Genomic DNA, 52,090 nt, shown 5'->3' on the forward strand with positions numbered 1-52,090 from the left:
TATATCTGCATTACGGGACCTCATATCTCTTAGTTCATCCCAATTAAAACTTGAAATCACAAAATTCTCCGGACTCCATCCTTTGGATTTGATGTAGTAATCTACAATGTAATTTACCCTATCCGCGGTCCCGGGACCTTTTAGCTCTATGTTCAAAACAACTTTGTTGTCTATCTGTTTTAGAATATCTTGAAGCATGGGGATTTTATGCCCGCCATCCAAGATAAGTTGTCGAAGTTGAACAATATTATATTCTTCAATATTGCCGCCACCATTTGTCAGCCTATCCACTTTTTCATCATGAAAAACGACAATTTCACCACTTTGAATTTTAAACACATCTATTTCTATCATATCCACACCTAAATCAAGTGCTTTTTGAACGGATGCCAAGGTATTCTCGGTTTCGTGCCCCATAGCACCTCTATGGCCAATTACCAATGGTTTCGATGTTTTCATTTCACAACTGGTTAAAAATAGAAAAGCTCCTAGAGCTACTAGCAACGTCTTATTCATGTTGGTTTGGTTTTTAGAAATTAAAAATACAATTTGAAAATGAAAAAAATGAATCATTCATCAACCTTAAAAATATAAGATTGAAGCGGTGCCAACTCCAGTTGTATTTTTCCTTGTCCATCAGCAACGGTCATATCCGTATTGAGCGTTCCGTAGAGCTCCTCTTTTAGCGGATATTTTCCATCTTTTAATTGCCATTCGGCCACTACATCTTCCGGTATTTTGAGTTCGAGGGAATAGCTTTTGTATTCATCAAAATTGGTAAGCACAATGATTTTCTCGTTGTTTGTCCATCTCACATAAGACAAAACCCTATGGTCGTATCCCTCTGTATTGTCTTTATTATAAAAATGAATTTCTTGGTATTGGCCCATCAACGCTTCACTGTTGATAGTGAAATTTAGGAGGCGCTTGTAAAAATCCCTGAGAAGTTTCTCTTCATCTGATAATTGGCCTCCATCATATTTTTTGTTGTTGAGCCACCTTTGGTGGTGCGGCACCCCGATGTAATCAAAAATGGATGTTCTTGTAGGCTTTCCGAACCCAGCATCTTCTGCGGCCGGCTCACCAACTTCCTGACCAAAGTATATCATCGTTGGGGACGTGCTGATGGTTGCGGAAACCACCATTGCGGGTTTTCCCAATTCTGCATTGCCAACAAAATCGGGACTGGCAATACGCTGTTCGTCATGGTTTTCCAGAAAGTGGAGCATATGGTGCTCTATATCGGCCATTCCTCTTTGCACTACGGGGATATGGTCGGTCCAACCATACCCCTTCATAATATGTTTTATACTATCATAGAGTTCTACCTTATCATATAGGTAGTCCATTTTCCCCTTCTGAATGTAATCGCGGTACAATCCTGGATTATATACTTCGGCCAACAGGAATGCATCTGGTTTTGTCATTTTGATATTGGAGTTAAGATAGCTCCAAAACTCTACGGGTACCATTTCGGCCATATCAAAACGGAAGCCGTCCACACCAAAATTTAACCAATATTGGGTAATATCCTTGAATTTGTGCCACGAATCGGGCAATTTTTTATCCTTCCAAAATTTGTAGTGCTCACTATAATCCTTTTGACGATATTCTTCGGGTAATTCCTCAAAATCCTTGGTCCCATCGGGGCGTACACCATAATTGATCTTTACGGTTTCGTACCAATCATTAAAATGAGGCTGCGCCAATCGGGAGCCGTTTCCTGTCCATTTTGCCGGGTTTTCTTCAAACTTGGAATCTGCCAACGTATTCTCGTTACCTCCCAATGGCAAATATCCATCTTGCCACTCGGGTACTTTAAAGGCTTGGCCTGGGATATAGTAAAAATTGTTGTTGATGTCGTATTCCTTGGAAGTATCGTCGGCGGCCCCAAAATCTTCTATGCCCTCTGGATTTGTAAGCCCCTCATAACCTCGGGCCACGTGATTGGGAACAATATCGATTATGACTTTTAAACCTGCGGTGTGGCTTCTTTGAATCAACTCCTTGAACTCCTCCAAACGGTTGGCAGGATCCACGGCCAAATCGGGGTTTACATTATAGTAATCCTTTACCGCGTAGGGAGAGCCTGCTCTTCCTTTTATTACATCAGGATCGTCGTTTGAGATTCCATAATCCGAATAGTCTTGGATAACGGCATGATGAGGCACCCCTGTATACCAAATGTGGGTCACTCCCAACTCCTTGATCTCTAACAAGGCTTTTGGGGTAAAGTCGGCAAACTTGCCCACTCCATTTTCTTCGATAGTGCCCCAGGGCTTGTTGGTCGTTTGGGTATTTCCAAAAAGTCGGGTAAATACCTGATAGACTACTGCTTTCTTTTTCATGGGCAACGGGGCGGTCTTTTGGTCTGGTTTATCCATGCACGAAGATAACGTCAGAAATGCTAGTAATAAAATATGGACGAATATGGTTCTCATGCTTAAGACATTTGACCATTCGGTTGAAGTCAGTGGGCGATGGAATCCCTTATTACCAAAGTAGGCTCTAGAATTTTGGTTTGATAGGTCTCTTCTTCTGCCTCACTCTCAACCTTATCTATCAACATCCTTGCCGACTCCTCACCCATTTTTTCACCATGCTGTGCCACAACGGTTAGGCTTGGATTGGCATATTTGGATAAAACTCCATCAGTAAATCCGATAAATGCAATATCCTCTGGTATTCTTAGACCTTTTTTCTGGACAAATCGCATGCCGCAGACGGCAAAGATTTCATTTACACATAAAACGGCATCGGGCTCCTTCTTATCCAGAAAGGTTTTGATGGCTGCCTCGTCCATTTCCATAGAGGGCATTTTTAAGATCATGGATTCATCGGCTCCCATTTCACTTTCCTGCAATGCTTTCCAATATCCCTTGGTCCGGGCCTTGCTTACACTTAGGTAGTCATCCGTGGTAATCAGTGCTATTTTTCTCTTACCTTGGTCTATAAATTTTTTTGTTGCCTGGTAAGCACCAAGCTCATCATCAATAATCACTTTATCGCAATCTATCTCGTGTGTGATCCTATCGAAAAGTACAACGGGAATACCTTGGTCGGTAACTTCCTTTAAATGGTTGTAGTCCCCTTTCTCCTGTGTTTGGGAAGAAAGCGACATGATGAAACCGTCGATACTACCATTGGCCAACATTTCCATATTGATGACCTCCTTGTCAAAAGACTCCTCAGAAAGACAAACGATAACATTATAACCGCGCGCATTTGCATACTTCTCAATACCACGGATAACGGTGGTAAAAAAATGATGGACGATATCCGGAATTACAACCCCGATATTCTTGGTTCTCTTGTTTTTTAAGCTGATTGCTATATTATTTGGCTTGTAATTATAAAGCTTAGCAAAGGCCTGCACTTTCTCTTTGGTATCCCTGCTGATTTCCTCGCTGTTCTTTAGTGCTTTGGAGACGGTAGAAATGGACACCTCAAGTTCTCTTGCTATATCCTTTAATGTAATCTTGGCTTTCAATTATATTTATTTTGTAGTAGTCTAATTCGGTCTTGAAAATTACTCAATAATCAAACAATGTAGTCTACGTGTTTTACTTTTTTAACAAAACATGAACATCCATTGTCTCAGTTGTCTCCAATAAAAAAATATTGTTCAAAAAATAAAATTGCTATATTAGAGGGATTATTGCTGATTTCGCAATTCCCCTATACTTAATTGGGAATTAAACAAACTTGCAGATTTAAAATTGTGAAATCCACACCTCATAAAGTTGTCAACACGAAAACGGTTTCGTTGAATATTGCAATATACTTAAATTTCGATTAACCTTTTTTTTATATATGTTTAACACTTGAATTAAAATTAACTAAACTTAAAATTAATTATTTATGAAGATTACGCTACTAAGGAGCTTTTTAATGCTCGGAGCATTCCTGTGCTTTGGGTTGGTAAAAGCCCAAACAGTATCAGGTACCGTTTCGGATGCGAACGGACCTTTGCCAGGGGCAAGCGTATTGGTAAAAGGCACTACCAACGGTACGCAGACCGATTTTGACGGTAATTATACCCTAAACAATGTAGAGGATGCCGCAACTTTGGTATTTAGCTACATTGGTTACAAAACCCAAGAAATTGCAGTCAATGGGCAATCAACCATTGATGTTACCTTGGCGGAAGACGCTCAAGCATTGGACGAAGTTGTTATTATTGGTTACGGTCAAACAACTGTAAAAGATGCAACGGGTGCCGTTTCGGCAGTTACTTCGGAAGATTTCAACAAAGGTGTTATTTCTTCCCCAGAACAATTAATCCAAGGTAAAACAGCTGGTGTGCAGATTGCACAAGGTAGTGGTGAACCTGGTTCTGGTGTTGCTATTAGAATTAGGGGTACTTCTTCTGTAAGATCCAACAACAATCCTTTATTTGTAGTTGACGGAGTTCCGTTGCCTTCTGGGGATACTTCCTCCGAAGGAACAAACATTGGTGTTGGTTCAAGCTCTGCAAGAAACCCACTTAGCTTCCTTAACCCTAACGATATTGAAAGCATGAGCATCCTTAAAGATGCTTCTGCAACAGCGATTTATGGTTCTAGAGGTGCAAATGGAGTGGTAATAATTACGACTAAAAGTGGAAAAACCGGAGCCAGAGGCGGAACTTGGGAGTATTCTTCCGATTTGAGCTACTCTACACCAGCAGAAAGTTACGACCTTCTTAACGCTTCCGAATTCCTTGATGCCGTTGATACTTTTGGAGGCTCAGCAATCAATGCCGGAGCAGATACAGATTGGCAGAATTTGGTAACAAGGTCTACTGCTTCAACAAATAACAACTTAGCTTATTCAAGGAACTACGGTTCTGGGAATGTTAGAGCTACTTTCAATTACGGAAAACAATTTGGTGTCATTGAAAAATCATCGCAAGAAAGAATTACTGGAAGGTTGAACGCTTCCCAAAGATTTTTGGATGACAAGTTACGCATCAATTTACAAGGCACACTGTCAAGGGTAAACGATGAGGCCCCACCATTGAGTGGTAGTGCTGGTTCTACCGGTGACTTGTTGGGTGCCGCATATGCAGCAAACCCAACTTGGCCCGCCAGTCCACGATTCAACCCTGGGGATAGGATCAACCCATTGAACCTATTGAACAACTGGCAGAGTATGACATACACTGACCGTGTATTGGTAAACCTTTCTGCTGAATATGACATAACCGATGAATTGACAGGAAAGGTTACTGTAGGTTACGATAAATCAGATTCAAAAAGAGAAGCTTCATTAACATCAGAATCGTTCAACGTTGCACGTGGTGCCGGTAACAACGGTAGAGGTGCTTTGAACGACTTGATCAATGAAAACCGATTATTGGAAGCCACTTTGAACTACACCAAGGAATTTGACAATTCAAACTTGGACGCTTTGGTCGGTTTCTCTTATCAAGATTTCAATAGAAGAGGAAGAAATATAGAAGGGTGGGGGTACAGCACTCCTGACCTTAATCAAATGCCAAGAGACCTTTCCAGTTCTGCTTCTACACTTGAATCAATGATTTCAGGAAATTATCAGCAGTATGGTTACTCTTTCGATGTACCCAACAATCCCAATGGTCTTTTTGTTAACCGTTTGTTTCCCAATCCAGAAACAGAGTTTTTAGGAGAAACCAGTGGTGTGGCAGTTAGAGCACTGTTTGCTGACACATTCGACAATACGGACGAACTTCAATCTTTCTTCGGAAGGGTAAACTACACCTTGGCCAACAAATATTTGTTTACCGCCACCGTGAGAGCTGATGGTTCTTCGCGTTTTGGTGAAAACAATAAATATGGTATTTTTCCATCTGCAGCCTTTGCTTGGAAAATCAATGAAGAAGATTTCATAGGAGATGCAGTATCTACCCTTAAATTAAGATTGAGCTATGGTATCACAGGTAACCAAGATGGTATTGGCTACGGTAGATTCGTAAGAAGAGAAAGATATTCAGGAGGAAGTGTAGGTGACGGTGGCGCTGTAAACGTACCTGGTACCAGTACAGTGGATTTTGCCAATCCCGACCTTAAGTGGGAGGAAACAACCCAATACGGTGTTGGTATTGACTTTGGTTTCGGCAATGACCGCTTAAACGGTAGCGTGGATGTGTATCGTAAAGAAACTAGGGATCTATTGCTTAGCGTTGAAGCTGCACAACCATCCCCTCAACCCTTCTTTTTCCAGAACTTGGACGCAATGGTCTTGAACCAGGGTATAGAATTCTCCCTTAACTATGATATTTTACAAGGTGAGGACTTCTTCTGGACAGCTGGTTTCAACATGGCGTATAACAAAAACGAAATTCAAGATTTTGAAGGAGCCATTCCAGCGGGAACAATTAGAGGTGCCGGTCTCACCAATGCTTTCGCACAACGTTTACAATCTGGACAGCCACTTTACTCGTTCTATTTGAGAGAGTTTACTGGATTTGATGAAAACGGAAACCCAGTTCACGAAGGCGGTACGGATAACCAAAAATTTGTTGGTAAAAGTGCGCTGCCCGATTTCACAGGAGGTTTCTCAACCTCAGCAAACTATAAAAACTGGGATGCTTCCCTATATTTCACTGGACAATTTGGGAATTACATTTATAACAACACAGCTAACGCCTTCTTCACAGCAGGTGCAATTGGAAGTGGTAACAACGTTATAAAAGATGTAGTGGCCTTGGCAGGAGAGGAGAGCCGTTTTGCAGAAGCATCAGTATCAACTAGATTCTTGGAGAAGGGTGACTTTGTTAGATTGCAAACAGCTTCCATAGGATACAACGTTCCTCTTTCAGGTGATGGACTATTCAAAACAATGAGGTTGAGCATCACAGGCCAGAACCTATTTGTAATCACCGATTACAGTGGTTTGGATCCTGAAGTAAGTGTTACCCCAGCGTCCGGAGACCTTTTGAACGGACTTCCAATTGCCGGTATCGATTACTCATCATTCCCAAGGCCAAGAACATACACCTTTGGCTTTAGTGTAACTTTTTAAAAAAAATAAGCATGAAACTAGAAACATATAAAAAATTTGTTTTTGCTTCACTCTTAATACTAGGTCTTACCTACTCTTGTACCGATTTGGAAATAGAGGAAACAGACTCTTTGATAAGTGAAGGAACAGGCGACACTGGGTTTACAGGGGTAACCAACCCTTCCAGTGCGTTAAATGATCTGTACAACAAGGTTGGTGGCGATTTTGCTACTCAAGAGAACATGTACTCGTTGTCTGAAGTAACCTCTGATGAGCTGTTGGTTCCAACAAGAGGAACAGACTGGGGAGACAATGGTGTTTGGAGGCAGTTGCACACCCATACCTGGACTCCTGACCATGCCTTTGTTAAAGGAGCATGGAACAACCTGAACCAGAATATCTTTAGAGCTTCTGAAATCATCGAGACAACAAGTGCTGAAACCAGTACTGTGGCCCAAGCAAAGTTCTTAAGGGCATTTAACATGTTCTTTGTAATGGACCTTTTCGGATCTGTTCCTTTCAGAGGAGTAGATGAAGGTCCAGAAATAAACCCTACGGTACTAACTAGACCTGAGGCCTATAGCTTTATCGAAACAGATTTGACCGAGGCTATAGCTGCTTTGCCATCTGTTGGTCCAGGAGTAGCCAATGTTGGAACAGCCTCTCAAGAAGCGGCTAAGTTCCTATTGGCTAAACTCTACTTGAATGGGCATGTCTACAAAGGAACAGGAACACCAGACAATGCCGATATGCAAAACGTAATTGACTTAGTTGACGAGATCAATGCTAGCGGCTTCGATATTCAGGAAGGTTATTTCCAGATTTTTGAGCCGACCGACGATACTGAAACTATCCTATTTTTGAGAAGTGACCTTGGTGCCAGAATTTGGAACAGTCTGCACTATAATCAAAACTCACCAGACAATACTGGTGGAGGTTGGAACGGTTTCTCAACTTTAGCCGAATTCTACGACTTGTTCGAGGGTGATCCAAACACCAACTACGTGGGCGATGGCCAAGAAGAAAGAAGAGGATTTGTTCCTGATGCCGCTACAGCCAATGAGCAAAATTTGGGAATTGGTTATGGTTTTTTAATTGACCTTCAATACAATGAAGATGGGACCCCGTTGACCAACAGACAGAACCAACCATTGGTTTTCCAAAAAGAATTCCCTTCCCTAGTTGGTAATGGTGAAGCAGAAGGAGTTCGTGTTATCAAGTACCACCCTTACGACCCTACAGATGAAGAGGACGGAGTAAACTCATACAGACAGCACCAAATTATATTCAGATATGCAGACGCACATTTGATGAAAGCAGAAGCAATGATGCGTATGGGCGGAAATCCAACCACAATGGTAAATGAGCTTAGAAGTTTAAGAGAAGATACACCTGATCTAGCTAGTGTCGATGAACAAACCCTTCTTGACGAAAGAGCTCGTGAATTGTTCATCGAATTCTGGAGAAGAAACGACTTGGTAAGATTTGGCCAGTTTTCTGCACCATGGGGCCTTAAGGAAGTTAGTGGGGATGATAATGTAAATCTATTCCCAATACCGGCAACGGCACTCTTATCCAACCCTAATCTAGTTCAGAACCCAGGTTACTAACATAAAGTTTAAGCTGTTTTAATATAAATGCCGTCCTTATCTCAAAGGGCGGCATTGCTTTTTGACTCAAACAATAAAAAATAGCAAATAAAGGATTAATGAAATATTAATGGCCATCAATAATTTTGAGATAAACACCCAACTTGGTAGATTGGTTGCTTCGCACAGATTATTTAGTTATTTAGCACATATTAATGAACATGAAGAAACAAGCTAACATCAAAAACTGAAAAAAATCTGTGTGGTCGCCAGAAAAATTGAAAAATAAACATCACAGGGGAAGAAGAACTTGTAAGATAATGAATGGTGATATCCCCCATTTTTTGGTAAAAAAAGAACAATAAATGAAACTGAGATATAGCACAGTTAGCCTTCTTTTATTAGGCCTTATTATTTCCTGTAACAATAAAGAAACACCCGATTCTGAGGAGGAAAAAAAAGAAACCCTGTTCACTCTGTTGCAACCAGAGGAAACAGGTGTCAACTTTATAAACAAGGTAGAAAACCAGAAGAATTTCAACATCTTTAAGTACCGTAACTTTTATAATGGCGGGGGTGTTGCCATTGGTGATATTAACAACGATGGACTACAGGATATTTACCTAACCGGTAACATGGAGCCCAATAAGCTTTACCTAAATAAAGGGAACATGCAGTTTGAGGACATATCTGAAATGGCTGGAGTATTAGGAAACAAACCTTGGTCCACTGGTGTAGTAATGGTGGACATTAACAACGATGGTCTTTTGGATATTTATGTATGCAATGCAGGAAACATGGAAGGCAATAATCATGACAATGACCTATATATTAACAACGGTGACCTAACCTTTACAGAAAAAGCTGAGGAATACAATCTCGCCAAAACAGGATTTACCACCCATGCCTCATTCTTCGATTATGATAAAGATGGAGATTTGGATGCGTACATTCTTAACAATAGCAATATTCCTGTAAGTAGTCTTGGATATGCAGAACAGCGTGAAGTTCGTGCGCAGGACTGGGAAGGCGTTCCTGACATTTTTAAAGGGGTTGGAGACATGTTGTTAAGGAATGATGACGGCAAATTTGTGGATGTAAGCGAAGAAGCTGGAATTTATGGGAGTTTAATAGGGTTTGGCTTAGGAGTTTTGGTCACTGATTTCAATGGGGACCTGTACCCAGACATCTACGTGTCCAACGATTTTTATGAACGAGATTACCTGTACATCAATCAAAAGGACGGCACTTTTAAAGAAGAAATCAAGGAATGGACATCGCACATGAGCCTTTCCGCGATGGGAATCGATATTGCCGACATCAATAACGATGGTCACAACGATATTTTCATAACGGACATGCTTCCAGAAGAAGAATCCCGGGTAAAATCCGTAATGGAATTTGAAGGCTACAACGTTTTTAACCTAAAACAGAGCAAAGACTTTAGCCAGCAATACATTCAAAACACCTTGCAGCTCAACAATGGAAATGGCACTTTTTCCGAAGTGGCCTATTATAGCGGCATTGATGCCACGGATTGGAGCTGGGCAGGACTTATGTTCGACATGGACAACGACGGCCTAAAGGACATATTTATAACAAACGGCATCAACCACGATTTGACCGATTTGGATTTTGTCGACTTCTTTGCCAACGAGATTGTCCAAAAAATGGCCTTAACGGGTAAAAAGGAGTCAATAGACTCCATTATCAGCAAAATGCCCATCAAACCCCAGCCCAACTACGCTTACAAAAATAATGGCGACATCTCCTTCAAAAATGCCAACAAGGAATGGGGCTTCGAATTGCCATCTCGCTCCAATGGTGCCGCCTATGCAGATTTGGATAATGACGGGGACCTTGACTTGGTCATCAACAATGTTAACACCCCTGCTTTTATATATAGAAACAATACCGAATCGATGTTGGACAATAACTACATCCAACTCAAGTTCAAAGGCCCAAAAAACAACCCTTTTGCTGTAGGAGCACTCGCTAAACTATATTTTGATGGAAACATCGTGAACCAAGAGTTGATTCCTTCAAGGGGCTTTCAATCTTCAATGCAATACGAAATGACGATTGGTTTAGGGAAAACTACACAATTGGACTCTATTAGAATCGTTTGGCCTGATATGCTCACTCAAAAATTGGAAAAAGTAGAAGCAAACCAAATGTTGGCCTTAGACTATGCCAATGCAATCGAAACCTATAAATTACCGAAGAAACAAACCAAAAAATCCCTTTTAACAGAGTTGGATAATAGTTCGACCGGAACCCACAAAGAAGACAATTACAACGATTTTGACTACGAAGGTCTTATCTCCCATAAACTTTCGCAAGAAGGACCATCTTTAGCCGTGGCAGATGTTAACGGTGACGGTAATGAGGATTTCTACCTTGGCGGTGCGAAAGGTCAATCAGGATTCATCTATATACATCAAGGAAACGGAAAAGTTGCTCTCAAAAAAAGTATGATTTTTGAAGAGGACAAAGAATATGAAGACGTCGCTGCAGCCTTTTTTGATGCTGATGGGGATGGCGACATGGATTTGGTAGTGGGCTCTGGCGGAAATGACGTCGCCATGCAGCGAAACTATCGGGCCAGATTATATCTGAACGATGGCAAAGGAAACTTCTCCAAATCAGAAAACGAACTTCCATCAACATTTAAAAATATTTCCACCATTTCGGCTTTTGATTTTGATGAGGATGGAGATGTTGACCTCTTCATAGGCTCTCGAAGTGTGGTAGGCGTTTACGGAGTTTCCCCCGACCACCTGCTTTTGGAAAACAATGGAGATGGCACCTTCAACAATGTCACCGAGCGTTTGGGGTATGACCTCAAAGACGCAGGAATGGTTACCGACTCCAAATGGGTAGATATTGATGGGGATGGCAAAAAAGACCTGGTAGTAACCGCAGACTGGGATACCCCTAAAGTTTATAAGAATACAGGAAGAAGACTGACCAAAATGACAAGTTCACTCGACAGTCTTTATGGTTGGTGGAACACGGTGGAAACAGCAGATCTGGACGGAGATGGCGACCAAGACCTTATTTTGGGCAACCAAGGTCTCAACCTACATTACAAACCCACGGAATATGCCCCAATGCGAATGTACATCAACGATTATGACAACAACGGGACCATTGAGCAGATTGTAACCGTGCAAGAAAATGGGGGCGACTACCCAATCCATCAAAAAAGAGAACTTACCGAACAACTTCCCTTGCTCAAAAAACAGAACCTAAAAGCTTCGGACTATGCGCACCGCACCATACATCAACTTTTTCCTAAGGAAGTTATGGACAAATCCATTGTAAAAAAAGCGGAAACTTCGGCATCCGTGATTGCCATAAACGAAGGAAACGGGAAATTCTCTATCAAGAATTTGCCGCCGCGCGTCCAATTGTCATGTGTTTGTGATATTACCTGTACCGATGTTAACCAAGATGGAAATCTGGATTTGATCATGGCCGGGAACAATTACGAGTTTAAACCACAGTTTTCCCGATTGGATGCAAGCCAAGGAAACCTATTGCTGGGAGACGGAAAAATGGGATTCACTTGGCAAGATTACGAAACCAGCGGATTTAAAATCAGGGACGAAGTAAAATATTTGAAACAATTCAAGGATAAAAACGGTAAAATTTACGTCATTGCTGCCGTAAACAACAACAAACCAAAGATTTTTGCCCTAAATGAATAGGTTCCCTATCATATGGTTCATGGCGATGCTGGCCATTTCCTGCAATAAAGGAGGTAGCCTTTTTGAAAATCCCGACACAAAAAAAACGGGGCTGGATTTCACCAATACCCTTACGTCCACCAAAGACCTGAGTATTTTGGACTACCTGTATTTTTATAATGGAGGTGGTGTATCCATTGGCGATATCAACAACGACGGGCTACCGGACATATTCTTTACCGGGAACCAGGTAAAAAACAAACTCTACCTCAACAAAGGAAACCTCAAGTTTGAAGACATATCAAGTTCTGCGGGAATCGAAGGGAGCAGTGATTGGAATACCGGGGTTACCATGGCCGATGTAAATGGTGATGGATTCTTGGACATTTATGTGTGTGCCGTGGTCGGTATCAACGGGTTCAATGGTTTTAATGAACTGTACATCAATAATGGTGACAACACTTTTGCGGAAAGAGCCGCCGAATATGGACTGGATTTTGACTCCTATAGCTCCAACGCTGCCTTTTTTGATTATGATTTGGACGGCGACCTTGACATGTACCTGCTCAACCATGCCGTACACACACAAAATTCCTTCGGGCGTTTTGACCTTCGGTACGACAGATTATATGAAACCGGTGACAAATTGCTCCGAAACGATAATGGAAAATTTACCGATGTCAGCGAAGAGGCCGGTATTTACGGAGGTGTGAACGGTTATGGTCTAGGCCTGGCTATCTCGGATTTTAATCAAGATGGATACCCGGATATTTATGTAGGCAACGATTTTCATGAAGATGACTATTACTACCTGAATAACGGGGATGGCACTTTTACAGAAAGTCTAAAAAAATATTTTGGACACACTTCCCGCTTTTCCATGGGTAACGATGTTGCTGATATCAACAATGATGGCAGACCCGATTTACTTTCGTTGGATATGCTACCGGAAGACGAAGTGGCCCTAAAATCTTCGGAAGGCGATGACAATATCCAGACCCAAAAGATGCGGATAGACCGTTTTGGGTACCATTATCAGTTTACACGTAACATGCTTTTTGTAAACCAGCCCGATGGCAACTTTATGGAAACCGCATTGATGAGCGGTATTGCTGCAACCGATTGGAGTTGGAGTGCCCTTTTTGGCGACCTTGACCTAGACGGTCGCCAGGACGTGTTTATTTCCAACGGAATACCCAAAAGACCCAACGACCTTGATTTTATCAAATTCGTCTCCAACGACCAGATCAAGAGCAAAATAGACAACACCAAACTTGTAGACCAACAAGCTTTGAATCTAATGCCATCGGGAAGTGTGCACAATTATGTCTTTAAAGGTGGTGAAGACCTTCATTTCCAAGACATGTCCAATAAATGGATTACAAAAGACACCTTGGTTTCCGGAGCGACCGCCATGGGCGACCTCGATGGCGATGGTGATTTGGATTTGGTTACGAACAACATTGACCAGCCCGTGACTTTGTACGTCAATAAAACAAACAAGAAAGGAAAGCATCTCAAGATTAGGTTTAACTATTCCCAAAACAATAAGTTCGGAATTGGAACCAAAGTATATTCCTATGCCAATGGAGGGCTTCAATTCAAGGAATTATTTACTACAAGAGGGTTTCAAGCATCCTCGGAACCCATGGTTCATTTTGGATATAAAAATGTCGAAAAGGTAGATTCCATCAAAATAGTTTGGCCGGACAAGACCTATCAGGTTTTACAAAATATACCAGTAAATCAAACGCTGACCGTTGAGCCCAAAAACACTAAGCCTTTTGACTACAATTCGCTTCGCGAAAGCAAAAAACCCCTGTTCAGTCCAGTAGATAATAATCTAGGTTTGGATTTTACACATGTTGAGGACAACTACACGGACTTTAACCGTGAAAAATTGATTCCGTATCAAATCTCGGACAGAGGGCCTGCATTAGCTATGGGAGACTTAAACAATGATGGCAGGGAAGATATTTTCATCGGAGGTTCGAAATATATATCATCCCAAATATTTGTACAACAGGATTCCATTTTTGTAAACCAAAACATTGAAAGCCTTCAAAAAGATTCTATTCGAGAAAATATCTCGGCAGGCATAGCTGACTTTAACAATGACGGAAAAAACGACCTGATCATAAGCTCTGGGGGAGGTGACTTTTTTGGAAAAGCAGAACCCTTACTGGACGCCTATTACGTTCTAAAAGACTCGATTTTCCAAAGTCTCGAACTACCTGAATCCTATCAAAATTCGTCAGTTGTTGCCCCTTTTGATTTTGATGATGATGGCGACATGGATGTTTTTATCGGCGGGCATACCATTACAGCAGAGTTCGGTGCTCTTGCCAATTCTTATCTATTGGAAAATGAAAATGGCTCGTTTAAAATAAATAAGGCTTTTCAGAAGTTTTCCAAAGGCATGGTAACCGATGCCATTTGGAGCGATTTTGATGGCGATGGCACTACCGACCTTATTTTGGTCGGCGAATGGATGTCGCCCAGATTCATAAAATATGAAAATGGCAATTTTACCGAAGTGAAGCATGTAAACATTCCCGGACTATGGCAGGCCATTGAAACTTTTGATATAGACGGAGACGGAGATATGGACTATCTTCTTGGAAATTGGGGAACCAATTCGAGGTTCAAGGCTTCGGAAGAGCATCCCATGAGGTTATATTTCAATGATTTTGATGATAATGGTCAAACGGAAACGGTAACGGCCATGGAAAAAAATGGAAAATACTATCCCGTGGAAACTTTGGACGGATTGGCATCACAGTTGGTGTATCTAAAAAAGAAATACACCACCTACAAATCCTTTGCCGGTGATACGATGGAAGAAATTTTTGGAGAGGATATCTTGAAATCGTCCACCCAACTACAGGTAAACACATTGAAATCCGGTTATTTACGGAATGACGGTGGTAGCTTTGTTTTTGTACCATTTAAAAATGAGCTGCAGGTGTCCCCTATTCTTTCTTTTGCTCTAGCTGATTTTACCGGAGATGGAAATACCGAAGTGCTGCTAGCAGGTAATTATTTTGGCATGAAACCTTATCATGGGAGACTGGATTCGTTTCCGGGAGCCCTCATCAAAAGCGATGGCAGCATTATATTGGGCAACCAATTGGGATTGGATTTCACCAAAAAATCCATCAGGCACTTAAAAACAATTACCCTCAATAATAAAAAATATTTGTTAGCTATATTCAATAACGATAAAGCACAAGTTTATAAAATCAATGATTAATCTCTCAAGGCCATGAAGAAAAGAATAAGTTTAATCGTAGCAGTACTATTGGTTTTGGCATCATGCCAAAAAAAAGAGGAACCCGTTGAAGTTTCTCCGGAAGAATTCCATGCCTCTGTGGACAAAGTAATCGAAATAATGATCCATGATATATTCTCGCCTCCTGTGGCCAGTAGGATTTTTGCCTACTCCAACATTGCGGCATATGAGATTATTGCCAAGAAAGACGATAATTATAAATCCTTGGCGGGGCAAGTAACGGATTTGGAAAATATTCCAGACCCCACCAATAGTGAGAATATCAACTACGAGATGGCCGCCCTCATCGCCCATATGAATATTAGCAAGAGGCTTATCTTTTCCGAAGAAAGAATGGAAAGCTTTAGGGACAGCCTATATTCTACTTGGAAGGAAAAGAACGAAACCGTTTTTAATGCCAGTAAAGAGTATGGACTGGAAGTAGCCAATTTTGTGGGAGACTGGATGAACAAGGACAACTATAAGGAAACACGCACCATGCCCAAGTTCTCCGTAGATTCGAACGACCCTTCTCGCTGGCAACCTACTCCTCCGGCCTATATGAACGGGATTGAACCACATTGGATGAAAATACGTCCCTTCGCTATTGATTCCGCCCAGCAGTTCAAGCCCATTCCACCACCAGAGTTTTCCATGGAAAAAGACTCAAAGTTTTATCAGGAAGTAATGGAAGTGTACGAGGTTAGAAAAAGTATGGTGGGCAAAGGTGATAAATCCGACGAGATTGCAATTGCACAGTTTTGGGATTGTAATCCTTATGTTTCCGTGACCCGAGGACACTTAATGTTCGCCACTAAAAAGATTACTCCCGGGGCCCATTGGATCGGCATCACTAAAATTGCTGCAAGAAAAACCAATGCGGATTTTGCAAAAACCGTATATGCCTATACTAAAACCTCTATTGCTATCGCAGATGGATTCATTAGCTGTTGGGACGAAAAATATAGAAGTAACCTAATTCGCCCAGAGACCGTGATCAACGAATACATTGATGACAGCTGGGAACCTGTATTGCAAACACCGCCGTTTCCAGAGTATACCAGCGGACATAGTGTGGTATCAGGGGCAGCAGCCATAGCATTGACCGATATATTTGGTGATGACTTTGCCTTTGATGATGACACTGAAGTAGCATATGGCCTACCAGTACGTTCCTTTACGTCCTTTAACCAAGCCTCGGACGAGGCCGCATTGAGCCGCATGTACGGAGGTATTCATTATCGTGCTGCAATTGAAGTGGGAATTAAGCAAGGGCGGGACCTAGGAAAATTTATCGTGGACAAACTGGATATGACAAAAGGCTAATCCGTATTTTTGCTCCTTAGTTATGAGGAAGATTATTTCTATAATCCTTGCCCTAGTGGTTGGAGTAATTTTGTGGTATCTGTTCTTAAAGCCCCAAGATTATCAGGTCAATTTTAAGGCGAAGGCAATTCCTGGGACCATATACGAAACCGTAAAAGCATGGAACAAGGGCTTTGATTCCGTAATCCCTATAGATTACAAAACTCCAAGCCATTTTGAGCAGACCATTCTTGTTAATGACTCGGTACACATATATGATTGGAAGATAACCCGGGTGCACGATTCCCTTAGTGAAGTCGAGGTGAACATCAAAGATTTATCCCATTCCCTTGGCAATCGTTTATCAGTCCCCTTTTCGGATACAGATTTTGAAAAAGGCTCCAGAAAGCTATTGTTGGATTTCAATTCTTTATTGAATGAGCACATAAAGGGCTTTAAAGTATCCATTGAAAATGAAGAAGAAACATTTTCATCATTTTGTGCCTGTGTCAAACTTAATACTTCTCCCGAAGACAAAGCAAAGGGCATGATGGCAAACTATAATTTCTTGGACGGCATCCTTGCAGAGAACGAAGTACAGCTGAACGGTCCTCCATTTGTGGAAGTCTTGGATTGGGATTTAGATAATAATCTGCTTTCCTATAACTTCTGTAATCCCATTGTAAGATCGGAAAAACTTCCGGACCACCCAGATATCGAGTATAAGCGAATGTTCAGTAAAAATGCGCTTAAAGCGGTTTACCATGGTAACTATATCACCTCGGACCGTGCTTGGTATGCTTTGCTTGATTACGCCAAAGAGAACAACATCTCCATAGAGAAAAAACCAATTGAGGTTTTTCATAACAACCCCCACATTGGCGGGAATGAACTTGAATGGACAACCGAGGTGTTTATGCCTATAAAGGAATCCAATGAATAAACTTGTCCTTATTTTTTTAGTAATGGCAGTAAGTGCCTGTGCTCAACAAACCTATTTAGGTGAATTGGACAAACTTGGAAAATTTCCTTCCAAGCTCAAAGAAGTTTCTGGTTTGGAGGTGACCCAAGATGGCAAGATATGGGTTATTGAGGATAGTGGAAACAAGGATAAAATTTATAGGGTCGATAAAGAGGGTGACATTAAGGAATCACTGAAAATTGATCACGCCAAGAACATAGATTGGGAAGATTTGACCATGGATACCAAAGGCAACCTGTATATTGGGGATTTTGGCAACAACAAAAATGCTCGGGAAGATTTGGTCATTTATAAGGTTACCAAAGATGAAATGGAGAAAAAAGAACCCAATGCGCATAAGATTGAGTTCTCTTACCCTCAGCAGAACGATTTTCCACCAGAGAAAGACAGCCTCTATTTTGATACAGAAGGTTTTTTCCACTTAAACAATTACCTCTATATATTTACAAAAAACCGCACGCGGCCCTATTCAGGGAAGACTTTGATTTACCGAGTACCGGACAAAGGAGGGGAGTATAAAGCTGAATTTTTAGGTGACTTGTTCCTATGCGGCGACCAGAGTCATTGCTCAGTTACCAGTGCGGATATTTCTCCCGATGGTAAAATAGTTGCCCTCTTAAGCTATGGATTTGTTTTTCTATTGACGGATTTCACCGCTCCGGATTTTACAAAATCCTCCATTAAGGTCGTTGATCTACAGACCGACACACAGATTGAATCGGTTTGTTTTTTCGATAACAAAACCCTTCTGATCGCTGATGAAGAAAACAAACATGGGGGCAGAAAGCTTTATCAATATCGATTTCGATAAGTCAATTATATCGATATAGCATTCGCACATATTATTTTATGACTTTTCTTTTGGTCATAAAACATAAAACAATTTCCCTGTAAACTTTCTAATTTGCTTTTAATCATTTAATTAATGACATTTGGGAGTTATGATTCCCAAACAACAACTTAGCCTACAGCTCTTAAAAGAGCACTTTGGTTTTGATTCCTTTTTGCCCAATCAGCAAGCCATTGTCAATAATATTTTACAAGGGTTGGATCTTTTGTGCATAATGCCTACAGGTGGCGGAAAGTCTATTTGTTTTCAGTTACCTGCACTTCTTCTTAATGGAACGGCCATTGTAGTTTCGCCCCTTATAGCCTTAATGAAGGATCAAGTGGATGCACTCCAGGCCAACGGTATTGCAGCATCATTTTACAACAGCAGCCAGCCGCATGAAATACAAAACGAAATTTTAAATAAACTTCGGTCGCAGCAAATCAAGCTTCTATACATAGCTCCCGAAAGCCTACCACATTTGTTACCCTATTTAACCGATGACAATGTGAGTTTGTTCGCAGTGGATGAAGCGCACTGTATTTCGGCTTGGGGACACGATTTTCGTCCAGCATACACACAGTTAAATCAACTGAAGGAACTTTTCCCAAACGTTCCAATAGCTGCATTTACTGCCACTGCCGATAGTGCAACGCAAAACGATATTCTTGAACAACTCAATATAAAAAATGCAGAAAGACACATTGCTTCTTTCGACCGAAAGAATCTATTTCTCGAAGTACGTCCCGGGACGAATCGGTTTCAACAAATAATCCAATTCTTGGAACAACGGACAGACCAAAATGGAATTATTTATTGTCTGAGCCGAAAAGGCACTGAAAAACTAGCTGAAAAATTAAATAATAATGGATTGAACGCCAAGGCATACCACGCCGGAATGGAAGCAGAGGCACGCAACAGAGTGCAAGAAGACTTTGTCAATGATCGCACATCAATAATCGTGGCGACCATTGCTTTTGGGATGGGTATTGACAAAAGCAATGTACGGTGGGTAATCCATTATAACATGCCTAAAAATATTGAGAGTTACTATCAGGAAATTGGTCGTAGTGGGCGTGATGGTCTGCCCGCAGACACTTTGTTGTTTTACAGCTTTTCCGATGTGATCCAACTGCGAAAATTTATAGAAGATTCACCTACAAGGGATGTACAATTAGCCAAATTAGAACGTATGCAACAGTTTGCCGAAGCCTTAAGCTGTCGTCGTATTGCCTTGTTGAACTATTTTGGCGAACATGTTTCGGAAAATTGTGGTCATTGTGACAATTGTAAATCCCCTCCCCAATATTTCGATGGTACCATATTGGCACAGAAAGTCTGCTCGGCAGTATATCGGTTAAAGCAACAAGAAGCTATAACCATAGTTATAGATGTACTTCGTGGTTCTCAAAATGCCCGAGTATATGACAAAGGCTATCAAAATATAAAAACGTTTGGTGCTGTTAAGGACATTTCTTGGCAGGATTTGCAACAGTATATCATCCAAATGGTCAATCAAGGTATTTTGGAGATTCGTTTTCATGAGAATGGGCGCTTGGTGCTTACCCCTTTGGCCAATCAAATTTTATTTGAAGGTCGAAAAGTCCAGCTTGCGATGTTCCAAAAAGCAGAAAAAACCTCCCGTGGCAAAAAAGCCGAAAGAACACAAGCCACCGGTCTGTTCGATAAATTAAAAGCTCTCCGTACAGAAATAGCTATTGAAGAAAAAGTACCTGCCTACATCGTATTCAGCGATTCCACGTTGCGGGATATGGAAGCCAAACTGCCCGAAACAATTACAGATTTTATGGAGGTAAGTGGCGTGGGCGAAGCAAAAAAGAACAAATATGGCGCACGCTTCCTTACAGCCATCAATGCCTGGTCGGCATCCAAAAAAAGCACTCATGAGCTCTCATTTTCACTATTTGAAAAGGGTATGAAGGTCTCCGACATTTCCGGACAACGGGAATTGAAAGAAGATACCATTTATAGTCATTTTATTAAAGTCCACGAAGAGGGCAGACCCATTGACTTACATCAATTCATATCCAAAGAAGACATCAATAAAATCCAAACGGCCAAAGCCGAGCTTGGTGATCAAGTGGAAGGCCTGAAACCTTATTTTGTTCATTTTGAGGAAGAGATACCTTATTGGAAAATTAAAATGGCACTCTACCTTTTGGAAAACCTGGATTGATAAGACACTTAAAAATCATTAAAACCCGAACCCAAGTCCAAAAGCAAAACGTAGCCCATCCACACTGTTGAAAAGCCCAAAGTTGGCCGTAAGCACATCCACTCCATTTAAGAAGAATCCTCCTCCGTACGAATTGTGCCATTTATTCGATTCTTCACCGGGATACCAAACGCGGCCATAGTCAAACCCTCCATAAATCCCTGGTGTTATGGGCATCAGGCCGGTCTTCATACTTCTAAAGCTATACCTAAGGTCGGTATTTTGAAAATAGGCTGTTTTGCCGGAAAATCTTTGGAAACGGAACCCTCGCAACCCATTGTTTCCACCAATACTGGCGGCTTGATAAAATTCGTAGCCGTTCCCGATAATAAAATGTCCCTTGAACTTGGTGGCGAGTACTAACATGCCATCGGCAGTAAGCTTATGATCTAAAGAAAATGATGGAATCACATATCCGAACGACTTGGAGGAATCATCCAAATTGGTCTTAAACCCACCTTCGATGGCAAATGCCATTCCCAAAGTCGGAAAGGCTTCATTATCAGTATTCGAATAGCTGTATTCCCCATCGACCCCAAAAAAGCTCAAATGGTTTTCCTCTCCATTTTCCAAATAAAACTCATTAATGAACCTATCCTCGGTTTCCTCAATTTCAATATTCTCATAGGATACTCCCAATCGTGCCTTGGAACCGAAAAATCCCCGCCACACCAATGATGGTGCAAATCTCAAGTTTCGGATACGGACCCGGTTATAATCCAACTCCAAGGGTTCTTCATCATCATTATTGACCGTCTCATTCCCAAAACCAAAAAAGTTTTGGGTAAAATTAGGACTGGTGAACCTTGCATGGAGTTCCAAATTCACCTTATTGAAAATATGGGCAAATTCCCCACGATAACCCAAGTCAAAACCATCCGTCGCAAAATAGTAGGCTGCACTTACCGTATGCTGCTGCGTAAATGGATTTTTTCTGAATCCATTAAAGGTATAGGTGTTGGCCAAGCCTATCATAACACCATCGTCTGGATTGAATCCTACAGTGGGCAACGTTTGATTGTTGCTGCCTTTTATGTTCAGAAAGTCATACGTATTGGTATCGTAATCATTAACCAATTTTACTTTACCTCCGTAAGCTTCCTCCAAAGTGTTCTTCTTTGATTTAAAATCATAGATCAAAAACCGTTTGGAATCTTCCGAGACCTTATAAACGTCATTGTTTTGACCTCCAGCGATACGCACCTTTATTTTTGATGTTTCCGTATTGGCCTCAAAAATATCATCATCATCCAATCCATAGATCCAGATTTCTTTGGTATAATCGGGACTGTAAACTTTATCGAAGAACAAATCCGTGTACTCCCCTCCTTTGATCCGATAGGCCCTCACCTCAACATTTCCATTGGGACGCGAGACAATATTGAAATAATCATCCTTATCCGTGCCCGTAATTACACTGTATTTGTTCAAAACGGCATAGTACTCACGTGCTGTTTGCACCAAGTTTTCTTTTCGGGCCAAAAGAATTCTTTTGATTTCTGTCAAGGTTTCGTCCCTCACCTCTTCTGGAAAAGCCAAAAATGCCTCATCGATTATTTCACCTGTCAGATTTTGTTGGATAAATTTGGCCTGTTCTATCCACATCTCCATATCGGTTTCTGTAAGCAAGGCCATATCCAAGGCAAAGGTTCGGGGTGAAGAGGTCAACCCTTTCACGCTTCTAACCTCTTCATGAAATCCTTCAAAAATACGAAGCGCCGGAACTGCCCTGGATCCAAAGTTCATGATGAGGCCATCTCCCCAACGGGAAAACACCTGATCTCTATCACGGGCAATAGGTTTGTATACCTTGTTTCCGTCTTCGGTTTTAAATTCTGCCCAACGCCATTGGTCCACATGCCTGTCCCAATCCCCGATCAAGATATCGAACAAGCGGGCCTTTACGTATTCCCTTTGGTCTATGCTATATTCCTCATCTTCGCGGAGCTTGTCCATAAGATCGTAGGTACTTTCTATTTTTTTTGTGAATCCAAAGCTTTCCAGATTATCATGGTCGTCCGAGACATGCTCCTCGATCATATATAGGCCATCACCGAACTCCTTGTTGTAATCGCCCAAAACGGATTGCTTTGGCACATAGTACAATTTAGGGTTGGTGTGGTACATTCCAAGTGCGTCCGATAGTCTATCAATGGTAAATGGTGCATACGGATGTGCACCTGTATATAGATCCAACAGCAATTTTTCGGGGTACGTGTCCTCGAACTTTCCAATGACGTATTGGTCCTGAAAAGCTATGGCCTGAAGGTATCGCTCTGCACTTTTTCGCAAGCCCCTCATCACATACTCCCTACCATCTTTATCGGCTAATCGTAACGAGTTCGATTGGTTTCCTCCACCTTTTCGAACAACGGTCAATCCACCAAAGAGGGTATCTAACCGAACGGTGGGCGCCTTTACTTTGGTTCCATAATACTTCCTGTAGCGTTCGCCCCAAAGCAATTTGTGAAACCCACTCTTCTCGATCTCTTCCGGTTCGTATACGGACGCCATTTTATATGGAGGAAAATCTTCGGCCAGTCCCAGCCGTTCCGTAGATCTATCGGGTGGAAGGACTTCAGTTTGATATAGCAGTGCTGTTGCATTGGCATCGGCACCATAAAACTCAACTTGTGATGAACCATCCGTATACACCCTTAAAATTGCATAGCCAGTTTTACCTGTTGAAAATTTACTGCCGTTCAAAAGTCGGGTGGTACCTGTTTTGGCCCCCGAACCACTTACAATTTGAGGTTTCCCATATTCCTCGATGTACTGAAGCGTATGCTCATGACCGGATGCAAATATGATCTTATCGGAATATTGGGAAAGGGTCACAATTCTTTGCTTAAGCTCATTATACTTCCTGTTGGATATATCTTCGGAAGTGGCTCCTGAAGTTTTTCGCAGCAGATTAATGGCAGACCCCAAAATAGGCAACGGAACCTTTCCTCCGTTGGGATATATGCCTTGCTTAAATGAAAATTGACCACCGTGCGATCCATAGGTAAACATAGGATGGTGCATGGCCAAAATGATGGTTTTGTCCCTATTTTTCTTGATTATGCTCTCCAATTCCTCAAAAAAACGGTTTCTGCTCTTTATTTCGCAATCATCATTTATAGTAGGATGCTTGTCCCAATTTACAATGTACCACTCTGTATCAATGGCGACGAGCAAGACCTTGTCATTGACCTCTATCTCTTCAATGGGGCATCCGTTCTCTGGCTGAAAAGCATCATTATCATCCAGTGCTTCCTCCACATATTCTTCTTCTCGTTTTAGGCCTTTGAGCCCCTCCGTGTACCAATCATGATTTCCAGGGATAAAGAGCTTCTTCCCCTTGTAGTTCTCCAAAGTGCTCAATTGAGCATCCAAATGGTTTTTGGCTTCCAGATATGCAATGGTGGAATCCTTTTTATCGGGTAGGCCAGCAGGATAAATATTATCTCCCAAAAAGATGGCGGTACTATTGGCGTCGGCCTGATCTAAAACCTTTTTAAACGCTTTTAGAGTAGGGTTTACATCACCCATCGGGGATTTGCCTGCATCACCAATCAAATAAAATGTGTGTTCGACCTCCTTTTCGATTAGAACATTGTGTGCGGAAAAAGGCTCTGCATATTTGGCTTCATATGTTGCACAAGCAGAGACCAAGACCATTAAAAACAGTAAAAAGTAATGTTTCTTCATATACACGAGGTTGATTCCAAAATTTTGTAATTTGGATGCTCTAATCTGGAACTATGTCGGAAATCGTTGAAAAAACTGAACACTTTGTTTCTGAACTACTAACAAAAGAACTAGATGCAAGGTTCTTGTACCACAACTTGCGACATACCCAAAGAGTAGTCAAAAGTACTAAAGAATTGCTCAACTATTATAACCTGAGCGAAGTTGAAAACGAAAGGTTAATGTTAGCTGCATGGCTACATGATACGGGGCATACCAAAGGTTGGGAAAACCATGAGGAAAACAGTTGTGAGATTGCCAAAGATTTTTTGGAAAAGAATGGGTATGACGCTGAAGGGATTGAACAGGTTTGTTCGTTGATCATGGTCACCAAAATGTGCAACGAGCCATCCAACCTTTTGGAAGGGATTATCCGAGATGCCGACATATCCCATTTTGCTAAAAAAAGCTATTGGGAGACCACCGATTTCTTAAAAGAAGAACTGAAAGCTTTGGGAATTGCCGATTATTCCAACAAGGAATGGCGGGACAAAAACATTAAAATGTTCCGCACCAAACATAATTTCTTCACCGACTATGCCAAGGAAAATTGGGAAGAAGGCAAACAACAAAACCTTAAAAAATTGTTGAAAGAAAAGAAAGAAGAAAAAAAGATTGCCAAAAAAGAAGCCTTGAAGGCCAAGTACAAAAATGAGAGCCCCGATAGAAGCGTTCAAACCTTGTACCGGGTCACACTAAAAAATCATTTAAAATTGAGCGATATTGCCGATACCAAAGCGAACATATTGCTTTCGGTCAACGCTATAGTCATTTCTTTGGTGTTGGCCAATCTATTGACCAAGTTGGACAATCCGTCCAATACCTACATGATTTATCCTACCTTGATTTTGATCATGTTCAGTGTTGTCTCCATGGTACTTTCGGTATTGGCCACCAGACCCAATGTCACGAGTGGTAAATTCACCAAGGAAGATGTGGAAAAAAGAAAGGTAAACCTCCTGTTTTTCGGAAACTTTCACCAAATGGAGCTTTCCGAATACGAATGGGCACTGAAAGAGCTGGTAAAGGATAAGGATTATGTATACTCTTCCTTGACCAAAGACCTCTATTACTTGGGCGTTGTCCTTAACAAAAAATATAAAATACTACGGATTACCTACAATATTTTTATGTTGGGCATGATTATCTCCGTAATCTCTTTTATAATCGCCTTTAGGTATTTTGGCCCGGAAAGGCTGATTTTCTAATCTAGGAGTTTAGTTCTTCCATTAAATCGTCGTAAGTATAGGTGCGCTCCGATTTTTTGTCCTTTTGATAAAGAATCTCTGCCCGTATCGCTTTTAATCCAGATACACCTTGGACACCTTCGAGCTCCACGATTTCAATATTATTGGTAAAATAGCCTTTCGCCTTTAGGAAGCTGATATATCGCATATACTCCTTTTCATCTTTACGTTGGGAGTACACAATGGCCAATTTGCCCTTTTGTGTCAAACGCTCATTGGTTCCCTTAATGAATGATTTATCGATACGCTTTTTGATCACTTCGTAACGTGCATTGTAGGTGCCGTCCACATCAAAACGCTTCTCGTCCATTCTAAATCGTATTGCCAATGATGTGCTGTACACCAAAACCAAGGAAGCTACGTCCAGTTTTACAGGTAATTTTGGTTTTAGGCTATAGTATTTATTTTCCATTTCGCACATTACCTGAAGCTGCCACAACCTAAGATTGCTCAAGAACAGTTCACTGAACTCCCTATCCTTGGTAATGGAACTTCCGATATACATGTTATGCTCAACGCCATCGGTTTTATAGCGCTCAAAATAGTGTGGGAACATTTCCTGTGCTTCTTCCTGCCTTTTATCAAGAAGAGCGGCAAGCTTCATATTGGCCTCCATTACACTATTATCGTAATTTCTACGGTGATCATAATAGCTCTCGGTGGCCTTATCTATTTTTTGATTGTATTGCTCCAACAAACCTGCAATTTCTTCATCTTCTTTTTGGAGATGATTAAATACGGGGTCTACTTCTTCCTTCACAAAATCAAAAACGGCTTGCTCTGTATGTGTGTACAAGGCTTCTTTTACCTCGCTCAAATAATTATTTACCCTAAATCGCAATTCTTCGTAAATAGGGAGTTTATATTTTTGAAAAGCGATATCCAGAACATCGTTGATTTCCGAAAGTTGAATCATTAAATCCCTTTGGATGGCGAGATTTCGCTCTTGGGCCGAATCTTTGATATCAATTTGGCCATACAACGGGTAAACATCCTTGAAAACCACCTCCTTGAATACAGGTTCGTTGCCCGCCAGTTCGTCTGCCATAAAACGCTTGGCTTCTTCTTGGAATTTCCAATACACGGATGGATGGACCGAGGTACACTCATGCTGGATTACGGCATCGATCAAGTTTTCCTCTTCTTCTATGGTCCGCATCACGGCTGCGACTATGTAAGGCATCACATCATCCAATTTGTTTGCGTTGACGCTATTGAGTTCGTTGACCTTGCCCGATACCAATTCCAAAACGCCCAAAAGGTTCCCGTTAACGGCAATGGGAGCCAATATGGCACTTTTGATGCCTTGCTCCATCAAACTTTTATAAGGTTGAATCTCACCGTGCGACCCTTCAAAATATTTTTCTACATTGGAGATGGCGAAATACTTGTTCTCCTTGAACAATTTTCCATGGGTATGGTTACAGAACATGGAATCACATTCTTCCATATCCTTCCCGTTAAGGATATAACTTTCCATCCCCTTGCCATATATCTTAAAAAAACGATTGGCACTGGAATCGTATCCCGAGAAACCAACTTTGATGTCGTTAAGATTGAAGAATGACCTAAAGGTGTCCTCAAAACTTTCCATAAAGGTATCCTTGCCCCTTTGGGCACGGCCTATCAAGGTCGATTTTATTTCTGATACGGAATGCTCCGATGTTACATCGAACATATTGGAAATAACGAAGCCTTTGGCAATAAAACTATTTGGCGGGATTTTATCCCTCCATATGTCCAAATTGTAAAAATTGTCAAGCAACTCGTCCACATCTTCCTGGGTAAGTTCCTTGGCTTTTTCGGTAGGTATGATTTCCATAAAATCCGCATTGTACAAAATACGGTACCTGCGCATCACACCATTGGTATCTGGAATATCGTAAAAGAAGGGACGTTTAAAATCAAGGTTATATCCGTAATGGAATTTTAAAATCACGGTACACCTCATAATGTAATCAAACTCCCTAGGGATATTGGTGATGGTTAAATCAAAATCTTCGCCTGCATCCTTCAAGATCTGACGAAAACGCTCGGAAGAGTTGAACACCAAATTCTCAAATGGCGTGGAAGCGGTTTTGATTTCGTTCTTCGTTAAAATGGGCGAAAAAGAATCCTCCAAGATTACTCGAATCACATCCTTGTGCTTTTCCAACAAGGACAAATCGGTGAAACCTTCCCTCAATACCGGGTACGGAGCCTGTTGGTCCAAGACGTACTTTGCTCGTTCCACTTCATGAGCGTTGTCGCTATTGAGCAGTTCATCGTAATGCTCCAACAATTTATTGAAGCTTACCAATTGAACCAGGGGGCTCTCTGAATTGAGGTTATGATTCATACCCAACTTAGTCGTGGTTTAGGTCACAAAGTTACAAAAAGTACAAATGGAGTTCCATTATTGTGGTTCTTTATGGACAAATCACCATTTTTAAGGATATTTAGCAAAAACTTTTAGATGTCCTCATCAAAACGATTAGACAGAGCCTACAAAAATGCTGTGACAATTCCATTCGACGAAGATTCCAAGTTTATCTTTTTCAGCGACTGCCATCGTGGGGACAATAGTTTTGCGGACGATTTTGCCAATAACAGGAATATTTATTTCCATGCACTCAATCATTACTACCGAGAGGGGTTTACCTATATTGAGTTGGGGGATGGTGATGAACTTTGGGAAAACATCAGTTTTGAAGCAATTTTTGAGGCGCATAAGAATGTTTATCAATTATTAAAACGGTTTCATTTGGAAAAACGCCTCCATATGCTTTGGGGCAATCATGATATGGTTTATCGTGATTCTGAGTATGTTGATAAACACCTCTCACATTATTTTGAGCCCATCGACGGCTCCGACAAAGAACTTTTTGAGGGAATCACCTACCATGAGGCCCTTATTTTAAAACATACCAAAACGGGTCAGGAACTTTTCTGTGTTCACGGTCACCAAGCGGATTGGTGGAACTATGTTTGTTGGCGCATTGGTCGATTTTTGGTAAGGATTTTATGGAAACCACTTCAGGTCGTCGGCATTGCCGACCCTACCAGCCCTGCCAAAAACTATAAGGAACTTATCCGTATCGAAAAACGAATCAAGCGTTGGATACTGAAAAAAGATTTGCTAATCACGTTAGCAGGTCATACACACCGGCCTCGATTTCCTGAACCTGGTCAAATTCCTTTTTTTAATGATGGAAGTTGCGTTCACCCACGTAGCATCACCGGCATCGAGATTGTAAATGGTGAGATATCACTGATCAAATGGTATATTGGCACCAAACCAGATGGCACCCTTCAGATTGTAAGGGTATTATTGGAAGGTCCTGAAAAATTGGCTGATTACCAGACTGAATAAAAATGCAGGCAGTACAACACATCCTAGATCAAATCCCTATCCGGCACGACGTATCCTCGCATATTATGCTATTGGGCATTATCCAAGGATTGTTTTTGGCCCTGGTTATTTTTTTAAGGGCCAAACGGAAATCGGCCATCACTCTCTTTGGATGGTCACTTTTGGTACAATGCCTTGTTTTTTTGGATGTATACCTCTGTTACACCGGACTCATCAAATATGCTTTCCACTTAAATGATTCCACGGAATTCTTGGTATTGATGATCATGCCCACCATGTACTTTTTTTTGTATACCCTTTTAAACAGAAAACCATTTACCCTTAAAAAACATTGGCCGCATTTTGTGCTCCCACTGCTCTATTTAATCTCTCAATTCAACTATTACACAAGTCCAATCGAAGTAAAAATAAACGCGTATTTAGGTGCTTATTATAGAAATTTGGGCTTTTTGGATGTGCCAAAGACCATGGATTACTCCTACCATCATATCAAAGATGAATTTAGATGGCTGGTACTCCTGAGCTTTACATTTTATCTCATCCTGTCCATAATATTGGTTATAAAGTCATGGAAAAAGGGATGGACCCCATCCAAAAACATAAAGATGGACAAGTATATTTTCTCAAGAAATACGGTTATCATCTTTTTGGTACTCATGTTTACCTTGCTTTTAATTTATCTGAACTATGATGATGATGGCGGTGATCACATCATAGGAATCATGCAGACCATTACTATTTTCATTACATCATTTTTCATCCTTTCGGAATCGCGCTTTTTTGAAAAATCATGGATTGCCGATAAATATGAGACTATTGCAGGGAATCCCATTCAATTTGAAGCTGTTGAAAGTTTTATTTCCGAGGCCCAGTATTATACCAAGCAAGACATCACGCTAAAAAAAGTGGCAGAGCAGTTGGACACCAATGCTAACGCCATTTCCAGACTCATCAACTCGGAAACCGGCACAAATTTCAACGAATACATGAACCAAAAAAGAATTGCGTTGGCACAGGAAAGATTGTTGGATAAAGAATTTAAACATCTTACAGTTGAAGCTATTGGGGCATCTGTCGGTTTCAAATCCAAGTCTGCCTTTTACAACGCTTTCAAAAAACATACAGGTCAATCGCCCTCATTATTTATGAAGCAATACCGGGGTTAATTTCTCCAGAATTACAATTCAGGACGTTTCCCGACACAAAAAGCAGTTCATTCTAAACGTCACTTTCCATCTTTGAGAAAATTTAAAACATGGAAACATCAATCAGGCGTTACGATTTGGACTGGCTTCGAGTAATCGTATTTGCAATGCTCATATTTTATCACGTAGGAATGTTTTTTGTTCCTTGGGGCTGGCACGTTAAGAACAACATTATTTACGATTGGCTACGTTGGCCCATGCTATTTCTGAACCAATGGCGCCTCCCTATTCTTTTTGTAATCTCCGGTATGGGCACCTATTACGCATTGGGAAAAAGAACCATGGGAAAATTCATGTGGGAGCGTTTCCTTCGTTTAGGTATTCCTTTGGTAGCAGGTATGGTTTTGATCGTGCCGCCACAAGTATATTTTGAACGTTTATCAGAGGGGCAGTTTACGGGTTCATATTGGCACTATTTTACTACCGTTGCTTTTGATGGCGTTTATCCGGAAGGCAATCTCAGCTGGCACCACCTTTGGTTTTTGCCCTACCTTCTAGCGTTTTCGTGGATTTTGGCCCCATTGTTTGTCTATTTGAGAAGGCGCCAGACCACTTTTATTGAATGGGTCAAACGTTTGATTCAAAAAACCTGGGGAATCTATGCCTTTGTGATTCCGCTCTACTTTGTAGAATCACTGGTGGAACCCTTTTTCCCGGTCACTCATGCTTTAGTGGATGACTGGTTCAATTTTATATTCAGTATCATCCTATTCTTTTATGGGTTCATTTTGATAGCAACAGGAGATGTTTTTTGGCAAGCACTGACAAAAGTAAAATCCAAGGCTATAATTCTGGGAATAATAGGATTTGCTTCCCAAGCTTTTATATGGCTGTTTTTGGAAGATGGCTACGTTGTCCATTTTACCGAAGCATTTTTAAAAGTAGTAAATATCTGGTCATGGATATTGGTATTGTTTGCCTACGCCTCAGAATACCTCAACAAGCCAAGCAAGGGATTGGCCTACTCCAATAGAGCAGTTTACCCATTTTATATTTTGCACCAGACCGTCACCGTTGCCATCGCCTATTATTTGATGGATTTGAGTTGGGGCCTTTTCCCAAAAGCACTCGTTCTGGTCGTGGGCACATTTGGAATCAGTTGGTTGATCTATGATTTGATTATTTTACGGATTCCGATACTGCATCCGCTCTTTGGACTTAAAAAGAAAAGGCCCGCCAAAATTTAGCGGGCCATTCACTTTTAGTTTAAAAATAGTAGGATAGACCAATCAAAATATTGGATGAATCCAGATTTAGATCAAAACCATTACTAGTTGTTTCTGAACCAGAATTTTCAGATTTAATGGAGGAGTATCTCAGAATTCCAAAGGAAGATTCCAACGCCAATTTTTGAGAAACAAAGAAAGATATCCCTGGTCTGAAAGCCACATAAAACTGATCGCTTTCCATGCTCATCCTGCTGGTCACGTCAGAAATGGTTTCAGACCAAGCACCCACATATCCTGCTTCGCCTTGGGTGTAGAACAATAGACTTTTTCCTAAATTAAAATACTTTCTAACATAGGGAGCAAAGAGAATAGCTTCGGTTTTACTTTCGGATTGGTTAAAATTTGGTTGTTGATTCAAGTCATTATCAACTTTCGTGCGGCTATACCCGGTTCTTAGACCAACCATCCAATTTTCAGAAAAGGCATATCCTGCTCTTGGGAACAGTCCTAACGAAAACCTATCGGTATCCACTGATGAGGCTTGGGTCTGAGATTCTGAATTGGATACATTGAAATTCGCTTCCAATCCCAAATTCCATGTTCCTTTTGAAATTGTTCGTCGGTCGTCATCCGAATTTTGTGCTTGAAGGGTTGCAAAGCCAAACAACAGGGCAAAAAATAATACTTGTTTCATTTTGGGTTGAATTTTTAAGGTTAAAGCAGAAAAATAATCAAGCATTGTTCCATTTTTTCACAAAAAAAATGATTTGGCAAGACTTTAACGAGAGATTGCTTTTTAACGATTTAACGTCAATTTATAACGCTGATGGCAAGGTATTTGCTAAATTTATAAATGAATTTAGACCCGTCTTGCCATGAAAGAGAAAATTTATATCGTTTTGGGAGCAGTTCTGTTTAGCCTACCCATGTTTGCCCAGGGCGATTTGCCCACCACGCGACCATTGAAGATCGGGGATAACAATAAGCTCGATGTAAAGGCAAGCAACCAAGGTACTTTGCTTCGAATGCCTTCTGTACTCGATGAAAGCCTTTCCTCCAAAAACGAAAAGGCCGGTGTTAAAATGTTGCCCGACAGAGAACTTCTTCAAGCAGGTCACGATATGGTCATAGACCCCAAGGTTATTGAAAAAAGGGAAAAGGGAGCCAATGAACATTTTGGTGACCAATATCTGGGTGATTTCAAAACCACGGCAAAATTTGTCGGTATCGTTGCTAGGGACCATGAATATGTGGACGGGGACCGTATCAAAATTTATGTGAATGGTGAAGTAGTAGAATATAATTTACTGCTTTCAGGTTCTTACAGAGGAATCAACCTAGATCTTGTAGAAGGTTTCAACCGAATTGAATTCGAAGCCCTCAACCAAGGTTCTTCAGGACCAAATACCGCCCAAGTCGTAGTTACGGACGATAAAGGTATAGTTATACACAATAACCGCTGGAATCTTTCCACAGGCTCCAAGGCCAGCCTAATTATTGTAAAGGAAGAGGATAGCGGAATTACAAAGAACAATTAAATTTTTGCTCAATATTTCTCGCCCGGGGAGTACGTTGCTTCAGCCCGTTTTAGCACATCCTCCTTGTAATATGCCGCATCCTTGAATTCCATGTCGGCATATCTTTGTGCCTGATCATTAAAATATGGTGATTTTGGATTTCCACTCTGCCCACCTGCCAACATTGTCTTTGCTTTTACTTTATCTCCAAATTCCACAGCAGCCACAAAACTGTTGCCCCGTGTTCCGTAAATCTTTTTAGTATTGTTGTTATATCTAGCACCGTATGCGGCCAAAGCTCCCCATGTTCCGCTGGCAAAACCAATGGGAATACTGGGTTTGTCATCATCAAAAGGTTGACGAATGTCGCCATTTAATCTTTGATAACGGTTCACCTCGCCCCAAGGCATTTTCCAAGTGCCAAAATCATTTTCCAATTTGGACAATGTTTCTTGAAAAAATTCCAGTTTTTGAGCATCCGGCCAATCACTGCCCCAATATTCGACCCACTGCATGGAATACATTCCTTCAGGACGTTCTGCTTTGGAATAGCAAAGTGTACCATAGTAATGCGCCAAGGTCATAGCAACGGATTGTTTTGAGGTGTTAAAATCCCATTCTCTCAGAATTTCAATAGGTTCTTGAAGCTCTGGGTATGCTTTTGCATTTTCATTATAGGCTTTCACCAAACCTGGAATCAATGCTTCAAAAGCTGGCAAGTAAGGGTCATGCGCCAGTTCGATAAGTCCATCCAAGGTATATCCGCTTCTGCCGGTCAAAAGTTTTATAGCATGGATGCCCCTAAAGTTCTCCTGATCTCTCGACATATAATTGGGGTAATCTTCACGCTTTGGACTGAACTCCAACGCTGAAGTATACGGTGTAGAATTACAGTTTTGTATCCAACCGTTTTCAGGGTTCAGCACCAAAATATTTTCATCTACGGTATGTAATCCTTGCCAATCTGTTTTGGGGTTGCTGCCATCCACAGGTTGGTTATAATCGAATATAGTATCCCGCTTTGGCACAAAATTTCCGTGAAAATAGGCAATATTCCCTTCTGCATCGGCATACACTGTATTGTTCGATGAGTTGGTACGAATATCCATCATTTTTCGAAAACCGTCATAACCATCTTGCTTGGTTCGAGTATAGGATTGTTCCAAAGCCTTTACTGGTTCCCACATCATGGCGGAAGCCGTCCATTGGTCATCAACCTGATGGGTAATCGGTCCGTGATGGGTATGGTACATTGGGAATGTCCTCTCCTTCATACTTCCCCCATCTTTATATTTTAAGGTAACCGAACTGGAATCCACAGGTCGCAGTTCCTCCCCATACTGATAAAACAATTTTCCATCATTTTTTACGATGGTTTCCTTAAACTCGTCCATCACATCGGTATAGGTGGAGGTATGCATCCAACCCGTTTTCTCATTGAAGCCTTGGTACACAAAAAACTGACCCCAAGTCACGGCGCCATAGGCATTCAGACCTTCTTCGCTCACCACGTGTACTTCACCTCTGAAGTAAAATGAAGTATGGGGGTTGATCAATAACATCGCATTTCCAGATTCGGTCAAGTCTCCAGAAATGGCAATTCCATTGGAACCTTGTGGCTCTGCCATTTCCTCCTTTTTTTTGATTTGAAGCGCTTCCATTGTTGGCAATTCCATTCCACTTTCATAAAAACTTTTGATTTTTCTAGTAGATATACGCTCAATATCTCCCCCAATGGAACCTTCACTAAAATACATGGGCATCCAAGGTTCAAAACGGGTCAGTAATTTAGGCTTCACCTCGCGGTGGGTATGTAGATAATAATTGATTCCATCCGCAAAGGCATCACAAAGTTCTTTCAGCCACGCAGGACTATCTTCATAATGGGCCTTTGCTTCTTCCTCTGTCATAAAAAGCTTGGCACGAAGGTCACTGTACAGGGCATCCACCCCTTCTACTTCAGCCATGCGGCCCGTAGCCCAAATGTAGTTTTGTTCCACTCTGTTAAAATCATCCTCACACTGGGCATATAGCAAACCAAAAACGGCATCGGCATCTGTTTTCCCATAAATATGGGGAACCCCAAAATTGTCTCGTATGATTGTAATGTTTTCAGCTTGTGCTTCCCATTGTTCCACCTCCGTTTTGGGCTTTTCAGAACATGAAACAACTAAAAAAAGTGCTGCAAGGACAATAATTCTCATCTCGGGATTGGTTTAGTTAGTTTGTGTGAAAATACGTGAAATCGGCAACAATTACCAACTTCCACTTGCTCCTCCACCTCCAGAACTACCACCTCCACCAGAAAAGCTGCTGGACGAACTGCTCCCAGAACTGGAACCAAAAGAATGGGTACCCGAAGAAGAGAAGGTTTTTTTCATATAAGTCTTATCGGATTTAAAAAATGAAAGCTTAAGATTCTTGTCTCCTTTTCTCCTGATTTTTAGGATGGCCAGGAGTATCGTAACCGCTATAAATACAAGAATCACCAATAATACCCAAGTAAAGTCTTTTACAAATCCATTCAATACATCATCTAAACCGAGCAGCATGGCCATAAAAAACAAGGGCATACCCATAAAAACCAATCCAAAAATCAAGGGAAACATCATAAAAACTGCCATGAAAATTCCCCTAAAGACCGCTAATTTTCCAATGAAAATACCTCGTATTATTTCAATAAGCGTGGAATAGCCCTTATAAAAAACGAATCCTCCTGCAGCCACAAACATGAGCAAAAACAAGCCTATGATTATATATAGCCACCAAGGCATCTCGGCTTCGGCCTCGATTTCTGCTTTGAATTCTTCCAAGGCTTCAGGGTCGTTCAAAAATTCTATGATCTGGTCGGTAGCAAGATCTATCCCTTCAAAGTAATCTTCATCCTTGAACCTTGGAATCATGGTATTTCGGATAATGCGCGAAGCAACGGCATCGGTTATATAGGATTCCAATCCATAGCCCACCTCAATTCGAACCTCTCTATCGAGTTTGGAAAACAAAATCAAAATGCCATTGTCCTTCCCTTCCTGTCCTAATTTATTTTTATTGAAAACTTCTAACGCATACGTTTCAATGGTTTCGCCCTGCAAGTTATCAATGGTCAAAACTACTAACTGATTGGTGGTTTCCGATTCAAATTGATATAACTTGGTGCGTAGCCCATCAAGCTGTGACTGGGTAAAAATCTGCGCGTCATCAACAACAATTTCGGACAACTTAGCATACTCTTCCTGTGCAGCACACAATGAGAACATCAAAAACAAAATACCGAACCAGTTCGCTTTTAACATGACTATTTTAGTATTGTAGCTCTTAAATATAGTGTTTGTTATCTTTCTGGACTTAAAACTAAACGATTCGGCATCCTTTTTAATTTGCCGTAACTTGCAGACTCTTTCTACTAAATTGATATGCCCGATAAAAAAGTTAGCATCCTCACAGCATTCAAGACCATTATTTGGCCAAAGCGTAAACTCGTATTTCTTGGTCTATTTTTGATTGCAATCAGCAAAGCGGCAAGTTTTGTTGCTCCGATTGCTTCGAGATATTTGATTGATGATGTCATTGTAAAAAAGGATGTCGACATGCTTAAATATCTTGTTGCCGGTGTGATGTTGGCAATTTTGGTGCAGTCGGTCACCTCTTTTTTATTGACCAAAATATTAAGTGTTCAAGCGCAATACCTTATCTCTGAACTTAGGGCACAGGTGCAGAAAAAGGTGCTGGCCCTCCCTGTTAGATTTTTTGACAATGCCAAGTCTGGCGCATTGGTATCCCGAATAATGTCGGATGTTGAAGGTGTTAGAAACCTTATTGGTACCGGTTTGGTTCAATTGGTCGGCGGCATTATTACAGCAGTTGTTTCTTTGATTTTGTTGATGAGAATCAGTGTTTTTATGACGCTCTTCACGTTTATACCTTTGACTATTTTTGCCGTAATCGCCCTAAAAGCTTTTAAAATTATCCGTCCCATATTTAGAAACCGTGGTAAAATCAATGCCGAAGTAAAGGGCCGTCTTACGGAAACTTTGGGCGGTATAAGGGTCATTAAAGGATTTAATGCAGAAAAACAAGAGGAAGAAGTTTTTGAAGTAGGTGTAGAACGATTGTATCAAAACGTAAAAAAGAGCTTAACGACCACTGCATTTATGACCAGTTCCTCCACTTTTTTGTTGGGTGTAGCGACCACCAGCGTTATGGGTTTTGGTGGGTACAAAATAATACAGGACACCCTTACCGTAGGTCAATTTGTTGAGTTCACGGTACTGCTTGGCCTTATGATTGCTCCAATCGTACAAATGAGCAGTGTTGGCAGCCAATTGACCGAGGCATTGGCAGGACTGGACCGAACAGAGGAGTTAATGAATTTGGAAGAGGAATCCGATGATGAAAACCGCACTGTTGAGTTAAATGGAATTGTGGGACGAATGTCGTTTTCAGATGTCCGTTTCTCCTATGAAGAAAACAAAGAGGTATTGCACGATATCAGTTTTAATGTGGAGCCCGGTCAGGTAATAGCTTTAGTAGGAAGCTCGGGCTCTGGAAAATCCACGATTGCCGGTCTGGCTGCAAGTTTTTTGAACCCAGATTCCGGTACCATTAACATTGATGGACACGACCTTTCCAAAGTGAATTTGAACAGTTTTAGGCAACATTTGGGCGTGGTTCTCCAAGATGACTTTTTGTTCGAAGGCACTATACGGGAAAACATCCTTTTCCCAAGACCCGATGCCGGGGAGGACAAACTATTGGATGCGGTAAAAGCGGCCTATGTAAATGAATTTACAGACCGTTTCGATAAAGGCCTGGATACCTTGATAGGGGAGCGAGGGGTTAAACTATCGGGCGGTCAGCGACAGCGTATTGCCATTGCCCGGGCCATTTTGGCCGACCCAAAAATTTTAGTGTTGGACGAGGCAACGTCCAGTTTGGATACGGAATCGGAAGCATTGATTCAGAAAAGCTTGGGTGAACTTACCAAAGGCAGAACAACATTTGTTATTGCCCACCGACTGAGCACCATTCGCAAAGCGGACCAAATTCTAGTGATTGAAAACGGCAACATCTTGGAACAGGGAACCCATGAAGAATTAATCGCTTCCGAAGGAAGATATTTCAATCTGTTTACCTATCAAGCCAGGATTTAAGCTTCTTCCGGAGCCAATTCCACCTCTAGACCGTCCAAATCCTCAGTGATATGGAGCTGACAGCCCAAACGGCTATTGTCCTTCACATTAAACGCCTCCGACAGCATTGCTTCTTCGTCATCGGACATTTCAGGAAGTTCATGGTCGGATTGCACATAGCATTGACAAGAAGCACACATGGCCATTCCACCACAAATACCTATAGTTCCCTCCGGAGCAAGTTCATAGGAACGTACTACTTCCATCAAGTTCATGTTCATATCTGTTGGTGCATCCACTTCGTGCGAAACACCTTCGCGGTCTATAATTTTTATTTTAATATCGCTCATACCTATTTGAAGCTTGATCAAGCTTCCTAACGATTAATTGGTTGTTTTATTCTTAGTCGATTGCCTTAACAACAGCTTTCGGCGCTTCTTTTTTACTTCCGTCAAATCCTGTTACTCCACCTACTGTGGTATACTTCATCACATATTTTTTATCTGGATTGATTCTTTGATAGGCGCTCTGGCACATCAAAGTGGCTTCATGGAACCCACAAAGTATCAATTTTAGTTTTCCCGGATAGGTGTTTACGTCCCCAATGGCATAAATGCCCGGAATATTGGTCTGATAATCGTACGCATTGTCCACCTTGATTGCATTTTTTTCAATCTCTAGACCCCAATCTCCAATAGGTCCCAATTTAGGCGACAATCCAAACAAGGGAATAAAATTATCGACATCGATATCCCTCTCTTCTGAAGTGCTTGTATCCTTAACGGTCACTTTTTCCAAGTGGTATTCACCTTTCAGGGCAACCACTTCTGCAGGGGTTATCAAATTGATTTTACCCTCATTTTTGAGTTGTTGTACCTTCTCAACCGAATCCAATGCCCCCCTGAACTCATTTCTTCTGTGTACCAAGGTTACTTCTTTGGCAACATCGGCCAAAAAGATGGACCAGTCCAAAGCGGAATCCCCACCTCCTGCGATCAGCACTTTTTTGTCTCGATACACTTCAGGTTCTTTGATCATATAGGCAACACCATTATCCTCAAACTTTTCCAAGTTTTGCAACAGTGGCTTTCTTGGCTCAAAGCTTCCAAGACCTCCTGCTATGGCCACAACGGGCGCATGGTGCTTGGTGCCTTTGTTCGTGGTAACGATAAAGGTCCCATCATCCAGTTTTTCAATGGTATCTGCACGTTCGCCCAAGGTAAAACCAGGCTGGAACGGTTTAATCTGTTCCATAAGGTTATCCACTAAATCACCTGCAAGCACTTCTGGGTATCCAGGGATATCATAAATGGGTTTTTTCGGATATATTTCGGAGCACTGACCACCCGCTTGCGGCAATGCATCGATTAAATGACATTTGAGCTGTAACAGGCCTGCTTCAAAAACAGCAAAGAGACCCGTAGGTCCCGCTCCAATTATCAGAATATCTGTTTTGATCATAAAATAGAGGTTTTGGCGCGCAACTTAGTGCATGCCCCAAAAAGGAATAATGATTTTAATCAGTTAGGAGATATTAATAACCTCTTCAATCTGCGGAGCGTACTTTTTTATGGTCATCTCCACACCGCTTTTTAAGGTCATCTGGTTTACGCTACATCCGATACAGTTTCCTTCCAAACGGACTTTAACTGTGTTATCCTCAATGGATATCAATGTAATATCGCCTCCGTCGCTCTGCAAAAAAGGTCGTATCTCTTCCAACGCTTTTTCTACATTGCTTCTTGTTTCTTCTGATGTCATTGTTGTCATGCTCATTTCTTTTTAACAGCGGAACAACCGGCCATTGTTGTAATTTTTATTGCTTCGGTCGGAGGAAGGTCGGTATTTCTTCTCACCAACTCCTGCACCACATTTTTAGTAAGGTCCTCAAAAGCTTCTTCGGTCGGGGTTGCCGTTTGCAAGGCTGCAGGTCTTCCTACATCTCCCGCTTCTCGAATGCTCTGTACCAAGGGAATCTCCCCCAAAAAGGGAACTCCCAAATCTTCTGCAAGATTTTTTGCGCCGTTCTCTCCAAAAATATGGTACTTATTATCAGGTAGCTCCGCAGGTGTAAAATACGCCATATTCTCCACGATTCCCAATACGGGAACACTTATCGCCTCTTGTTGAAACATCGCTACTCCCTTTCTGGCGTCCGCCAATGCAATTTCTTGCGGTGTACTTACTACTACGGCACCAGTTACCGGTAAGGATTGCATTATACTCAAATGGATGTCACCTGTTCCCGGTGGCAAATCCAGCAACAAAAAATCCAGTTCGCCCCAGTGCGCATCAAAAATCATTTGGTTCAATGCCTTTGCTGCCATCGGTCCTCGCCAAATAACCGCTTGGTTGGGCTCGGTAAAAAATCCGATGGAAAGTAGTTTTACACCATAGTTTTCGATGGGCTTCATTTTGGCCTTGCCCTCTACGTTGATGGACAGTGGTTTTTCCGAAGCCACATCAAACATAATGGGCATGGACGGACCATAGATATCCGTATCCAAAAGACCCACCTTAAAGCCCATTTTGGCCAAGGTTACCGCAATATTTGCCGTTACCGTAGATTTACCAACCCCTCCCTTACCGGAAGCAACGGCAATGATATTTTGAATACCGGGAATCGGATTTCCTTTGATTTGGTTGACCTTGGGCTGAGCTGGAGCATCGACCTTTAGGTTGACCTTTATTTTTGCTTTTTCGTATACTTCCCTGTGGATACACTTCAATATTTCCACCTCGGTCTTCTTCTTTGCCTGAAGACTTGGGTTTTTAATGGTCACGTCCACCTCGACCTCATCGCCAAAAACCTGTACATTGGTCACAGCGCCACTTTCCACCAAGTTTTGTCCTTCACCGGGTGCTGATATTTTCTCTAAAGCCTTGAGAATATCTGTTTTTTTCAACTTCATGAATCAAATATTTTAAACCAACTGTTTGAACTGGTTCTAAACTACAAAGATACGGTGTTGGCTTTAGATTAAGAAGTTGTGTTGAGGAATTTCAAAAAAATCAGAACTTGAATTATGAGGAATCGAATAAAGTATGTCTGATAGGCACAAAAGAGCTGGATTATTGTGTTCGTTTTTTTGAAAAAATGTAGCTTAGAAGCTGCTATTTGAAATAACCGACCAACATGCTACCAAAAATCAGAATCCCCCATTTTTTTCTATTGCTTATTTCGTTGATGTGGCTCTCATGTTCCACCAACAAAAATTCTTTCACAAAAAGAGATGTAAAAAAGTCGGAAAAACTGATTGGACTTCATTTTGCCAACAAAGATATTGATACCCTATATCCCTATTTAAAGCGAAACCGTAGTGGTTTTGATTCCCTGCGTAAATATCCAATAGGTAATGATGTTTTCCCTGCAATTCGCTTTGACCCAACTCCTTTTGGATTTACCATGCCCGAGCAACAAAATGGAACCGAGTGGAAGATTCCAGATAATGTTGAAGTACCCGAACCTTATGATTTGTTGGCTTTTTATACGATTCCCCAACTGGCATCGCTCATCAAAAACCAAAAAATTACGCCCACGGAACTCACGAAATTTTTCTTGGCACGACTCAAAAAATATCAGCCTACGTTACAATGCAGCATCTCCATCACTGATAGCTTGGCATTGGAGCAGGCCAAGCGAGCCGACGAAGAAATCAAAAATGGGAAATATCGGGGAATCCTACACGGTATACCCTATGGCACCAAAGATTTGATGGCGGTTCCAGGTTATCCCACCACTTGGGGGGCTGCGCCGTACAAAGACCAATTCATCAACGAAACGGCTACCGTTGTTAAAAAACTGGAGGAAGCGGGTGCGATTTTAGTGGCCAAATTGGTCTCCGGGGCATTGGCCCGAGGTGATGTATGGTTCGATGGAAAGACCAAAAACCCATGGGATACAACCCAAGGCGCCAGTGGTTCCTCTGCGGGGTCAGGTTCGGCAACGTCGGCAGGACTTGTGCCTTTTGCTTTGGGAACGGAAACATTGGGGTCGATTACTTCGCCAAGCACACGAAATGGCGTAACCGGCCTTAGGCCCACTTACGGGAGAGTAAGCAGACATGGAGTGATGAGCTTGAGCTGGTCCATGGACAAAGTGGGTCCATTGGGACGAAACGCGGAGGACTGTGCCATTGTTTTTGAAACCATTCAAGGGAAGGATAAAAATGACCTCACGACCATTGACCTTCCATTTGGCGTAGATTGGAAAAAGGACATCAAAGATTTAAGGGTGGCCTACTTAAAAAAAGATATTGAAAAAGATACAACAGAATCCGGCGATAATCTTAGAAAGGCACTTGCTTCACTTAAAAAGATGGGTATCGAACCCACTGAGGTCGAAATGCCGGATGAGGTACCCTATCGTGGGTTTGATATTATTTTGAGGGCCGAAGCAGGAGCATTTTTCGATGAATTGGTGCGTTCGGGCGGAGTCGACATCATGGTAGAGCAAGATCAGCGGTCCAGGGCCAACTCGTTAAGGCAAAGTAGGTTCATTCCTGCAGTTGAGTATATTCAGGCCAATAGACAACGTCAGGTACTCATTCAAAAAATGCAGGATTTGATGAAGAATTATGATGTGTTGATCTCGCCTTCTTTTGGGAACGACCAACTCACTGCCACCAACCTTACAGGTCACCCGGTCATTGCAGTTCCTACGGGTCTGGATGACAAGAATCACCCAACAAGCATGACATTTGTGGGCAATTTATATGATGAGGCAAGTATTTTGTTGCTGGCAAAAGCTTTTCAGGACCACACCTCTTTTGATGAATTGCATCCTCCAGGATATTGATTCAAAGTTCTTGGGCAGGATCCCAAAAATATTTTTGAAAGTCAACAATTTGATTCTCCTTTACTGGAATTCCTTCGTTCTCTAGGAGTTGTTGCATAATATTCGACCCATCAAAATGGTGCTTACCGGTTAACACACCCACCCGGTTTACTACGCGATGTGCCGGAACATCTTTGGCCAAGGAATTGTTCATGGCCCATCCTACCATTCTAGCGCTGCGGGCAGCCCCTAAATATTTGGCAATGGCACCATATGAGGTAACCCTGCCATAAGGAATCTCTTTGGCCACTTCGTAGACTTTATCAAAAAAGTTTTTCTCTTCCATGTTAGCGGTACATTATTCGAATCAGGGTAATGATCAAGAGTAAAAGCATCAAAGCACTCAGTATATAATTTGAATTTTTGGAAAAGCGATTGGTCTTTGTCTCCATTTTATCAAAATAAAAAGTGTAGAGGTATAAAACAGAAAATGTCCCTACTCCGGCAGCCACAACAAAGGTGGTGATGTCCTTGGCCTCGAATTTAATCCACCCAGCCTCGTTCCACATGGCATTTAATCCACTATAGTATGGAATGGTCAATAAATTGAGAGCTGCCAACAAAACCCCTTTAAAAAAACTGTTCTTTTTGCTCAGATTGACGTCTTTGATGGCCTGCGACTGAGTTTTGTTGCGCTTGGCCATAATAAAAAAATAGACGGCAAAAAAGGCAAAAACAGCGACCGCAATCTTAAATAGAACATCAATCACCTCTGGATTACGGTACAAAAATTTAGAGATATAAACCGCAATATAGGCCTGTACCATAATGGTGCCGGAAACACCCAAACTAAAAATGATCCCATTCAATTTTCCCTTTTCAACACTTACCTTGGCTGCGTTCATATTGAGCAAACCGGGAGGTACGGTGGCCATAAAGGCTGCCGAAAATGTGGCAAAAAAGAGTATGAGTACGTGGGTCATTGGTTAGTTGATCCTAAATTGGATATAGGTAATTGATTTTCCTTTTTCAAGATACTGATTTTCGTAGAAAGTCTGAATTTTAAGAACTTCAGATGGTGCTCCTTCGTTCTTGTAAACATCATGATTCGCATACACAATTTCGTGTCCCAAGCCTTGTAAAAGTCCTAAGGTGTAGCCGTGCATATACTCGCTATCGGTCTTTAGATTGATTAATCCCCCGGGAATAAGAATCTTTTTGTAGCGCTCCAGAAACTCAGGGTTTGTCATTCTATGTTTGGTTCTTTTGTATTTGATCTGTGGGTCCGGAAAGGTTATCCAGATTTCACTCACCTCCCCTTCTGCAAATAGATGATCCACCAATTCTATTTGTGAGCGCAAAAAGGCAACATTGTCCAAGTTTTCTTCCAAAGCGGTTTTTGCTCCTCTCCAAAATCTTGCACCCTTTATATCGATTCCGATATGGTTCTTTTCTGGGTTTATTTGGGCAAGCCCAACAGTATACTCACCCTTACCACAGCCCAGCTCCAATACGATCGGGTTGTTGTTTCCAAAAAAGGAAGCCCACTTGCCTTTGTACTCGAATCCGGCCATAACATCTTCCCGTGATGGTTGGACCACATTGGCAAATGTTTCGTTCTCCTTGAACCTTTTTAATTTATTCTTACTTCCCACTTTGGTGTTTTATTGAGCAAAAAATTAATGATTTGGCAAAACTAAGGAAATCTAAAAGCAATTTGTATTTTGTTTTTTTGTTGGTATGAATTCTTCCAAACGTATTCTGGTAGCTCCATTGAATTGGGGACTGGGACATGCTACTAGGTGCATACCCATTATCCAAGAATTATTGCGGCATGGCCATCAACCCCATATCGCATCGGACGGGGTGGCATTATCCTTACTTAAAAAGGAATTTCCAAATTTGCCCGCCTTTGAACTGCCTTCTTACAAGATTTCGTATGCCGAAAAGGGGAAGAACTTCAAAATAAAAATGATATGGGACTCACCAAAGGTGCTCAAGGCCATGGCAAAGGAGAAAAAGGCTGTGAAGCAATTGGTGAAAGAACATGGTTTGGGCGGAATTATCTCCGATAACCGATTGGGTGCCTACTATAAAAAAGTGCCCTGTGTATTTATTACGCATCAACTCAATGTACTTTCCGGTAACACGACTTGGATGAGTTCCAAAGCACATCAAAAAATCATTAAAAAATTTGATGCTTGCTGGGTACCCGATGTAAAGGACAAACCCAACTTGACCGGAAAATTGGGCCACTTAAAAAAATCCAAATTGAACATTGTGTATTTGGGTCCTTTAAGCCGGTTTGAAAAAAAACAACTTGCCATCACCAATGACTTGATGGTTTTACTGTCCGGTCCGGAACCACAACGAACAATGCTGGAAGAGAAACTACTGAGTGAATTACAACAATTTGAAGGCAATATTCTCTTTGTAAAAGGTAAAATAGAGGACGAACAGGTTGTGGAAGAGATTCAAACCCCAAGAGGAAAAATACGGCACTACAATTTTATGAAATCGGAAGAACTGGAAAATGCCATAAACCAGAGCGACAAGATTCTATGTAGATCGGGGTACACCACGGTTATGGATCTAGCTAAATTGGAAAAGAAGGCATTTTTTATCCCTACCCCAGGCCAATACGAGCAGGAATATTTGGCGAAACGAATGGAAAAGCAGGGACTTGTACCTTTTTCCAGTCAAGAGGATTTTACTGTGAAAGATTTATCCAGAATCGAAGAATTCTCAGGTTTGGCAAAGTTTGAATCGACAACCGACTATTCCTCCTTGTTTGAGGTTTTCTCTGCTACGGACACAGGAGCCTTGGCTTTTTCCAGTGTAAATGAGAATTCAGAACCTACGTCGACCTCGCTCTCCACATAAATTTTTTCTCCGTGGCCTTCCACTATGTGCTTCACAATGGAAAGTCCAAGACCGGACCCTCCCTCGGCCCTGCTGCCACTTTGGTCCACTCGATAAAATCGCTCGAACAATCTTGGAATATGCTGTTTGGGGATACCCCCTCCATTATCCGTTACCCGCACGATCACCTTATTTTTAATTAGGTTTTCCACACTTACCTCCGTGGTTCCTTTGGGCAACCCATATTTAATAGAGTTCACCAAAAGATTACTTATTACCTGCTGTATTTTTTCCTTGTCCCCGTTCACGTAGATAGGATTCAGGTATTCCATGTCAAAGGTCAGGGATATCTCCTTGCGGGCAGCCTTCATTTCCAATAGATCAAAGGTATTCTGTATAAGCTCGATAACATCAAAATCCTCTCTTTCCAATTTCAGTTCACCGGCTTCCAGTTTGGTGATAAGATCAAGATCCTTTACGATATATATAAGCCTTTCTACCCCTTTGTTGGCACGTTGTAGATATTTTTTTCGCAGCTTTTTATCCTTCATGGCGCCATCGAGTAAGGTCAAAATATAACCTTGAACCGTAAATAGTGGTGTTTTTAATTCATGAGAAACGTTGCCCAGAAAATCTTTTCGGTATTCTTCTCGGATTTTAAGGGTGTCTATCTCTATTTTCTTTCCCTCGGCAAATTTTTCAATTTCCTGTACCAAAGTGCGCATATCGGTGGTTACAGGTTTTGAGGAAAAGGAAGATGATTCCAGAAGGGAGACATCATCATAAATTCTTTTGATTCGCCTATAAATGAAGCGTTCTACACGGATTTGAATTATTGCAAAACAGATACCAAAACATATCAAGGCAAAAAGTAGGGTGTGCGACCAATCTATATGGTCAACATCCATATGAAATCCTATAAATACCAGAGTGATCAAAATGGTGATAACCAAAGAAGATCGAAGTGCAAATTTGTATGATTTCTTTAGTTTTATGGCCATTAGAGTACAAACTTATACCCCACACCCTTAACGGTTTTAAAGTGGTGGTCGCCGATTTTCTCACGTAATTTTCTAATATGGACATCTATGGTTCGGCCGCCAACAACCACTTCGTTGCCCCAGACTTTATCCAAGATCACTTCTCGCTTAAAGACTTTGTTTGGCTTGGATGTTAAAAGTGAAAGGAGTTCAAATTCTTTTCTTGGAAGGACCATTTCTTCACCATCGTTAATAATTTTGTATTCCTCCCTATTGATGACAATGTCCCCTACCTTAACGATATCCTCAACTTCCTTCTTGTCATCTTTCAATCGTCGCAGCAAAGCCTTGACCTTGCTTACCAATACTTTAGGTTTTATGGGCTTGGTGATATAATCGTCGGCCCCGGCATCAAAACCGGCCACTTGTGAATAATCTTCACCACGAGCCGTTAAGAAAGTGATTATAGTATGATCCAACCCCGGTGTGTTCCGGATCACTTCGCATGCCTCAATACCATCCATTTCCGGCATCATAACATCCATAATAATCAGATGGGGGCTTTTCTTCTTGGCCTTGGCAACTCCTTCCACTCCGTTTTTGGCAGTGAATACTTCGTACCCTTCCGCAGAGAGGTTATAACTTATAATTTCCAGAATATCAGGTTCATCGTCTACCAATAGAATCTTAATGTCCTTGTTTTTCATGGGATGGTATTTCTGTGTTAAACGCCCAAATGTAAAGATAATACACTTACGGGATAAACGCTTAACGTTGATTTAATCTAGTAACCTTATTGTAACAAAACTGAAATAAACACTTAACATACAACTAACACGGCTTTTACAACCTGTGGCGTTCTTTGCGCCAAATATATACCTGATAATGAAATATTTTTTACTGATTTTTGCCTTGTTGGCAACATCACTGAGCAGCGCCCAGCAATCCACGGGTAGCATTGTCGGTAAATTAACCGACCAAGAGTACAACAATGAGCCACTTGCTTTTGCCAATGTGGTAATTAAGGGGACCACTATTGGAACTACTTCCGATTTTGATGGCCTTTATGAAATTTCCGGGATTGCCCCGGGCACTTACATTTTAGTATATAGTTATTTAGGTTATGAAACCGTAGAAATCCCAAATGTAACAGTAGAAGCTGGAAAAGTTACTAGCGTAGACGTTCCAATGAGTGCTGGACAGGGAATGGCACTAGATGAAGTAGTAGTTACCACTGTAGCCAGGAAAGATTCTGAAACCGCCTTGCTATTGGACCAAAAACGTGCAATTGAGATAAAAGAAAGTATTGGTGCCGTAGAATTGGGAAATTTAGGAATCTCCGATGTAAAATCTGCCGCTACTAAAATCTCCGGCGTTACTGAAAGTGAAGCTTCTGGAGATGTATTTGTTCGTGGTCTTGGAGATAGATATTTGACCACTACCTTTAATGGTCTTCCTATTCCATCCGATGACATCGAGAAAAAGAACATAGACCTTGGCTTGTTCCCAACTAGGGTAATCCAAAACGTGAGTATTAGCAAAACCTATTCTGCTGCCACTTCTGCCGACCAAGCTTCCGGTAATATAAATATTGCCTCAAGGGAATTGTCCGGAACCAGTGAATTGGAAGTGGGTGTTTCCATTGGAGCCAACACCAATGCTATTGGCGATGGTTCGGACGGGCAAGGTTTTAAGGTAACAGCAAACTACGAAGATACCTCTCTCGGATTTTACGATACCGATATCGATATCAGAGATCAAATCACCAACCAATCATGGGACGCCAGTACCGTTGAAACGCCAGCCAATATGGGCGTCAACATTAGTGGTGGAAAATCCTTTTTTGACAACAAGTTCAAGGTGTTCGGTACATTGTCCAACTCCAAAAATCATAAATATTACAGCCCTGGCGAATTTTTGATTTATGATCAGGTCACCGTTACAGACTCCATTACAGATTTTCAACAATGGGAAACAGAGCATGTAAACAATGCCATGTTGGACCTTACCTACCAAGATGATAAAAACATAATAAAATCTGTTACACTTTTTGTAAATACCTTAGATGATGTAGTATCAGAAGGAGGTAGAAACGGTTTTGGTAACATTCAGGAAGAGACCATTGGAGATTTTTCTGATTTTTTAAGAGATCAGAACACCAAGCAGACCCGTTTGTTTGTTACCCAATTGATCGGTAACCACAAGTTTGGAGAAAAAAATGTATTGGACTGGGCCGTTAGTTATAACAAACTTAACGCCGATGAGCCGAACAGGATTCGTAACATCATCAACTTTACCTCAGACCCCGTAAATGCTTTTCTCTACGAAAACAGTGCCTTTGAATCAAGAAAACTTTCCCAGACAATTGATGATGAAGAGTACAACGGTCTCTTAAAAGATAGGCTGAAAATCATTGATGAAGAAAATAAAAAATTTTACATTGACCTTGGGGCGAACTATAGAAAAAAGACAAGAGATTTTGAATCTACTTTTTATGGAGTTTCCAACGTAGATGACAATAGACCAAGCTCCACTTCATTGGATGATCTTGATCAGATTTTTACAGATGCCAACTTCAATAACAATATTTTGGAAATTATCGCTTTCCAATCCAACGAAGCTGGAGAAGTAAAGGATGAATATACCGGTGAGTATGAATCCATTGCAGGGTTTGCTCTTTTTAATGTTGGATTTGGAAACTGGAACTTTAACGCCGGCCTTAGGGCGCAACAAGACGAAATCGTAGTAAACTATGATGTGGCCAATGCACCTGGTGGTGAAGTTGGTTCCGTTTCAAGGGATTATACCAACGTTTATCCTAGTTTGAACATAAAATATGCACTTAATGAAGAGCATGCCCTTCGTTTTGCTGCCAGCCGTAGTATTACACTTCCAGAGTTTAAGGAAATTGCTCCTTTTAGATACATTTCCCCCACAGGGCAACAAGTTTTTGGTACTGTTGGAGATAATGCATTGGAAGCTTCGTTCGCCAACAACTTTGACCTTAAATGGGAGTTCTTCCCAACCAGGGGCCAGCTGATTTCTGCTTCCTTGTTTTATAAAAGCATAGAAGACCCCATCAACAAAGTACGCGCACGTGGTTCCGATGGTGCCTTGTTCACCTTCAGAAACACAGGGGAAGAAGCCACTATCTATGGTATCGAGATAGAATCCAAAATAGATATCATCACTCCTGAAATGAACGATGAGGACGGCAACCCATTAGGACCAACACTAAGTTTGGTACTAAACGCCAGTAGAATGTGGCACGAGCAAGACCTTATCGAAAGAACCACAGAAGAAGGTGCAATTATAGAAACCTTTAGATACGGAACCAATAAAAATGCCCCCTTACAAGGTGCTTCCGATTGGATTATGAACAGCAGCTTAAACTTGGAAACCTCCAACAATTGGGTGGCCAACGTATCTGCAAGCTATGCTTCGGACAAGATTTTTGCTATGGGGTTTGCAAGAGCTCAAGAAGATTGGGATACCCGTTATAATGATGCCATTTTGGAAAAAGGATTCGTGGTGTTGAACTCAAAAATCAGTAAGCAGTTTGGACAAAACTTTCAAGTATCGTTATCCGGACAAAACTTGTTAAATCCAAAAATAGAACAGTCCATAAACTACTTGACTTCTGAAAGCAGAGCAGAATTGGAAGCATTTTCAGATGACAGGGAAGTACGTTTGGGCCCAGGAGCCCCACAAAGGGAGACTATTACCGATGTAGTTCGCTCTTATACTTTGGGCAGAACATTTAGCCTTGGACTTAAATATACCTTTTAACGCTAATCAATACAGTAGTCTAATAATTAATCTAAATCCATTTCATTTATGAAAACGAAAATTTTGAAAATTTCAATGTTATCACTGGCCACAATGGCACTGGTTTTTACCAGCTGTAGTGGTGACGATAATGGCGGGGACAATCCAACCACGCCTACCTGTGATGACAATATCCAAAATGGGGATGAAACAGGTGTAGACTGTGGTGGTTCTTGCGAGCCATGTGAAAATCCAGCTACAACGCTAACAGGTTCAATATCTGAGGATATGACCCTAGACCCAGCTGAGACCTATGTTCTACAAGGTTCTTTTAGTGTGGAGTCTGGAGCTACTTTGACCATCCCTGCTGGAACAACAATTACAGCCGAGGTTGAAGATGGTACCGAAACCAAAACTTACATCGTTGTACAAAAAGGAGGTATGATCGATGTTCAAGGTACCGAGGCCAACCCTGTTATCCTTACTTCTGCAAACGAAGAGCCAGGTGACTGGGGTGGTTTAATTCTTGCCGGTAACGCAACCACTACCGAAGGTGTGGATGCCGAAGCTGAAGTAGGCGGTATCATCTATGGAGGTACTGACGATGCCGACAACTCTGGTAGCATTGATTACTTGATCATTAACTACGCTGGTGCTCAAATCAGTACAGAATCTCAGTACAACGGTCTAACCCTTTACGCTGTTGGTTCAGGTACAACAATAAGTAACGTTGCCGTACTTAACGGTACCGATGATGGTGTTGAGTTCTTCGGTGGAACTGTTTCCGCATCCAACTTCTATTTAGAAAACAACGAAGATGATGCTATCGACTGGACTGAAGGATGGAACGGTACATTGACAAACGCTTATGTAGTTCACACTTCTGGATTCTCTACTGTTGTTGAAGCAGATGGAGAGAACAAAAACCCAAGTTTGGTTAATTTGACCGCTGTTTCTTCAGTTGGAGGTACAGCCCTTCAGTTTAAAAAAGAATCTGGAGCAACCATTACAGGACTTTCTTTGAACGGATACGATACATCTGTATTGATGAGCGACGCTGGTCCATTGGCCAACGTTCAAATTGAAGGAGCAGATGCCAATCCCAACCTATCTTACGTTGGTGATGCCACAGTTGACGTAGAAATGTTTGGATGGGTAAATTCTGCACTTGTGATCGAAGAAAGCAAATTGACAGGTTCTCTAACTTCTGATTTAACTTTAGATCCAGCTGTAGACTATTTTCTGGAAGGAAGCTTTAGCGTAGAATCCGGTGCTACTTTGACTATTCCTGCTGGAACAAGAATCGTTGCCGATGTTGAAGAAGGCACTGAAACCAAAACATACATCGTAGTACAAAAAGGTGGTATGATCGATATTCAAGGTACTGCTACCGACCCTGTTGTTATGACTTCTTCTAACGAAGAGCCAGGTGATTGGGGCGGATTGGTAATTGCTGGTGATGCAACTACTACCGAAGGTGTGGAT

At 41.5% G+C, this 52,090-nt stretch carries 35 protein-coding genes (1 of these 35 running past the window's edge); 18 read left to right on the forward strand and 17 right to left on the reverse strand.

Annotation, left to right across the window (positions count from 1 at the left end; genetic code table 11):
• The 3 genes from DCK90_RS09700 to DCK90_RS09710 all read right to left on the reverse strand — a co-directional run.
• Positions 1–459 carry the 5' portion of a glycerophosphodiester phosphodiesterase gene (locus DCK90_RS09700; protein WP_108246043.1) on the reverse strand. The gene continues 237 nt to the left of window position 1, outside the view, so 459 of the gene's 696 nt are visible here — the first part of the coding sequence; it begins with the start codon at positions 457–459; the stop codon falls past the left edge of the window.
• Between the two features lie 110 nt (positions 460–569).
• Positions 570–2,384 (reverse strand): alpha-amylase family glycosyl hydrolase, encoded by a 1,815-nt coding sequence (locus DCK90_RS09705; RefSeq protein WP_234414714.1) that lies wholly within the window; start codon positions 2,382–2,384, stop codon positions 570–572.
• A gap of 86 nt (positions 2,385–2,470) precedes the next feature.
• Complete coding sequence (locus DCK90_RS09710) at positions 2,471–3,490, reverse strand: LacI family DNA-binding transcriptional regulator (protein ID WP_108246010.1); 1,020 nt, start codon at positions 3,488–3,490, stop codon at positions 2,471–2,473.
• Between the two features lie 371 nt (positions 3,491–3,861).
• Here DCK90_RS09710 and DCK90_RS09715 point away from each other — a divergent pair, with 371 nt between their 5' ends.
• From DCK90_RS09715 to recQ, 8 genes are all read left to right on the forward strand, one after another.
• Positions 3,862–6,984 carry a SusC/RagA family TonB-linked outer membrane protein gene (locus DCK90_RS09715; protein ID WP_108246011.1) on the forward strand — a complete coding sequence of 1,041 codons (3,123 nt, stop codon included), beginning with the start codon at positions 3,862–3,864 and terminating at the stop codon, positions 6,982–6,984.
• A gap of 11 nt (positions 6,985–6,995) precedes the next feature.
• A complete protein-coding gene (locus tag DCK90_RS09720) occupies positions 6,996–8,573 on the forward strand; it encodes a RagB/SusD family nutrient uptake outer membrane protein (RefSeq protein ID WP_108246012.1) in 1,578 nt (525 codons plus the stop codon).
• Between the two features lie 344 nt (positions 8,574–8,917).
• Entirely contained in the window at positions 8,918–12,265 is a 3,348-nt protein-coding gene (locus DCK90_RS09725; protein ID WP_108246013.1) for a VCBS repeat-containing protein, read from the forward strand.
• On the forward strand, positions 12,258–15,497 hold the full coding sequence (locus DCK90_RS09730) for a VCBS repeat-containing protein (protein WP_108246014.1): 3,240 nt from the start codon (positions 12,258–12,260) through the stop codon (positions 15,495–15,497). Before DCK90_RS09725 ends, DCK90_RS09730 begins: the two co-directional genes overlap by 8 nt.
• Positions 15,498–15,509: 12 nt before the next feature.
• The gene (locus DCK90_RS09735; RefSeq protein WP_108246015.1) at positions 15,510–16,841 is read left to right on the forward strand and encodes a vanadium-dependent haloperoxidase; all 1,332 of its coding nucleotides are present in this window, start codon (positions 15,510–15,512) and stop codon (positions 16,839–16,841) included.
• Positions 16,842–16,863: 22 nt separating this feature from the next.
• A complete protein-coding gene (locus DCK90_RS09740) occupies positions 16,864–17,763 on the forward strand; it encodes a GyrI-like domain-containing protein (protein ID WP_108246016.1) in 900 nt (299 codons plus the stop codon).
• Positions 17,756–18,613, forward strand: coding sequence for an NHL repeat-containing protein (locus DCK90_RS09745; RefSeq protein ID WP_108246017.1), 858 nt, complete (start codon positions 17,756–17,758; stop codon positions 18,611–18,613). Before DCK90_RS09740 ends, DCK90_RS09745 begins: the two co-directional genes overlap by 8 nt.
• Before the next feature lie 130 nt (positions 18,614–18,743).
• Positions 18,744–20,828: a DNA helicase RecQ gene (gene recQ / locus DCK90_RS09750; RefSeq protein WP_108246018.1), complete on the forward strand. Its 2,085-nt coding sequence runs from the start codon at positions 18,744–18,746 to the stop codon at positions 20,826–20,828.
• An 18-nt stretch (positions 20,829–20,846) separates the two neighbouring features.
• On the opposite strand, the gene DCK90_RS09755 is transcribed toward recQ, so the two are convergent.
• Positions 20,847–24,560, reverse strand: a complete 3,714-nt coding sequence (locus tag DCK90_RS09755) for a metallophosphoesterase (protein ID WP_199912677.1) — start codon at positions 24,558–24,560, stop codon at positions 20,847–20,849.
• Between the two features lie 53 nt (positions 24,561–24,613).
• On the opposite strand from DCK90_RS09755, the gene DCK90_RS09760 reads away from it, so the two are divergent.
• On the forward strand, positions 24,614–25,807 hold the full coding sequence (locus DCK90_RS09760) for a Pycsar system effector family protein (RefSeq protein WP_108246020.1): 1,194 nt from the start codon (positions 24,614–24,616) through the stop codon (positions 25,805–25,807).
• 1 nt (position 25,808) lies between these two features.
• On the opposite strand, the gene DCK90_RS09765 is transcribed toward DCK90_RS09760, so the two are convergent.
• Positions 25,809–28,184: a GAF domain-containing protein gene (locus DCK90_RS09765; RefSeq protein ID WP_108246021.1), complete on the reverse strand. Its 2,376-nt coding sequence runs from the start codon at positions 28,182–28,184 to the stop codon at positions 25,809–25,811.
• Between the two features lie 117 nt (positions 28,185–28,301).
• Here DCK90_RS09765 and DCK90_RS09770 point away from each other — a divergent pair, with 117 nt between their 5' ends.
• The 3 genes from DCK90_RS09770 to DCK90_RS09780 all read left to right on the forward strand — a co-directional run bounded on the left by DCK90_RS09770 (position 28,302) and on the right by DCK90_RS09780 (position 31,590).
• Complete coding sequence (locus DCK90_RS09770) at positions 28,302–29,198, forward strand: metallophosphoesterase (protein ID WP_108246022.1); 897 nt, start codon at positions 28,302–28,304, stop codon at positions 29,196–29,198.
• 2 nt (positions 29,199–29,200) lie between these two features.
• A complete protein-coding gene (locus DCK90_RS09775; RefSeq protein ID WP_108246023.1) occupies positions 29,201–30,364 on the forward strand; it encodes a helix-turn-helix domain-containing protein in 1,164 nt (387 codons plus the stop codon).
• A gap of 89 nt (positions 30,365–30,453) precedes the next feature.
• Positions 30,454–31,590: an acyltransferase family protein gene (locus DCK90_RS09780; RefSeq protein ID WP_199912678.1), complete on the forward strand. Its 1,137-nt coding sequence runs from the start codon at positions 30,454–30,456 to the stop codon at positions 31,588–31,590.
• Positions 31,591–31,609: 19 nt separating this feature from the next.
• Here the strand turns inward: DCK90_RS09780 and DCK90_RS09785 are convergent, their stop codons facing one another.
• Positions 31,610–32,266: an outer membrane beta-barrel protein gene (locus tag DCK90_RS09785; RefSeq protein ID WP_159075804.1), complete on the reverse strand. Its 657-nt coding sequence runs from the start codon at positions 32,264–32,266 to the stop codon at positions 31,610–31,612.
• Positions 32,267–32,447: 181 nt separating this feature from the next.
• Here DCK90_RS09785 and DCK90_RS09790 point away from each other — a divergent pair, with 181 nt between their 5' ends.
• On the forward strand, positions 32,448–33,110 hold the full coding sequence (locus DCK90_RS09790; RefSeq protein ID WP_108246025.1) for a hypothetical protein: 663 nt from the start codon (positions 32,448–32,450) through the stop codon (positions 33,108–33,110).
• Positions 33,111–33,118: 8 nt separating this feature from the next.
• On the opposite strand, the gene DCK90_RS09795 is transcribed toward DCK90_RS09790, so the two are convergent.
• Positions 33,119–35,293 (reverse strand): acylase, encoded by a 2,175-nt coding sequence (locus tag DCK90_RS09795; RefSeq protein WP_108246026.1) that lies wholly within the window; start codon positions 35,291–35,293, stop codon positions 33,119–33,121.
• 51 nt (positions 35,294–35,344) lie between these two features.
• Positions 35,345–36,382, reverse strand: coding sequence for a TPM domain-containing protein (locus DCK90_RS09800; RefSeq protein WP_108246027.1), 1,038 nt, complete (start codon positions 36,380–36,382; stop codon positions 35,345–35,347).
• Between the two features lie 120 nt (positions 36,383–36,502).
• Here DCK90_RS09800 and DCK90_RS09805 point away from each other — a divergent pair, with 120 nt between their 5' ends.
• Positions 36,503–38,239, forward strand: a complete 1,737-nt coding sequence (locus tag DCK90_RS09805; RefSeq protein ID WP_108246028.1) for an ABC transporter ATP-binding protein — start codon at positions 36,503–36,505, stop codon at positions 38,237–38,239.
• Here the strand turns inward: DCK90_RS09805 and DCK90_RS09810 are convergent.
• The 4 genes from DCK90_RS09810 to DCK90_RS09825 all read right to left on the reverse strand — a co-directional run bounded on the left by DCK90_RS09810 (position 38,236) and on the right by DCK90_RS09825 (position 41,130).
• Positions 38,236–38,568: a 2Fe-2S iron-sulfur cluster-binding family protein gene (locus DCK90_RS09810; RefSeq protein ID WP_108246029.1), complete on the reverse strand. Its 333-nt coding sequence runs from the start codon at positions 38,566–38,568 to the stop codon at positions 38,236–38,238. The two genes, DCK90_RS09805 and DCK90_RS09810, sit on opposite strands and share 4 nt — an antisense overlap.
• Positions 38,569–38,620: 52 nt before the next feature.
• Positions 38,621–39,679: an NAD(P)/FAD-dependent oxidoreductase gene (locus DCK90_RS09815; RefSeq protein WP_108246030.1), complete on the reverse strand. Its 1,059-nt coding sequence runs from the start codon at positions 39,677–39,679 to the stop codon at positions 38,621–38,623.
• A 63-nt stretch (positions 39,680–39,742) separates the two neighbouring features.
• Entirely contained in the window at positions 39,743–39,979 is a 237-nt protein-coding gene (locus DCK90_RS09820) for a NifU family protein (protein WP_108246045.1), read from the reverse strand.
• 11 nt (positions 39,980–39,990) lie between these two features.
• Positions 39,991–41,130, reverse strand: a complete 1,140-nt coding sequence (locus tag DCK90_RS09825; RefSeq protein ID WP_108246031.1) for an Mrp/NBP35 family ATP-binding protein — start codon at positions 41,128–41,130, stop codon at positions 39,991–39,993.
• A gap of 224 nt (positions 41,131–41,354) precedes the next feature.
• Here DCK90_RS09825 and DCK90_RS09830 point away from each other — a divergent pair, with 224 nt between their 5' ends.
• On the forward strand, positions 41,355–43,016 hold the full coding sequence (locus DCK90_RS09830) for an amidase (RefSeq protein WP_108246032.1): 1,662 nt from the start codon (positions 41,355–41,357) through the stop codon (positions 43,014–43,016).
• Between the two features lies 1 nt (position 43,017).
• Here DCK90_RS09830 and DCK90_RS09835 read toward each other — a convergent pair whose 3' ends face one another.
• Genes DCK90_RS09835 through trmB form a run of 3 tightly spaced genes read right to left on the reverse strand, consistent with a single transcriptional unit; the run spans position 43,018 to position 44,650 of the window.
• Positions 43,018–43,341: an MGMT family protein gene (locus tag DCK90_RS09835; RefSeq protein WP_108246033.1), complete on the reverse strand. Its 324-nt coding sequence runs from the start codon at positions 43,339–43,341 to the stop codon at positions 43,018–43,020.
• Between the two features lies 1 nt (position 43,342).
• A complete protein-coding gene (locus tag DCK90_RS09840; RefSeq protein WP_108246034.1) occupies positions 43,343–43,978 on the reverse strand; it encodes a LysE family transporter in 636 nt (211 codons plus the stop codon).
• Between the two features lie 3 nt (positions 43,979–43,981).
• On the reverse strand, positions 43,982–44,650 hold the full coding sequence (trmB, locus tag DCK90_RS09845) for a tRNA (guanosine(46)-N7)-methyltransferase TrmB (protein ID WP_108246035.1): 669 nt from the start codon (positions 44,648–44,650) through the stop codon (positions 43,982–43,984).
• An 85-nt stretch (positions 44,651–44,735) separates the two neighbouring features.
• Here trmB and DCK90_RS09850 point away from each other — a divergent pair, with 85 nt between their 5' ends.
• A complete protein-coding gene (locus DCK90_RS09850) occupies positions 44,736–45,878 on the forward strand; it encodes a glycosyltransferase (protein ID WP_108246036.1) in 1,143 nt (380 codons plus the stop codon).
• Here DCK90_RS09850 and DCK90_RS09855 read toward each other — a convergent pair.
• The gene (locus tag DCK90_RS09855; RefSeq protein ID WP_108246037.1) at positions 45,773–46,858 is read right to left on the reverse strand and encodes a sensor histidine kinase; all 1,086 of its coding nucleotides are present in this window, start codon (positions 46,856–46,858) and stop codon (positions 45,773–45,775) included. The two genes, DCK90_RS09850 and DCK90_RS09855, sit on opposite strands and share 106 nt — an antisense overlap.
• Positions 46,858–47,544 carry a response regulator transcription factor gene (locus DCK90_RS09860; protein ID WP_108246038.1) on the reverse strand — a complete coding sequence of 229 codons (687 nt, stop codon included), beginning with the start codon at positions 47,542–47,544 and terminating at the stop codon, positions 46,858–46,860. The genes DCK90_RS09855 and DCK90_RS09860 overlap by 1 nt, the downstream gene beginning before the upstream one ends.
• A 178-nt stretch (positions 47,545–47,722) precedes the next feature.
• On the opposite strand from DCK90_RS09860, the gene DCK90_RS09865 reads away from it, so the two are divergent.
• Entirely contained in the window at positions 47,723–50,626 is a 2,904-nt protein-coding gene (locus DCK90_RS09865) for a TonB-dependent receptor (RefSeq protein ID WP_199912679.1), read from the forward strand.
• 48 nt (positions 50,627–50,674) lie between these two features.
• A partial coding sequence (locus DCK90_RS09870) for a hypothetical protein (protein ID WP_199912680.1) occupies positions 50,675–52,090 on the forward strand: 1,416 nt, incomplete at its 3' end.

Origin of the sequence: Muricauda brasiliensis (assembly GCF_003057865.1) — a bacterium.
In the GTDB taxonomy this organism is placed as follows: Bacteria; Bacteroidota; Bacteroidia; order Flavobacteriales; family Flavobacteriaceae; genus Flagellimonas; species Flagellimonas chongwuensis.

Bases quoted from the DNA above. Each gene is read 5' to 3' on its own strand.
- DCK90_RS09705 (WP_234414714.1), bottom strand. From the start codon at position 2,384: ATGGATAAACCAGACCAAAAGACCGCCCCGTTGCCCATGAAAAAGAAA.
- DCK90_RS09715 (WP_108246011.1), top strand. From the start codon at position 3,862: ATGAAGATTACGCTACTAAGGAGCTTTTTAATGCTCGGAGCATTCCTG.
- DCK90_RS09720 (WP_108246012.1), top strand. From the start codon at position 6,996: ATGAAACTAGAAACATATAAAAAATTTGTTTTTGCTTCACTCTTAATA.
- DCK90_RS09725 (WP_108246013.1), top strand. From the start codon at position 8,918: ATGAAACTGAGATATAGCACAGTTAGCCTTCTTTTATTAGGCCTTATT.
- DCK90_RS09730 (WP_108246014.1), top strand. From the start codon at position 12,258: ATGAATAGGTTCCCTATCATATGGTTCATGGCGATGCTGGCCATTTCC.
- DCK90_RS09735 (WP_108246015.1), top strand. From the start codon at position 15,510: ATGAAGAAAAGAATAAGTTTAATCGTAGCAGTACTATTGGTTTTGGCA.
- DCK90_RS09740 (WP_108246016.1), top strand. From the start codon at position 16,864: ATGAGGAAGATTATTTCTATAATCCTTGCCCTAGTGGTTGGAGTAATT.
- DCK90_RS09745 (WP_108246017.1), top strand. From the start codon at position 17,756: ATGAATAAACTTGTCCTTATTTTTTTAGTAATGGCAGTAAGTGCCTGT.
- recQ (WP_108246018.1), top strand. From the start codon at position 18,744: ATGATTCCCAAACAACAACTTAGCCTACAGCTCTTAAAAGAGCACTTT.
- DCK90_RS09755 (WP_199912677.1), bottom strand. From the start codon at position 24,560: ATGAAGAAACATTACTTTTTACTGTTTTTAATGGTCTTGGTCTCTGCT.
- DCK90_RS09760 (WP_108246020.1), top strand. From the start codon at position 24,614: ATGTCGGAAATCGTTGAAAAAACTGAACACTTTGTTTCTGAACTACTA.
- DCK90_RS09765 (WP_108246021.1), bottom strand. From the start codon at position 28,184: ATGAATCATAACCTCAATTCAGAGAGCCCCCTGGTTCAATTGGTAAGC.
- DCK90_RS09770 (WP_108246022.1), top strand. From the start codon at position 28,302: ATGTCCTCATCAAAACGATTAGACAGAGCCTACAAAAATGCTGTGACA.
- DCK90_RS09775 (WP_108246023.1), top strand. From the start codon at position 29,201: ATGCAGGCAGTACAACACATCCTAGATCAAATCCCTATCCGGCACGAC.
- DCK90_RS09780 (WP_199912678.1), top strand. From the start codon at position 30,454: ATGGAAACATCAATCAGGCGTTACGATTTGGACTGGCTTCGAGTAATC.
- DCK90_RS09785 (WP_159075804.1), bottom strand. From the start codon at position 32,266: ATGAAACAAGTATTATTTTTTGCCCTGTTGTTTGGCTTTGCAACCCTT.
- DCK90_RS09790 (WP_108246025.1), top strand. From the start codon at position 32,448: ATGAAAGAGAAAATTTATATCGTTTTGGGAGCAGTTCTGTTTAGCCTA.
- DCK90_RS09795 (WP_108246026.1), bottom strand. From the start codon at position 35,293: ATGAGAATTATTGTCCTTGCAGCACTTTTTTTAGTTGTTTCATGTTCT.
- DCK90_RS09800 (WP_108246027.1), bottom strand. From the start codon at position 36,382: ATGTTAAAAGCGAACTGGTTCGGTATTTTGTTTTTGATGTTCTCATTG.
- DCK90_RS09805 (WP_108246028.1), top strand. From the start codon at position 36,503: ATGCCCGATAAAAAAGTTAGCATCCTCACAGCATTCAAGACCATTATT.
- DCK90_RS09810 (WP_108246029.1), bottom strand. From the start codon at position 38,568: ATGAGCGATATTAAAATAAAAATTATAGACCGCGAAGGTGTTTCGCAC.
- DCK90_RS09815 (WP_108246030.1), bottom strand. From the start codon at position 39,679: ATGATCAAAACAGATATTCTGATAATTGGAGCGGGACCTACGGGTCTC.
- DCK90_RS09820 (WP_108246045.1), bottom strand. From the start codon at position 39,979: ATGACATCAGAAGAAACAAGAAGCAATGTAGAAAAAGCGTTGGAAGAG.
- DCK90_RS09825 (WP_108246031.1), bottom strand. From the start codon at position 41,130: ATGAAGTTGAAAAAAACAGATATTCTCAAGGCTTTAGAGAAAATATCA.
- DCK90_RS09830 (WP_108246032.1), top strand. From the start codon at position 41,355: ATGCTACCAAAAATCAGAATCCCCCATTTTTTTCTATTGCTTATTTCG.
- DCK90_RS09835 (WP_108246033.1), bottom strand. From the start codon at position 43,341: ATGGAAGAGAAAAACTTTTTTGATAAAGTCTACGAAGTGGCCAAAGAG.
- DCK90_RS09840 (WP_108246034.1), bottom strand. From the start codon at position 43,978: ATGACCCACGTACTCATACTCTTTTTTGCCACATTTTCGGCAGCCTTT.
- DCK90_RS09850 (WP_108246036.1), top strand. From the start codon at position 44,736: ATGAATTCTTCCAAACGTATTCTGGTAGCTCCATTGAATTGGGGACTG.
- DCK90_RS09855 (WP_108246037.1), bottom strand. From the start codon at position 46,858: ATGGCCATAAAACTAAAGAAATCATACAAATTTGCACTTCGATCTTCT.
- DCK90_RS09860 (WP_108246038.1), bottom strand. From the start codon at position 47,544: ATGAAAAACAAGGACATTAAGATTCTATTGGTAGACGATGAACCTGAT.
- DCK90_RS09865 (WP_199912679.1), top strand. From the start codon at position 47,723: ATGAAATATTTTTTACTGATTTTTGCCTTGTTGGCAACATCACTGAGC.